The 57,671-nt window shown below is 40.3% G+C and carries 49 protein-coding genes and 3 rRNA genes (1 of these 52 running past the window's edge); 38 read left to right on the forward strand and 14 right to left on the reverse strand.

The window, feature by feature from the left end:
- The 4 genes from ADS77_RS14630 to glsB form a co-directional block, all read left to right on the forward strand.
- Positions 1-110: ribosomal RNA gene (locus ADS77_RS14630) — 23S ribosomal RNA — on the forward strand; the annotation flags it as partial.
- A 192-nt stretch (positions 111-302) separates the two neighbouring features.
- Positions 303-417, forward strand: a 5S ribosomal RNA gene (gene rrf / locus ADS77_RS14635).
- 57 nt (positions 418-474) lie between these two features.
- A 5S ribosomal RNA gene (gene rrf / locus ADS77_RS14640) occupies positions 475-589 on the forward strand.
- Positions 590-1,536: 947 nt separating this feature from the next.
- Positions 1,537-2,460 carry a glutaminase B gene (gene glsB, locus ADS77_RS14645; protein ID WP_054455079.1) on the forward strand — a complete coding sequence of 308 codons (924 nt, stop codon included), beginning with the start codon at positions 1,537-1,539 and terminating at the stop codon, positions 2,458-2,460.
- A gap of 16 nt (positions 2,461-2,476) precedes the next feature.
- Here glsB and ADS77_RS14650 read toward each other — a convergent pair whose 3' ends face one another.
- Entirely contained in the window at positions 2,477-3,781 is a 1,305-nt protein-coding gene (locus tag ADS77_RS14650) for an inosine/guanosine kinase (RefSeq protein ID WP_054204373.1), read from the reverse strand.
- Between the two features lie 179 nt (positions 3,782-3,960).
- Between ADS77_RS14650 and tadA the strand changes: the two genes are divergently transcribed.
- Complete coding sequence (gene tadA / locus ADS77_RS14655) at positions 3,961-4,464, forward strand: tRNA adenosine(34) deaminase TadA (protein ID WP_054455080.1); 504 nt, start codon at positions 3,961-3,963, stop codon at positions 4,462-4,464.
- Positions 4,465-4,781: 317 nt separating this feature from the next.
- Here the strand turns inward: tadA and mltF are convergent, their stop codons facing one another.
- A complete protein-coding gene (gene mltF / locus ADS77_RS14660; RefSeq protein WP_054455082.1) occupies positions 4,782-6,236 on the reverse strand; it encodes a membrane-bound lytic murein transglycosylase MltF in 1,455 nt (484 codons plus the stop codon).
- Positions 6,237-6,446: 210 nt separating this feature from the next.
- Here mltF and purL point away from each other — a divergent pair, with 210 nt between their 5' ends.
- The 4 genes from purL (at position 6,447) to ADS77_RS14680 (ending at position 13,426) form a co-directional block, all read left to right on the forward strand.
- Complete coding sequence (purL, locus tag ADS77_RS14665; RefSeq protein WP_054455084.1) at positions 6,447-10,331, forward strand: phosphoribosylformylglycinamidine synthase; 3,885 nt, start codon at positions 6,447-6,449, stop codon at positions 10,329-10,331.
- Between the two features lie 112 nt (positions 10,332-10,443).
- Positions 10,444-12,906, forward strand: a complete 2,463-nt coding sequence (locus ADS77_RS14670) for a YdbH domain-containing protein (protein ID WP_054455162.1) — start codon at positions 10,444-10,446, stop codon at positions 12,904-12,906.
- Positions 12,899-13,081, forward strand: coding sequence for a YnbE family lipoprotein (locus ADS77_RS14675; protein WP_054204369.1), 183 nt, complete (start codon positions 12,899-12,901; stop codon positions 13,079-13,081). Before ADS77_RS14670 ends, ADS77_RS14675 begins: the two co-directional genes overlap by 8 nt.
- 9 nt (positions 13,082-13,090) lie before the next feature.
- The gene (locus ADS77_RS14680) at positions 13,091-13,426 is read left to right on the forward strand and encodes a YdbL family protein (protein WP_054204368.1); all 336 of its coding nucleotides are present in this window, start codon (positions 13,091-13,093) and stop codon (positions 13,424-13,426) included.
- Between the two features lie 35 nt (positions 13,427-13,461).
- Here the strand turns inward: ADS77_RS14680 and ADS77_RS14685 are convergent, their stop codons facing one another.
- Both ADS77_RS14685 and waaA read right to left on the reverse strand, forming a co-directional pair.
- On the reverse strand, positions 13,462-14,025 hold the full coding sequence (locus ADS77_RS14685) for a DUF1415 domain-containing protein (RefSeq protein WP_054455085.1): 564 nt from the start codon (positions 14,023-14,025) through the stop codon (positions 13,462-13,464).
- Positions 14,018-15,295, reverse strand: coding sequence for a lipid IV(A) 3-deoxy-D-manno-octulosonic acid transferase (gene waaA, locus ADS77_RS14690; RefSeq protein WP_054455088.1), 1,278 nt, complete (start codon positions 15,293-15,295; stop codon positions 14,018-14,020). The genes ADS77_RS14685 and waaA overlap by 8 nt, the downstream gene beginning before the upstream one ends.
- 365 nt (positions 15,296-15,660) lie before the next feature.
- On the opposite strand from waaA, the gene ADS77_RS14695 reads away from it, so the two are divergent.
- Both ADS77_RS14695 and hldE read left to right on the forward strand, forming a co-directional pair.
- Positions 15,661-16,251, forward strand: a complete 591-nt coding sequence (locus ADS77_RS14695) for an SIS domain-containing protein (protein WP_054455089.1) — start codon at positions 15,661-15,663, stop codon at positions 16,249-16,251.
- Positions 16,251-17,690 carry a bifunctional D-glycero-beta-D-manno-heptose-7-phosphate kinase/D-glycero-beta-D-manno-heptose 1-phosphate adenylyltransferase HldE gene (gene hldE, locus ADS77_RS14700; protein WP_054455091.1) on the forward strand — a complete coding sequence of 480 codons (1,440 nt, stop codon included), beginning with the start codon at positions 16,251-16,253 and terminating at the stop codon, positions 17,688-17,690. The genes ADS77_RS14695 and hldE overlap by 1 nt, the downstream gene beginning before the upstream one ends.
- 36 nt (positions 17,691-17,726) lie before the next feature.
- On the opposite strand, the gene ADS77_RS14705 is transcribed toward hldE, so the two are convergent.
- Entirely contained in the window at positions 17,727-18,449 is a 723-nt protein-coding gene (locus tag ADS77_RS14705) for a 3-deoxy-D-manno-octulosonic acid kinase (RefSeq protein WP_054455093.1), read from the reverse strand.
- A gap of 127 nt (positions 18,450-18,576) precedes the next feature.
- Here ADS77_RS14705 and ADS77_RS14710 point away from each other — a divergent pair, with 127 nt between their 5' ends.
- From ADS77_RS14710 to glpG, 6 genes are all read left to right on the forward strand, one after another.
- Positions 18,577-19,653, forward strand: a complete 1,077-nt coding sequence (locus ADS77_RS14710; protein WP_054455095.1) for a glycosyltransferase family 9 protein — start codon at positions 18,577-18,579, stop codon at positions 19,651-19,653.
- On the forward strand, positions 19,650-20,207 hold the full coding sequence (gene gmhB, locus ADS77_RS14715) for a D-glycero-beta-D-manno-heptose 1,7-bisphosphate 7-phosphatase (RefSeq protein ID WP_054455096.1): 558 nt from the start codon (positions 19,650-19,652) through the stop codon (positions 20,205-20,207). The genes ADS77_RS14710 and gmhB overlap by 4 nt, the downstream gene beginning before the upstream one ends.
- 141 nt (positions 20,208-20,348) lie before the next feature.
- On the forward strand, positions 20,349-21,545 hold the full coding sequence (locus tag ADS77_RS14720; RefSeq protein ID WP_054204360.1) for a glycine C-acetyltransferase: 1,197 nt from the start codon (positions 20,349-20,351) through the stop codon (positions 21,543-21,545).
- Between the two features lie 51 nt (positions 21,546-21,596).
- A complete protein-coding gene (gene tdh, locus ADS77_RS14725; protein ID WP_054204359.1) occupies positions 21,597-22,622 on the forward strand; it encodes an L-threonine 3-dehydrogenase in 1,026 nt (341 codons plus the stop codon).
- A 58-nt stretch (positions 22,623-22,680) separates the two neighbouring features.
- Complete coding sequence (glpE, locus tag ADS77_RS14730; protein ID WP_054455099.1) at positions 22,681-22,998, forward strand: thiosulfate sulfurtransferase GlpE; 318 nt, start codon at positions 22,681-22,683, stop codon at positions 22,996-22,998.
- Positions 22,995-23,831 carry a rhomboid family intramembrane serine protease GlpG gene (gene glpG / locus ADS77_RS14735; protein ID WP_054455101.1) on the forward strand — a complete coding sequence of 279 codons (837 nt, stop codon included), beginning with the start codon at positions 22,995-22,997 and terminating at the stop codon, positions 23,829-23,831. Before glpE ends, glpG begins: the two co-directional genes overlap by 4 nt.
- Here the strand turns inward: glpG and ADS77_RS14740 are convergent.
- The gene (locus ADS77_RS14740) at positions 23,812-24,219 is read right to left on the reverse strand and encodes a flagellar basal body-associated protein FliL (RefSeq protein WP_054204356.1); all 408 of its coding nucleotides are present in this window, start codon (positions 24,217-24,219) and stop codon (positions 23,812-23,814) included. The two genes, glpG and ADS77_RS14740, sit on opposite strands and share 20 nt — an antisense overlap.
- A gap of 154 nt (positions 24,220-24,373) precedes the next feature.
- Here ADS77_RS14740 and ADS77_RS14745 point away from each other — a divergent pair, with 154 nt between their 5' ends.
- Positions 24,374-24,919: a chorismate--pyruvate lyase family protein gene (locus tag ADS77_RS14745; protein WP_054204380.1), complete on the forward strand. Its 546-nt coding sequence runs from the start codon at positions 24,374-24,376 to the stop codon at positions 24,917-24,919.
- Entirely contained in the window at positions 24,916-25,794 is an 879-nt protein-coding gene (ubiA, locus tag ADS77_RS14750; protein WP_054455103.1) for a 4-hydroxybenzoate octaprenyltransferase, read from the forward strand. Before ADS77_RS14745 ends, ubiA begins: the two co-directional genes overlap by 4 nt.
- 1 nt (position 25,795) lies before the next feature.
- Here the strand turns inward: ubiA and ADS77_RS14755 are convergent, their stop codons facing one another.
- From ADS77_RS14755 to ADS77_RS14770, 4 genes are all read right to left on the reverse strand, one after another.
- Positions 25,796-26,416 (reverse strand): 2OG-Fe(II) oxygenase, encoded by a 621-nt coding sequence (locus ADS77_RS14755; protein WP_054204354.1) that lies wholly within the window; start codon positions 26,414-26,416, stop codon positions 25,796-25,798.
- 368 nt (positions 26,417-26,784) lie between these two features.
- The gene (locus ADS77_RS14760; RefSeq protein ID WP_054455105.1) at positions 26,785-27,672 is read right to left on the reverse strand and encodes a LysR family transcriptional regulator; all 888 of its coding nucleotides are present in this window, start codon (positions 27,670-27,672) and stop codon (positions 26,785-26,787) included.
- A 120-nt stretch (positions 27,673-27,792) separates the two neighbouring features.
- Positions 27,793-29,319, reverse strand: coding sequence for a DUF3369 domain-containing protein (locus ADS77_RS14765; protein WP_054455107.1), 1,527 nt, complete (start codon positions 29,317-29,319; stop codon positions 27,793-27,795).
- A 51-nt stretch (positions 29,320-29,370) separates the two neighbouring features.
- The gene (locus tag ADS77_RS14770; protein WP_054455109.1) at positions 29,371-29,778 is read right to left on the reverse strand and encodes a DUF2721 domain-containing protein; all 408 of its coding nucleotides are present in this window, start codon (positions 29,776-29,778) and stop codon (positions 29,371-29,373) included.
- A gap of 77 nt (positions 29,779-29,855) precedes the next feature.
- Here ADS77_RS14770 and ADS77_RS14775 point away from each other — a divergent pair, with 77 nt between their 5' ends.
- From ADS77_RS14775 to tsaD, 3 genes are read left to right on the forward strand one after another with little or no spacing between them, the layout of a single operon-like run.
- Positions 29,856-30,212, forward strand: a complete 357-nt coding sequence (locus ADS77_RS14775) for a DUF2007 domain-containing protein (RefSeq protein ID WP_054455111.1) — start codon at positions 29,856-29,858, stop codon at positions 30,210-30,212.
- Complete coding sequence (locus ADS77_RS14780) at positions 30,205-30,795, forward strand: YjaG family protein (RefSeq protein WP_054204350.1); 591 nt, start codon at positions 30,205-30,207, stop codon at positions 30,793-30,795. Before ADS77_RS14775 ends, ADS77_RS14780 begins: the two co-directional genes overlap by 8 nt.
- Positions 30,796-30,847: 52 nt before the next feature.
- Positions 30,848-31,861 (forward strand): tRNA (adenosine(37)-N6)-threonylcarbamoyltransferase complex transferase subunit TsaD, encoded by a 1,014-nt coding sequence (gene tsaD / locus ADS77_RS14785; RefSeq protein ID WP_054204349.1) that lies wholly within the window; start codon positions 30,848-30,850, stop codon positions 31,859-31,861.
- Here the strand turns inward: tsaD and plsY are convergent.
- Complete coding sequence (gene plsY, locus ADS77_RS14790; RefSeq protein WP_054204348.1) at positions 31,854-32,468, reverse strand: glycerol-3-phosphate 1-O-acyltransferase PlsY; 615 nt, start codon at positions 32,466-32,468, stop codon at positions 31,854-31,856. The genes tsaD and plsY overlap by 8 nt on opposite strands.
- Before the next feature lie 228 nt (positions 32,469-32,696).
- Here plsY and folB point away from each other — a divergent pair, with 228 nt between their 5' ends.
- The 5 genes from folB to ADS77_RS14815 all read left to right on the forward strand — a co-directional run bounded on the left by folB (position 32,697) and on the right by ADS77_RS14815 (position 39,257).
- Positions 32,697-33,053, forward strand: a complete 357-nt coding sequence (gene folB, locus ADS77_RS14795; protein ID WP_054204347.1) for a dihydroneopterin aldolase — start codon at positions 32,697-32,699, stop codon at positions 33,051-33,053.
- Between the two features lies 1 nt (position 33,054).
- On the forward strand, positions 33,055-33,543 hold the full coding sequence (gene folK, locus ADS77_RS14800; RefSeq protein ID WP_054455114.1) for a 2-amino-4-hydroxy-6-hydroxymethyldihydropteridine diphosphokinase: 489 nt from the start codon (positions 33,055-33,057) through the stop codon (positions 33,541-33,543).
- The gene (locus tag ADS77_RS14805; protein ID WP_054204345.1) at positions 33,540-34,340 is read left to right on the forward strand and encodes an undecaprenyl-diphosphate phosphatase; all 801 of its coding nucleotides are present in this window, start codon (positions 33,540-33,542) and stop codon (positions 34,338-34,340) included. Before folK ends, ADS77_RS14805 begins: the two co-directional genes overlap by 4 nt.
- Before the next feature lie 129 nt (positions 34,341-34,469).
- Complete coding sequence (locus ADS77_RS14810; RefSeq protein WP_054455116.1) at positions 34,470-38,114, forward strand: hypothetical protein; 3,645 nt, start codon at positions 34,470-34,472, stop codon at positions 38,112-38,114.
- A 57-nt stretch (positions 38,115-38,171) separates the two neighbouring features.
- Positions 38,172-39,257 carry a hypothetical protein gene (locus tag ADS77_RS14815; RefSeq protein WP_054455118.1) on the forward strand — a complete coding sequence of 362 codons (1,086 nt, stop codon included), beginning with the start codon at positions 38,172-38,174 and terminating at the stop codon, positions 39,255-39,257.
- 76 nt (positions 39,258-39,333) lie between these two features.
- Here ADS77_RS14815 and ADS77_RS14820 read toward each other — a convergent pair whose 3' ends face one another.
- Positions 39,334-42,258, reverse strand: coding sequence for a TonB-dependent receptor plug domain-containing protein (locus tag ADS77_RS14820; protein ID WP_054455119.1), 2,925 nt, complete (start codon positions 42,256-42,258; stop codon positions 39,334-39,336).
- Between the two features lie 590 nt (positions 42,259-42,848).
- On the opposite strand from ADS77_RS14820, the gene mpl reads away from it, so the two are divergent.
- The 5 genes from mpl to ADS77_RS14845 are packed head-to-tail and all read left to right on the forward strand — an operon-like array spanning position 42,849 to position 47,205.
- On the forward strand, positions 42,849-44,201 hold the full coding sequence (mpl, locus tag ADS77_RS14825; protein WP_054455121.1) for a UDP-N-acetylmuramate:L-alanyl-gamma-D-glutamyl-meso-diaminopimelate ligase: 1,353 nt from the start codon (positions 42,849-42,851) through the stop codon (positions 44,199-44,201).
- A gap of 15 nt (positions 44,202-44,216) precedes the next feature.
- On the forward strand, positions 44,217-44,840 hold the full coding sequence (locus ADS77_RS14830; protein WP_054204340.1) for a flavin prenyltransferase UbiX: 624 nt from the start codon (positions 44,217-44,219) through the stop codon (positions 44,838-44,840).
- The gene (locus tag ADS77_RS14835) at positions 44,837-45,769 is read left to right on the forward strand and encodes an ABC transporter ATP-binding protein (RefSeq protein WP_054204339.1); all 933 of its coding nucleotides are present in this window, start codon (positions 44,837-44,839) and stop codon (positions 45,767-45,769) included. Before ADS77_RS14830 ends, ADS77_RS14835 begins: the two co-directional genes overlap by 4 nt.
- Positions 45,770-46,537, forward strand: a complete 768-nt coding sequence (locus ADS77_RS14840) for an ABC transporter permease (protein WP_054204338.1) — start codon at positions 45,770-45,772, stop codon at positions 46,535-46,537. It begins immediately after the preceding gene.
- Positions 46,537-47,205 carry a tRNA (guanine(46)-N(7))-methyltransferase TrmB gene (locus ADS77_RS14845; RefSeq protein WP_054455123.1) on the forward strand — a complete coding sequence of 223 codons (669 nt, stop codon included), beginning with the start codon at positions 46,537-46,539 and terminating at the stop codon, positions 47,203-47,205. Before ADS77_RS14840 ends, ADS77_RS14845 begins: the two co-directional genes overlap by 1 nt.
- Here ADS77_RS14845 and ADS77_RS14850 read toward each other — a convergent pair.
- Complete coding sequence (locus ADS77_RS14850; protein ID WP_054455125.1) at positions 47,135-49,072, reverse strand: GGDEF domain-containing protein; 1,938 nt, start codon at positions 49,070-49,072, stop codon at positions 47,135-47,137. The two genes, ADS77_RS14845 and ADS77_RS14850, sit on opposite strands and share 71 nt — an antisense overlap.
- A gap of 271 nt (positions 49,073-49,343) precedes the next feature.
- Here ADS77_RS14850 and panP point away from each other — a divergent pair, with 271 nt between their 5' ends.
- A complete protein-coding gene (gene panP / locus ADS77_RS14855) occupies positions 49,344-50,972 on the forward strand; it encodes a pyridoxal-dependent aspartate 1-decarboxylase PanP (RefSeq protein ID WP_054455127.1) in 1,629 nt (542 codons plus the stop codon).
- 48 nt (positions 50,973-51,020) lie between these two features.
- On the opposite strand, the gene argE is transcribed toward panP, so the two are convergent.
- Complete coding sequence (gene argE / locus ADS77_RS14860) at positions 51,021-52,169, reverse strand: acetylornithine deacetylase (protein ID WP_054455129.1); 1,149 nt, start codon at positions 52,167-52,169, stop codon at positions 51,021-51,023.
- A gap of 214 nt (positions 52,170-52,383) precedes the next feature.
- On the opposite strand from argE, the gene argC reads away from it, so the two are divergent.
- The 5 genes in view from argC to argH are tightly spaced (at most 55 nt apart) and all read left to right on the forward strand, a layout consistent with a single transcriptional unit that may run on beyond the window.
- Positions 52,384-53,388 (forward strand): N-acetyl-gamma-glutamyl-phosphate reductase, encoded by a 1,005-nt coding sequence (argC, locus tag ADS77_RS14865; protein WP_054455131.1) that lies wholly within the window; start codon positions 52,384-52,386, stop codon positions 53,386-53,388.
- A gap of 6 nt (positions 53,389-53,394) precedes the next feature.
- Positions 53,395-54,156: an acetylglutamate kinase gene (gene argB / locus ADS77_RS14870; RefSeq protein WP_054455133.1), complete on the forward strand. Its 762-nt coding sequence runs from the start codon at positions 53,395-53,397 to the stop codon at positions 54,154-54,156.
- 8 nt (positions 54,157-54,164) lie between these two features.
- Positions 54,165-55,085, forward strand: a complete 921-nt coding sequence (locus tag ADS77_RS14875) for an ornithine carbamoyltransferase (protein ID WP_054455135.1) — start codon at positions 54,165-54,167, stop codon at positions 55,083-55,085.
- 10 nt (positions 55,086-55,095) lie between these two features.
- Positions 55,096-56,298, forward strand: a complete 1,203-nt coding sequence (locus ADS77_RS14880) for an argininosuccinate synthase (RefSeq protein ID WP_054204330.1) — start codon at positions 55,096-55,098, stop codon at positions 56,296-56,298.
- Between the two features lie 55 nt (positions 56,299-56,353).
- Positions 56,354-57,671, forward strand: the 5' portion of a protein-coding gene (gene argH, locus ADS77_RS14885; RefSeq protein WP_054204329.1) for an argininosuccinate lyase. It continues 548 nt past the right edge of the window; 1,318 of the gene's 1,866 nt are visible here — the first part of the coding sequence; it begins with the start codon at positions 56,354-56,356; its stop codon lies beyond the right edge, outside the window.

Genomic DNA, 57,671 nt, shown 5'->3' on the forward strand with positions numbered 1-57,671 from the left:
CTATAAGCTCTCTGAAGGGCCGTTGGAGACTACAACGTTGATAGGCAAGGTGTGGAAGCATAGTGATATGTTAAGCTAACTTGTACTAATTACCCGTGAGGCTTAACCATACAACGCCAAACGCGTTTTATGTGACTGTTTAAGCGCAAGAAGTTAAGATTGTAGGTCGTGATTTATCGCGACAACTAAAGTAGATTTACTAACAGCTGTAAGCGATAAGCTTAAAGTTGTAAGAAGACAATTATCAGTATTTTCCAAATTTTAATTAATTGGCTCGAAAGAGCGAATTAATACCAAATTTGCTTGGTGACAATAGCGTTTTGGACCCACCTGATCCCATGCCGAACTCAGTAGTGAAACGAAACAGCGCCGATGATAGTGTAGCATTTGTTATGTGAAAGTAGGTCATCGCCAGGCTCCAAATTAAAAGTCGCATTGCGCAAATATAAAAATAAGAAAATAGAAAAGAATTTTCTTGGTGACAATAGCGTTTTGGACCCACCTGATCCCATGCCGAACTCAGTAGTGAAACGAAACAGCGCCGATGATAGTGTAGCATTTGTTATGTGAAAGTAGGTCATCGCCAGGATTTAAATTAGAAAAAGCCGCTTCAGAGATGAAGCGGCTTTCTTTCGTTTGGAAGAAAGTGATGTAACGGCCAATTAAAAAATAAACAGACTCATACCAATCGGCTTAAACATTTAACCATTCTAGCGGACTAAATAAAGCGCTAACTGCGTTAGTAATTTTTCATGTACGACTGCATGTATGCAGGAGGTAGAGCAATGCAGGAGCAATTGCCGAGAACAACACCATGTCAAAATATCTGCCTTGTTATCACTGTATTTATCTTTCGCTATAAATGGTCATTAACTTAACACGATTGGTATCAGTCGTAGCATGAGGGATTGCGGCCGAACACGAGAGAATTGAAAGGAAGGTTATTATACCAATCTGCATAAATATTTGAACAATTTAACGAATTAAATCAAGACTATAATGTCGTTAAAGATTTTTTATTTAGAACAACTAGGGCGTGTTGACCTTTCGTGATTGATTTTGCAGCAGTATGTTTGGTATTTAGGCAAGGCAGAGCCTATGTCGTGTGGTTGTTCCCCATAAATAGGCGATAACGCAGTATAAATGCCAAACATGCGCTGCCCAAAGGGTTCTTCCTAGGGGCGATTGACTCTTTGTTACTCGGTTTTTACTTAGCCCGCTAGGTTACAAACCTCGCGCCGCGATTAAATCGCCCCTAGATTGAACAAATTTCAATCCACAAAGGTCAACACGCCCTAGATATAAAAATTTTTGCCTAGTTATAGCGCAATTTTCTTGTCATTAAATAGACCCCATATCTACGCTGATTGGTATTACATCAGAGATATACCCTATAACAGGATGAAGGGTGATGTAGCTTTTTAATTTTGAAGAACTTTTTCTTTGTGAAATTTACAATTAGAGTAACAAAGTTACCTCGTTTGAAGTTAACATGATAGAATTTTATCTCTCTTTACAATTCCAGTGAGGGTCAAATTGCCTACCTCTGATTATCAACAAGTATTAAATGACATCACCGCAGATGTACAGCCATTACTCTCACAGGGTAAAGTTGCTGATTATATTCCTGCGTTAGCTGAAGTGGATGCTAATCAATTTTCAATTGCGATTTACACAACTGACGGTCAGACATTCTGTGCTGGTGATTGCTCCAAACGTTTTACAATTCAATCAGTCTCCAAAGTGATGACTTTAACGCTAGCGTTACAACGCTATGGTGACGAGTTATGGGAGAGAGTAGGTAAAGAGCCATCAGGAACTGCATTTAACTCGCTAACGCAGCTTGAGTTTGAAAAAGGTATACCACGTAACCCTTTTATTAATGCAGGTGCGATCGTCACCTGTGATGCGCTATATAGTCGATTATCGGCACCGATGCATTCCATGTTAGAAGCGTTTAGAACTTTATCAGGAAATAAAACGATTCGTATCGATAAAAAAGTTGCTAGCTCTGAGTATGAGTTTCGTCACCGTAATGCCGCGATGGGGCATTTGATGAAGTCCTTTGGTAACTTTAATAATGAAGTTGATGATGTATTGTGGGCATACTTTAACTTTTGTGCGATAGAGTTAAACTGCATTGAACTAGCTAAAGCGTATAATTTTTTAGCAAATAAGGGGGTTGATAATACTTCAAACCGCCAAGTCCTTTCTAGCCTTCAGAGTAAGCAACTAAATTCATTGTTGTTTACGAGTGGCTTATATGACGCAGCTGGGGACTTTGGTTATAGGGTTGGAATGCCTGGAAAGTCAGGTGTGTCAGGAACAATTTTAGCCGTTTTACCTAATAAATTTACAGTGGCTGTGTGGTCCCCTGGGTTAAATTCATTTGGTAATTCTGTTGCGGGAATAGCAGCATTGGAGCTGCTATCTAATAAGCTTGATATCTCTATATTTTAAATAAATACCAAGGGGGCTATTGTTCCCAATAAACTTGTTCAAGGCAATCTTCTCGCTCCGGTAAGCCACGAGATAGGCGAGGGGAGTGCTGAACCAATACTTCAAAGCTAGCTCGGTTAGCATACTTACTTATTTGTGATAATGATGAGTAAGTCATTGCTGGTTGTTGGTGCTTAGCTGAATTACCTACATTGAGTTTATGATAAACATTTGCAGATAAGTCATGTAATACGGCTGCTAATGCGCAATCACCTGCACCATTGGTATTTTTAATCGAGTCTGGGCCACCCATAAATGGTGCTGTGTGGCTATATGCACGGGTAGGCTGTTGACAGTCAACTTTGCGCATAGCACGAGAAAATTCATAGCGATTGAAATCTGGTATTGCGCCAGGTAATAATGGGTACTCAGTTTCTCGTTTAAACTGCTCATCGATATAGCCCGCCATAAATAAGCCTTTCTCACCTGCGGTACAGATCACTAAATCGACCCAATCAAGTGCTTTATCTGCGGCGAGTAGAGGGTCTTCAAAGCCTGTTATTGCAAGCCCTTCTTCCTCATTCATTGCCAAAATATCAACGTGCTTATCGACAAAGTTCGCCCACCAAGTAGGGTCTTGTTCGATTAAGAATTTAGTCCCTAATGTAAGTACTACCGGTACGTCGGCATCATTGGCATATTTGACCGCTTGCATTGTAGCTTCGGTCATAGTTTCATTGCCTTGTGTACGCATAAGGTAAGCACTTATCACTAACGCAGATGAGTTTTCGATGAGGTTTTGATCGATTGATTCAGGACGTAAATGATTCATTAAACCTGCGCTGATCGCAAAGGTACGTTCACCAGTATCGTCAATGAGTGTGAAACAACGACCGATTGGACCATCTACAGGTTGCAGATAATCTAGATCTACGCGACTTGAGGTGTTGCATAAAAAACGATAGGCGTAGCTACCAATTTTAATATTTTCGCTCATCACGCCCAACAGTACAGAGCGATCATCTGCTAGTACTGAGTAGTTGTGCATGGTATTGCCAATGGTACCACCGGCAAACTCATAATCGATCATGTCGTTGAGTTTTAAACGATCATATAATGCATTGGTTATGTCATTATCAATAACCTGCGACATACCTCGGCGCAGTTGAAATTCGTCTAGGAAAGCTTGATCGACTTTAGCTTCTATATCAACTACGATTTGATCTATACCTGTGATGTAGCTGCGGTGCAACCTATCACTGGCATTGAGTTGATTAGTAAGTGGATCTTTTGCTTCCACTGGAAAATAATGTTTATGCCTGCGGCGTCCAGGAAATTTCATTTGCTACCCGTGTGTTGTGAGCTAAATAAAAAAAGCGAGGGATTATATCGCAAGTTGCACTGTATGAGCCATGCTAAAGCGGTTTTAATTTGTTTTATTTTTATCACTAATCAGTATGGTTATGATTTTATATCTCTAAATGAGTATAATTAAACAATAATTAGCAAAAGATTAAGTCAATGAGTGAGCTATTGAACGACCAATACTGGATGACACAGGCCTTAGAGTTCGCAAAAAAAGCTGAGCAGCTAAATGAAATTCCCGTCGGTGCGGTGCTGGTCAAAGACAACCAGTTTATTGCTGCTGGTTATAATCGATCTATTACAGATAATGATCCTTCAGCACATGCTGAAATGATTGCGATACGTGAAGGCGGTAAGATGCTTAATAATTATCGCCTTATTGACTGTACGTTATACGTAACCTTAGAGCCTTGCTCTATGTGTGCAGGATTATTGGTACACAGTCGGATTAAGCGTTTGGTATTTGGTGCGGCGGATGAAAAAACAGGATCTGCCGGCTCTATAATGAACTTATTGCAAGATTGTAGATTAAACCATCAAGTTGAAGTTGAAGCTGGGGTATTAAGTGATTTATGCGGTCAAACCATTTCAGATTTTTTTAAACGTCGCCGAGGAGAAATAAAAGCTGCAAAGCAGGCATTGCGAGACCTGAAGGTTTAACCTACAGGGGCTGCAACGTTTAATTCCGCCATTTGTTGCATGGCAAACATTCTACGACGCCAAATTACTTTTTTCTGCAGGTTACGCAGCATTATTCTGCGACGGGTAGATGATGAATAAATAACATTCCGTTTAAACGAATGTGTGCGACGACGTTTCAGCATGGTTTCCCCTGAAAATGTGAGAGTGAGAAAGATATAATTTAATTATATACTTGATACTACACATTAGTGATCATTTGGTGACAAGTAAATAGATATTTTAGTTTGTACTGTTTTATCTTATTTAAAGTTGTGTGAGTCGCACTATGCTCTACTTTATTGCTTACTTTTAGTCATTACAGGTGCTTTTATTTGATCTTTTTTAGGTTCCGCCTTGTCATTATTTAGATCTGTAGGAGCTAGCAGTATTGGTGCTTCATTAATCGCATTATTTTCATCCAACCAAACTAACGCATCATAATAGCGACGAATATTGTCTACATACTTAACTGCAACATCACCGCGAGAATAGCCATACTTGGTTTTTCGGTAATAACGCTTTTTAATGAGTAGCGGCAATCGTTTTTTCACATCAGCCCATTTATCAGGGCTGGCGCCTTGTTGCTCCGTTATTATGCGGGCATCATTTACATGACCCCAACCAATATTGTATGAGGCTAAAGCCAACCAAGTACGATCAGGTTGTGGAACTCTATCTGGAATTCTTTTTACAAGTTTAGCTAAGTACTCAGAGCCTCCTTTTATATTTTGCTCTGGCGCTAGGCGGTTAGTTACACCCACTTGTTTTGCTGTATTACGCGTTAGCATCATAATACCGCGCACACCTGTCGGCGACCTCGCTCGTGGATTCCACATGGACTCTTGATAGCTTAAAGCCGCTAATAAGCGCCAATCTAGGCTGCCAGCATATTGCTCAAACCAAGGTTGATATTTAGGGAGTGTTTCTTTAATTGCCTCTATATAGGCAAGCGTATTCACATAATTGAACTGACGTACATGACCAAAGTATTTCTCTTCTAAAACATATAGTTGATTGTTTTGTTTGGCATCACCAAAAAATGGCACCATTAACGCATATAAGGAATCATCACCATCTTTACGCAATAACCACGCAATAGGATCGTTGCGAGTAACAGAAAAACCAATACTTAGATTGGGGTGGTAACGTCGAAATAGTGAAAGCGTATGAGAATCTGCAAGTGTGTAATCTATTTCGCCATCTATCACTGCTTGTAATAGCTCTTCTTCATCAAGATCTTCAGTTTCTTGCCAACTAATATCTGGGTGCGTGTTTTTTATCTGCTGCAATGCTAATGAATGGCTACTTTTTGAAAGGACAGTTAGGTTACCTGTTAGATCATCAAAGTCACGTGGGCGAACTCGACCTTGTTTATAAACAAGCTTTTGACTTATTGTGCGGTAGGTTGGACCAAATCGATAGTCTTGGGCTCTGACTTTATTATAGGTTAAACCAGAGGCTATTAAATCTAAATCACCACTATCAAGGCGTGAGAACATATCTGATAAATTAAAAAACGGCACCATTTCCAGTTCAACACCAAGGTGATTAGCAAACTCTTGCGCAAGTTCGTATTCAAAGCCTTGCTCACCTTGGACTGCTTGGTAATAGTTACTTGCGCCCGCGAGGGTGCCTACTCTGATTTTATTTTGAGTTTTTATCTGGCTGAGTTGAGATTGTTGCTGCTGCATATCGCATGCACACAAAAACATTACTAACGTAATGATTGTAATTAGCTTTTGTTTGAACATAGCGAGCCCCTTAAATCCAATAATACACTTATATCAAAACTAAGTGATGACGTCACTTGGCGATTGGTTTTATTGCGTTTATTCCCTGTAGTATAAAATTTAGAAGATAATTTGATGAAAAGTGTAATTTTGAGTTAAATATGAACCCTATTTGAACTATAATGGCCGTCTAAAATATCGTTCAATCCCTAACCCCGGATGAAAATACCTATGTTGATCCTTCGTGGTGCACCAGCACTTTCCGATTTTAGAGTTCAGAAAATTTTAGCCCGTTGCCAACAGGCGCAACTTCCAGTCACTAATGTATACGCTGAGTATGCACACTTTGCAGATCTAACTGCAGAGCTTTCAAGTGACGAGCAAATTAAGCTTGAGAAGTTACTTACCTATGGTCCAACGATTGCCGAACATACACCAGCAGGAACATTGGTGTTAGTAACACCTCGTCCTGGCACAATCTCGCCATGGGCTTCAAAAGCGACGGATATTGCACATAATTGTGGGTTAACTCAAGTACACCGTGTTGAGCGTGGCATTGCTTATTATGTTGAAGGCGATTTAAACGCCGAACAATTAAACCAAACTGCCGCTTTATTACACGATCGTATGACTGAGGCAACGCATAGCTCATTTGATGACGCTGCTAAGTTGTTCCGTACCGACGCACCGAGCCAAATGTCATCGGTTGACATTTTAGGTGGTGGACGTGAAGCACTTGCTAAAGCAAACGTTGAGCAAGGTTTTGCGCTTGCTGATGATGAAATTGATTATTTGGTAGAAAACTTCCAAAAGTTAGGGCGTAACCCGAACGACATCGAATTATTTATGTTTGCACAAGCAAACTCAGAGCATTGTCGTCATAAAATATTTAATGCAGATTGGACTATTGATGGTGTAGTACAGCCAAAATCACTGTTTAAGATGATTAAGAACACCTATGAGCTTAACCCTGAAAACGTGTTATCTGCTTATAAAGATAACGCAGCAGTAATGAAAGGTTCTAAAGCAGGTCGTTTCTTCCCAAATGTTGAAGGCGAATACGCGTATCATCAAGAGAATATTGAAATCCTGATGAAAGTTGAAACGCACAATCACCCAACAGCAATAGCCCCATTCTCTGGTGCAGCAACGGGGTCTGGTGGTGAAATTCGTGATGAAGGCGCAACGGGTCGCGGCTCTAAGCCTAAAGCGGGTTTAGTTGGCTTTACTGTATCTAACTTACGTATCCCTGGTTACGAGCAACCGTGGGAAACTGATTTTGGTAAACCTGCGCGTATCGTTACTGCGCTAGACATTATGACAGAGGGGCCATTAGGTGGCGCTGCGTTTAATAATGAATTTGGTCGTCCAAACTTAGTTGGTTACTTCCGTACCTATGAAGAAGAAGTGACAAGTCATAATGGTCTAGAGGTACGTGGTTACCATAAGCCTATTATGCTGGCTGGTGGTTTAGGTAATATTCGTACTGATCATGTGCAAAAAGGTGAAATCCCTGTTGGCGCTAAGCTGATTGCACTCGGTGGTCCTGCGATGAACATTGGTTTAGGTGGCGGTGCTGCTTCATCAATGGCGTCAGGCCAATCAAACGAAGATTTAGATTTTGCTTCAGTACAACGTGAAAATCCAGAAATGGAACGCCGTTGCCAAGAAGTAATCGATAAGTGTTGGCAGTTAGGTGATGATAACCCAATCGCGTTTATCCATGATGTGGGCGCAGGCGGTTTATCGAATGCATTCCCTGAACTTGTAAATGACGGTGGCCGTGGTGGTAAATTCCAGTTACGTGATATTCCGAATGATGAGCCGGGCATGGCACCACATGAAATTTGGTGTAACGAATCTCAAGAGCGCTATGTACTTGCTGTAGGCGTTGAAAACTTTGACCGTTTTGAAGCTATTTGTAAGCGCGAACGTGCACAGTATGCCGTGATTGGTGAAGCCACTGAAGAGCGTCATTTAACTGTTGCTGACAGTCATTTTGATAATAACCCAGTTGATTTACCATTAGATGTATTACTAGGTAAAGCACCTAAAATGCACCGTGAAGCACAATCAAAGCAAGTTGTAGGTCAAGCACTAGACACAACGAGTATTGATGTAAGTGAAGCGGCAACACGTTTATTACGTTTGCCAGCGATTGCTGAAAAAACGTTCTTAATTACCATTGGCGACCGTTCAGTAACAGGTCTAGTAGCACGCGACCAAATGGTTGGTCCGTGGCAAGTACCAGTGGCTAACTGTGCAGTGACAGCTGCTACATATGATACTTACCATGGTGAAGCTATGTCACTTGGTGAGCGCACGCCAGCGGCATTACTTAACTACGGTGCATCAGCACGTTTAGCTGTGGCTGAGTCATTAACTAATATTGCGTGTGCTAATATCGGTAGCCTTGAAAACATTAAGCTTTCAGCAAACTGGATGGCTGCAGCAGGTCACCCAGGTGAAGATGCTGGTTTGTATGAAGCAGTAAAAGCTGTGGGCGAAGAACTTTGTCCTGCGCTTGGCTTAACAATTCCAGTGGGTAAAGACTCTATGTCGATGAAAACCCAATGGGATGAAAGTGGTGAGCAAAAATCAGTAACCGCACCATTATCATTGATAATCACTGCATTTGGCCGTGTTGATGATGTGCGTAAAACGGTTACTCCGCAACTACGTACAGATAAAGGCGAAACGTCACTTATCTTAGTTGACTTAGGCGCGGGTAAAAATCGTATGGGCGCATCAAGCCTTGCGCAAGTTTATAAGCAATTGGGTGATGTAACACCTGATGTTGATAGCCCTGAGTTATTAAAAGGCTTCTACAATGCAATGCAAGCGCTAGTCGCCGATAGCAAGCTACTTGCTTATCATGACCGTTCAGACGGTGGTTTATTTACCACTGTAGCTGAAATGGCATTTGCGGGTCACACCGGCGTTACTGTAAACCTTGACGGTTTAACAGGTTCAGATATCGAAGCGCTTTACAACGAAGAGCTTGGTGCTGTTATTCAAGTAGCTAATAGTGATTTAGCTGCTGTGAATGCGGTATTTGCAGAGCATGGTATTACTGCAATCAGTCATGAGATTGGTACGCTAAACAAAGATGATACCGTGGTATTTAATCGCGGTGGCAACGCTGTATTAAGTAATACGCGTACAGAATTACGTACTATTTGGGCTGAAACAACGTACCAAATGCAAGCACGCCGTGATAACCCTGATTGCGCTAAGCAAGAATTTGATGCCAAATTTGACGCAACAGACCCGGGCCTTAACGTTAAACTTAACTTTGACTTAAACGAAGATGTTGCAGCACCCTATATTGCTACAGGCGCTAAGCCTAAAATGGCCATTTTGCGCGAGCAAGGTGTTAACTCGCATTTAGAGATGGCAGCAGCGTTTAACCGTGCTGGTTTTGCAGCCGTTGATGTACACATGAGCGACATTCTTGAAGGGCGTTTAAGTCTTGAAGAGTTTAAAGGTTTAGTGGCATGTGGTGGTTTCTCTTACGGCGATGTACTCGGCGCTGGTGAAGGTTGGGCTAAATCAATCTTGTTTAATGATATGGCACGCGACCAGTTCCAAAGCTTCTTTGAGCGTCAAGACTCATTTAGCTTAGGTGTATGTAATGGTTGTCAGATGCTATCAACACTTAAAGAATTGATCCCTGGTACTGAGCATTGGCCACGTTTTGTGACTAATAAATCAGAGCGTTTTGAAGCACGTTTTAGCTTAGTCGAAGTGCAAGAAAATCCGTCTGTATTCTTTAATGGCATGGCTGGTTCTCGTATGCCAATCGCTGTTTCACACGGTGAAGGTCATGCTGAATTTGCAAACGATGCAGCTGTTAAAGCGGCGCTTGAGTCTGGTACTGTGGCAGTGAAGTTTGTTGATAACCACGGTAAACCAACAACGCAATACCCTAACAACCCGAATGGCTCGCCAGAAGGTATTACAGGTATCACATCAGCGGATGGTCGTGCAACAGTAATGATGCCGCATCCTGAGCGTGTTTTCCGTGCTGTTGCTAACTCTTGGCACCCAGATGAGTGGAAAGAAGATAGCCCGTGGATGCGTATGTTCCGTAACGCACGTAAAAATGTAGGTTAATTTACATTTATACAAGCTAGGTTCATACTTTAGCGATAAAATAAAAGGCTGCATTGTGCAGCCTTTTTTGTTTAACTTGTACAAAGGTCAACGTGACTATTTTAAGGATAATATGCTAAAGCGTATTGGTTGGGGGTTATTAGTTTTATTGATGAGTGTGATCACACTTGGCTATGTTTTTCGTATGCCGATCACTTTACATTTTATAGCGCCAACATTGAGTAGCTCTGGCGTCGAGCTGCATTGCTTAGACTGGTCATTAACGACTAAATTAGATTTACACGTGCAACGGGCATGTGTGATTTATCAAGGGCAACAGTTAGAGTTAGCAAATATTACAGTAAATACCCAATACATTACGATTGACCGTGCGAATTTAATACTCTCAAATTCTGATACTTCAACAGAGTCGTCAACAGCTAAAAAGCTTGTATTGGCGTTACCGCAAAGTCGCCCGTTATTACATATAAACCGATTAGAGATCACGCAAGCTCAGTTACAAAAACCGTTAACTCTCAGTATTAATGAGTCAGTGATCAATGAGTTTTTTGTAGCTGGTGACGTAAAAGCGGATGTTAAAATAACAAAGACTAAAGTATCGGGGCATATTGAGCTTAATGATACGCTACTAACTAAAATGAAAGCGACAACAGCAAATTCACTCGCAGGCCTTAATTTCACGAGTCAGCATAGTTTTACTTTTGATGGTATTGAGTTGAAGTTAAAGTCTAAGCTAGATGCTGGTTTCTCCTCTGTCATTGATAGTTGTCCGATGACAGTTAAAAGTAACGGCAATGTAAGTAGTTACTATCACTTAAATACTAAATTAATAAATGTAGATGCTCAGCAATTAACAAGTACATTTAACGCTAAGAATGAGTGTTTACAAGGTTTAAACGGTGTTATTACTAATCCTGCGCAGCAGCAATTTATCGCTGACCAAATACCGTTAAGTTGGCAATTAACTTTACCCAACAAAATCACTCTGCAAGGCACTCAATTGACAGCGAATGAACTAACTTTGCAGGGAAAGTCACACGTACAGATGCGTATTCAGCAGTTAGCTGTGGACATCAATAGCGCCTTGGAGACTCTATCAGCACAAGTGGATTTACTATTTACCAGCGATGATATTACCCAATTGAAAATAGCCGCGAATACTAGCAACAATCATGTTGATGGTAATTTCCAATTAAAAATGGCTACGCTACCTGATTTTATCGCTGTTGATTTACAAAAAGTGAATACGCAAGGGCATTTTTTAATAAGTAACGCATTGGGTGAACAACCCAAAGTTGAGTTATCAGCAGAGCTGGCGCTAGCGCAACTAAAAGTGGACGATATCCGCCTTGATAATTACCACGCTACATTTAAAGCTAAGTTGCAAAGTGATCAGCATTTAACAGCGAGTTTATCAAGTAAGTTAGATACCGTTAAAGTAGGGAGTATTAAACTGACTCAACTTACTAATCAGTTAACCGCAGCGGGAAGTTTATCTGTTGGGGAGCTGTTTTTTGATTTAACCAGTGAAACTAAGTTGGCCATGTTGCAAAGTGACGAGTTCAAATTTAAAAACATTCGCATTAGTTCACAAGGTTTGCAAAGTAGAGCTTTACAAGCGTCACATCACATATTTATAGACGGCATCGAGTTAGTTGCCAGCCATAATATGAGCAGTACTGCTCACCCTTTTGAAGTTATAATATCGGATCAATTAGTGACTAAGCTTAATCCGCTGCTTCATCAGTTTGAACCGTTAGCAACCTTAACTGATGGGACTATCAGCGGGCGTATTACTGGCGATATAAATCTGCAGCAGGCAGATATCTCCTTACAGGTTACGGGTGTTAGTGGTTTGTACACAGACTACCTTGCTAAGCAGCTAAATACTCAATTTACGGGGCGGTATGATTCAGGGCAGCTTAATGTTGAACCTACTACATTTGAGCTTAATGAATTACGTGCAGGCGCAGTTGTTGAGCAACTTAATGGGTATTGGCAAGTTCAGGAAAACGTGCCTGCGCTTTTAAATGTCTCTGGCAATGTTATGGGTGGGCATTTTTTACTTGATGAGTATCGTTTAACAAATCAACCCCAACAAGCGTTGGTTAAGTTTGATAATATCGACGCAAGTAAGCTGATCACACTTGATGAAAAATCGGGGATCAGTTTAACCGGTAGAGTCGCAGGTCAACTACCTGTTTACTTTACTGACGCAGGCATTGAAGTGCGAGGCGGTGAACTTGTCAATAAAGGAACAGCAAAGTTGCTGATCACAGATAACGCAGCATTCAATGCGGTTAAAGACCAGCAGCAAGAACTTGGCCCAGTACTGGGCTTACTGGAAGATTTGGACATTAAAAAAATTAATAGCAGTGTTAATTTAAAGCCTGATGGTTGGATGACTTTAGGAGTAAACTTACAAGGTTATAATCAACAGCAAGCGCAACAAGTTAACTTTAACTACAATCATGAAGAGAACGTTTTTACTTTACTCAGAGCCTTGCGTTTAAGTGACGAAATTACGCAAAAAGTTGAACAAGAGTATTCAACAAAAGGAAGCAAGAATGACTAGATGGTTAGTAATTATATCGGCGTTGGGGCTACTAAGCGCGTGCACACACCGCGTTGAAGTGGCAGCTAAAGAACCAATAACAATTAACTTAAATGTGAAAGTTGATCATGAAATTCGCGTTAAAGTTGATAAAGAACTCGACAGTTTATTTAGTGATGACAGTGAATTATTCTAAGGAGCAATGATGAGTATATTTAAAAATAAAAAGCTAAATTTTATCACACTTTTGAGTGCCGCTTGTTTGTCGTTCTCTGCATGGGCTATTAGTTTAGATGATGCAAAAAGCCAAGGCTTAGTCGGTGAAGATAGCTCTGGTTATTTAGGATTAGTAGTTCAAAACGCTGAAGCTAAAACAGTCGTTGATGAAATTAATGCAAAGCGTAAAGCGCAGTATTTAAAACTCGCTAAAAAGAACAATCTATCACTTGCGCAAGTAGAGGCGTTGGCAGCTGCAAAAACGATTGAAAAAACCCGAGCAGGGCACTTCGTTGAAGTTAATGGTGAATGGGTTAAAAAATAAACTCAGTGATTACTTAAGGGCATTAAAAACCGAGCTCACATGCTCGGTTTTTTACAGTTCTCTAATAAGGCTTGCCAAAAATCGATACCTTTACGACGTGCTAGGTTAATGTTGTGCTCTGGAATTGACTCAGGCTCGTTGTACTCATCTAACGCGGCACTCATACTCGCCTCGCGAATTAAATGTAAGGTTGGGAAGGGCGCGCGGTTAGTATAATTGGCTGCGTCGCTATCATCACTGTCTGCAAATACATAGTCAGGGTGAAAGTTCGCTATTTGGTATTTACCTTCAAACCCTTGAGCGACTAACAGCGCATTAGCTAAATCAACGAGATCTAAAAATTCTTCAAAATCAGTAAAACCTTGTTCAAACATGAGCAATGTAGTTTCACGCTCAGGCAGCTGATCGAGTTCAATACATTGCTCAATCATTTCCATAACAGCATCATCAATGCTAATGGCATTACTTGTTTGATAATGTATGCAGTTACTCTCAACTTCTTTACGGGCAAATGGGCAAAAATTGTATTTAACAATGACGCTTGAAACCCACTCGCGGGTTTGTTGCTCTGGTAAACTTAGGTTTATTAATTCAGTCATTACGTGGCTCTAAATGTTCATTAATGATAGCGGTAGTCCTAGCGATAGCACCTTGGTTATTTGCAACACACTGTGCAGCGCGTTCGCCTAGCTGTATACAAAGTAAAGGTTGCTGACAAAGTGTAATAAGTTGCTGGCTTAATTCCTCGGTACTCGTGATTTTTTTAGCGCCACCCAGTGCAATTAGCTCAGGGTAAACATGATTAAAGTTATAAGTATGAGGGCCAGTTAAAGCGCCAACTGAGAAAGCGGCAGATTCGAGCGGGTTATGCCCGCCGCGCTCAATTAAACTACCGCCAATATAACTTATATCAGCCATACCGTATAAACACTGTAGTTCACCTAGAGTATCAGCAAGAAGTACGTGTTCGCCCTGGTAGTCATTGTTACTACGGCGGCTGAAGCTCAATGCTGAGTCTTCAAGTAATGTAGCTACTTTATCAAACTGTTCTGGGTGGCGTGGTGCAATAACCAGCAATGCATCTGGGGAGTGCTTTAAAAGCTGTTTATGAGCATTCAAAATTAACGCATGCTCTATAGGATGCGTTGAGCCTGCCACCCAAATGAAGCGCTGGTTGTTGTATTGCTTTTTTAAGTGTTTTACCTTATCTAATTGCTCGATTGTTGGGCTAATATCAAACTTAATAGAACCAGTGATATGAATATATTCTGCATTTAAGCCCAGTTTAATAAAACGGTTTGCATCATCTTGGTTGTGGCTTGCTAAAGCGGTTATTGAGTCCATGATAGCTTTACTTAATGGAGCAACCTTTTGATAACCTTGCAGTGATTTTTCTGAAAGGCGAGCATTGAGTACAAGTACGGGAATACCTTGTTGCTTACACTGAGCCATTAAATTAGGCCAAAGCTCGGTTTCTAAAATACACAGCATGGCGGGCTTCGTACGTTTTAAAAAACGGGCTGTTGCGCATGGAAAATCCATCGGTAAGTAAGATAGGTGCACCGATGAATTAAAATTATTCTTTATTTGCTCTCTGCCAGTCGGTGTATTACACGTAATAAGTAAAGGCGTGTTTGGTAATTGCTGTTGTAATTTTTTAATGAGAGGCGATGCGGCAAGTACTTCACCTACTGACGCACAGTGGATCATAACAGGAGGATTAGTGGAGAGATTAGCGTTTATAAAACCAAAGCGCTCCATAAAATGATCACGATAGGCGGAATTTTTTCTACCGCGCAGTATATAGACGTAAAAAACAATAAGTGGGCTTAGTAGGTAAAGAACAAGCGAATAAAAAAAACGTGCCATTTTTAAGCCTCAAATAATAAAGTGTAATGATAACGTGGATAACCGAGAAGCAAAATATGAAATTGTTAAAAAGCGTTATATCAAAGAGTTTTGGGTGTTTAGTTAGCGCTAATTTGGTAATATTTCGTTATCTTTGCAAAAATAATAATAGTGTTGGTATTTAAATTCGCTATAAAAAGCCGAAGCTCGCTTTGAATGCATCATTATAGGGCTCCGAATACGACAAACCATTTTAGTAATAGCCGCAAATAAAATATATAAAACTGCTTCGCACACAGTGATAGTGGTTTAGTGAAGACTATGCTTGTTTATCAGTAGCGCCTTTTTGATAGTAGCTAGTCAGACTAATTTTGAGAGGATTATAAATGTCTAATGTTGATTCAGTAGCAAGCAGCTACCTTGAAAGTCTAGCACGTCACCAAGCATTGTTTGAAACAATGCAAATGTACCATCCACAAGTCATGCAATTGCTTGAAGTGTGTCATAGCGCACTCGAAGCTGGTGGCAAAGTGGTATGGTTTGGTAATGGTGGCAGCGCAGCAGATGCGCAGCATTTAGCCGCAGAATTTGTTGTGCGTTATAAATTAGAGCGTGGGCCATTGGCATCAATGGCACTAACAACCGATACGTCAATTTTAACGGCGCATAGTAACGACTATCATTTTGACACTGTATTTGAGCGCCAAGTTCTTGCACTGTGCAAGCCTGAAGATTTAGTTATAGGTTTAACAACCTCAGGTACTAGTGCCAACATTAATTTAGCGTTAGCGGCTGCAAATGAGATTGGTGCTTACACCGTTGCGTTAACTGGGCGTGATGGCGGTAAAGTAAAAGATATTGCTAAGCTACCGATCATAATTAAAGATGATGAAACCGCCCGTATTCAAGAGGCGCACATGTTTATTGGCCATTGGCTTTGTGAAGCGATTGATATGGTTGTAGCGGGGAAAAGTTAATGGATTTAGCGCTATTTAAACATTTATCAAATGCGAGAATACTGGTTGTTGGCGATGTAATGCTCGATCGCTACTGGCATGGTGATTCAGGACGTATCTCACCTGAGGCTCCAGTTCCCATTGTTAAAGTTAGTAAATTTGAAGACAAAGCGGGTGGCGCTGCCAATGTGGCAAAGAACATTGCTCGTTTAGATGGCAAGGTAGGTCTGCTTGGGTTGATTGGTGAAGACGAAAGCGGTCAAATCCTTGAAAATATACTGGCAGATGAGCGTATTGACTCACAACTTGTGAGTGTATGCGATTTGCCGACTATTTCAAAAATGCGTGTTATTAGCCGTCACCAACAAGTAGTGCGCTTAGACTTAGAAGAAATGTTTACACAGCAGCATAGCCAGTTGTTGTTGAATCGCCTAGAGTTGGTACTAGATCAGTATGATTTTGTATTGTTCTCTGATTACAACAAAGGCTCACTTTCGTTGATCCAGCAAATGATCACAATGGCAAAAAAAGCAGGTAAAACGGTATTAATTGATCCTAAGTCATCGGATTTAAATCTTTATCGTGGTGCTGATTACATTACTCCTAACTTAAATGAATTTAAGCTAGCTGGTGGTAAAACTGACTCTGAGAAAAACCTTACTGAAAGTGCGCGTCAGTTAATCAAAGATGCGGGCGTTGCAGCAATGCTACTGACTCGTTCAGAGCAAGGAATGTCGCTTATTAGTGCTAATGAAAAACATGATTTTGCAGCACAGCAGCTTGAAGTGAGTGATGTAACTGGCGCGGGTGATACTGTAATTGCAACCCTCGCTGTTATGCTTGGTGCGGGCATGAAGCCTAAAGATGCGGTAGAGATAGCGAACCTTGCCGCGGGGATTGCGGTGAGTAAATTAGGCGCTGCAACCGTGTCGCCTGAAGAGCTGAGCCGTAAACTAGGTCAGTATTTACAAAAAACGGGTGAGCATTATCAAACCCCATTTGATGATGTTCTTCAGCATATTGAATTTGCTAAGCAAAATGGCGAAACAATTGTATTTACGAATGGCTGTTTTGATATTTTACACGCAGGTCATGTACGTTATTTAGCACAGGCAAAAGCACGAGGTGATCGTCTAGTTGTTGGTTTAAATAATGACGAATCAATTACTCGCTTAAAAGGCCCTGAGCGCCCAATTAATCCGCTTGATGAGCGCGCAATGGTGTTAAGTGCACTGGCTTCAGTTGATTGGGTTATACCATTTGGTAGCTTAGATGAAAACGACACCCCAGCTAAATTAATCGAACAGATCAGTCCTGATATTTTAGTAAAGGGCGGCGATTACACGGTTGATCAAATTGCAGGTGCGGAGCACGTACTGCGCCATGGCGGAAAAGTAGAGGTGCTTGAATTTTTAAATGGCTGTTCTACATCTAAAGTGATCAGTAAAATTAAAGCTTAACTATTTTAATTAGTTACCTTGGGCAATTAGCTTAAGTTAATCCCTTAAGGCTGACTGGTACGCATATTCAAGATGCTGCCAGTCGTTTTGCTGCCAATGCATCACTTGGTTACGACCTTGCTCTTTATTGAACGAACGAGCAAGGCGGGCCATATTAGCTTGCTGCCATTGTTTTGTCGGTGTTTTTAGTTCGCCGCGATCAAAGTCGATAATATAGACCTCACCTGTTTCATCAAAGAGGATGTTATTGATATTTAAATCTGCGTGATACACGCCATGGTTATGAAAGTTAGCAATCGTATCTGCTACTTTTGTTAACTCTTGCTCGGTGAAAGGGCGTTGCTTTAAAACATCAAGTACACTTTGTGCGCCTGCTATAGCTTGGGTAATAATATCACCACGGTAAATTAAACCACATTTTGAAACTTTAGCTGCAATTGGTTTTGGTACATTTAGGCCTAACTCAGTGAGTTTTATCATCAAATTAAACTCTTGATAAACGCGTGTTTTTTCAAGGCCTAAATACAAGTATTGATCGCTCAATACTTTACCTACTAAACCTCCTCGCCAATAGTGCCTGAGTACCGCTGTTAATTTGTCATGACAAAAAAACCATGCTGTTGCGCGGCCTTTTTTTGTACCGACAATTTTTTTTTGCTGCTGCCAATATTCATTATCAAACCAGTTTAAGCTAACTTGGGCGCTGTGCTCTGGATGACTTAAAAGAATGTGTTCATTAATGGTTTGTTGGTTAAACATAGCGTATTTACTTTATAACAACCGATAAGGGTATATTAACCTGTTTTAAAGCGGAGCATAAGTGCTTGCAATAGCGAGTGGTTAATTTAAGATCAAGCCATAGTTTATTGTTAAGTGAAGAGCGCCAGTGAGCCAAATTCCTAGTTATTCAGACATCTGTATTTTAAGACTTTCAGCAATTGGTGATGTGTGCCATGGCGTTTCAGCGGTACAAGCAATTCAAAAAGCACACCCTAATGCCAAAATAACTTGGGTGGTAGGAAAAGTTGAGGCGATGCTCTTAGCTGGTTTACCTGGCGTAGAGCTGGTGGTGTTTGATAAAAAGCAAGGTAAAGTGGCTTATCAGCAGTTAAAGCAACAATTTAAAGGTCGCATGTTTGATGTTTTGCTGCATATGCAAGTTGCATTGCGCGCGAACTTAGTGGCACGTTGTATTCCTGCAAAAACAAAAGTGGGTTTTGATTGGGCGCGGTCAAAAGAGTTACATAGTTTATTTATTAATAAGCGTATAGCACCTGCGCAGCAAGCACATGTATTAGAAGGCTTTAAAGGCTTTGCTCACGCCATCGGCGTACCTGATTATAAGCCTACTTGGAAGATGCCCGTAAGCTGTGAAGATCAGGCTATTGCGGATCAATTACTTGGCGCTGAGCGTTTAGCTGGGCGTATTTTTGTGATATCACCAGCTGCCAGTAAAAAAGAGCGTAATTGGTTAGCAGAGCGTTACGCAAAAATGGCTGAACATGCACATAGTAAAGGGTTTAATGTCGTTATTACGGGCGGACCTACTCCTTTAGAAATTGAGCTTAGCGCGCAAATTATTGCTAATACGCAAACACCTATTTTAAATTTAGTGGGTAAAACGAAGCTCAAAGAGCTTTTATGTGTATTAAAACGTGCTGAATTGGTGCTTGCTCCAGATACGGGGCCTGCACATATGGCGGTTACAGTGGGTACTCCAGTGATAGGCTTATATGCACATTCAAACCCAAAACGTACTGGGCCGTATTTATACCAAGACTATGTGGTTGAGGTGTATCATCAAAATTTACTTAAACAAACAGGCAAAACAGCGGAACAATTACCTTGGGGCACGCGCATTAAAGGCAGTGAGTTAATGAGCCAAATACAAGTTGATGATGTGATTGTCATGTTTGAAAGGGTTGTTCTTGAAATAAATAATGATATAGAGCCACCATTATGAATGCCAATAAAGCATTGTTTTTAGACCGTGATGGCGTGGTTAACATTGACCATGGCTATGTTTATGAGCCTGAAAAGTTTGAATTTGTACCCGGCGTTTTTCAAGCCTGTAAAGCATTTGTAGATGCTGGATATAAATTAATTATAGTGACTAATCAGTCAGGTATTGGCCGTGGATATTATAATGAGGCGGACTTCAACGCTTTAACACACTGGATGATTGCACAATTTAATCAGCACAATGTGCGAGTAACCGATGTGTACTTTTGCCCACACCACCCTAAAAACGCACAGCCAAATTATCTTAAAGAGTGCGACTGTCGTAAGCCGGCTCCAGGCATGTTATTACAGGGTATTAAAGAGCATAATATCGACCCTGCGCAAAGTATTATGGTGGGGGATAAGATCAGTGATATGCAAGCGGCAAGTGCCGCGAGTATTGCAACGCGAGTACTTGTACGATCTGGGCAACGTTTTGAGATGAGTGTTATTGAGTCTGCGCACCATGTTTGCGATTCATTAGCTGATTTGCCTCATATATTGTTACCTCAATAATGATCATTAATGGCAGCCTATTTTTTCTGCGACGAACTACAAACAGTGCATTTGTTTAGCTAAACTTTTACAATAGCCACAAAGATGAGCTGCGCGTTATATTATTCGCGCTAACCCCGTTCAATAAATTGGAGACTACAGATGAGAGCATCTGCATTTTTTAGCCAACTTCAACAGCAAATTGAAGATGTTAAAGCCGAAGGCCTATATAAAAACGAACGTATAATTACCTCTCAACAGCAAGCGCAAATTGAAGTTGCTTCTGGAGATAAAGTAATTAACTTTTGTGCAAATAACTACTTAGGCTTAGCCAATAGCCCTGAATTAATTCAAGCTGCGCAAAATGGCTTAAATGATCATGGGTTTGGTGTGGCATCTGTTCGCTTTATTTGTGGTACACAAGATATTCATAAAACGTTAGAGAAAAAAATCAGTGAGTTTTTAGAAACTGAAGATACCATTTTATATTCTTCATGTTTTGATGCTAACACGGGATTATTTGAAACGATTTTGGGTCCTGATGACGCGATTATCTCTGATTCATTAAACCACGCCTCAATTATCGATGGCGTACGTTTGTGTAAAGCTAAGCGTTTTCGTTACGCTAATAACGACATGGTTGACCTTGAAAAACAACTTATTGCAGCAGACGAAGCCGGCGTTAAAAATAAATTAATTGCAACTGATGGCGTGTTTTCAATGGACGGTGTTATTTGTAATTTAGAAGCCGTTTGTGACCTTGCTGATAAATACAATGCATTAGTAATGGTTGATGATTCTCACGCAGTAGGCTTTGTTGGCGAAAACGGCAAAGGAACACCTGAATATTGCAATGTGTTAGATCGTGTTGATATTATTACAGGCACATTAGGTAAAGCGCTTGGTGGCGCATCGGGTGGTTATACATCGGGTAAAAAAGAGATTGTTGAATGGCTACGTCAGCGTTCACGTCCATATTTATTCTCTAATTCACTAGCCCCTTCAATTGTAACGGCCTCAATTAAAGTGCTTGAAATGTTAGCTGATGGCAGTGAGCTTCGTGCTAAATTATGGTCAAATGCTAAGTACTTCCGTGAACAAATGGAAGCCGCAGGTTTTACGTGTGCAGGTAAAGATCATGCGATTATTCCAGTGATGTTAGGTGATGCAAAAGTCGCATCAGCTATGGCTGATAAGTTATTGGCTGAAGGTATTTATGTTACAGGTTTTTCATTCCCTGTTGTGCCAAAAGGCCAAGCACGTATCCGTACGCAAATCTCTGCGGCGCACAGCATTGAACAACTAGACACCGCAATTGCAGCCTTTACCCGCATTGGTAAAGAAATGGGCGTTATCTAATTTATTATTTTAAGCCGCGCTTTTGTCGCGGTTTTTTATTGAGTGTGATTCATGAAAGCATTATCTAAATTAAAAGCAGAACCCGGTATTTGGATGACAGATGCGCCAAAACCTGAAGTTGGCCATAACGATTTATTAATTAAAATCCGTAAAACTGCAATTTGTGGTACCGACGTACATATTTATAAATGGGATGAGTGGGCGCAAAACACCATTCCAACACCTATGGTTGTTGGCCATGAATATGTAGGTGAAGTGGTTGATATGGGCCAAGAAGTCCGTGGTTTTAGTGTTGGTGATCGCGTTTCAGGCGAGGGTCATATTACATGTGGGCATTGTCGTAATTGCCGTGCTGGACGAGTACATTTATGCCGCAACACCACGGGTGTTGGTGTAAACCGTGAAGGTGCGTTTGCTGAGTATTTAGTGATCCCTGCATTTAATGCATTTAAGATACCGGATAATATCAGCGATGAATTAGCCTCTATTTTTGACCCATTTGGTAATGCAGTGCATACCGCATTGTCGTTTGATTTAGTGGGTGAAGATGTTTTGATCACCGGTGCTGGCCCGATCGGCATTATGGCTGCTGCCGTTGCTAAACATGTGGGTGCTCGCCATGTAGTTATTACAGACGTAAACGAATATCGCTTGGATTTAGCACGTAAAATGGGTGCTACTCGCGCCGTTAATGTTGCCAATGAAAAGCTTGAGGATGTAATAAAAGAGCTAGGTATGACAGAAGGCTTTGATATTGGTCTTGAGATGTCAGGTGTACCAGTTGCATTTAATGGTATGTTAAATAACATGAATCATGGCGGTAAAATTGCCATGTTGGGTATTCCTCCATCAGATATGGCTGTTGATTGGAACCAAGTGATCTTTAAAGGCTTGGTGATTAAAGGTATTTACGGCCGTGAAATGTTTGAGACATGGTACAAAATGGCCAGCCTTATTCAGTCTGGTTTAGACCTTAATCCAATTATCACTCATCAGTATTCAATTGATGACTTCCAAGCAGGCTTTGATATGATGATTTCAGGCCAATCAGGTAAAGTTATTTTAAATTGGGATTAGCTCAATTTAGATTTTAAAAAAGGGCGGCTTAGGTCGCCTTTTATATTTAGAGAGTATTATGGCATTTAAGCATATTTCAATTACACAGACGCAAGCACTCCTTAATAAAGAGGATGTAGTGATTGCAGATATTCGTGATCCTAACTCATTCCAAGCAGGGCATATCCCTGGCTCTGAGCATTTATCAAACGCGAACATTAGCGAATTCATGATGAATAAAGAGTTTGATCAACCTATTATTATCGTGTGTTATCACGGTATGAGCTCACAAGGGGCTGCCAGCTATTTAGCAGAGCAAGGGTTTGAAGATGTGTACAGTATGGATGGTGGTTTTACGCAATGGGAGGCACAATTGCCGGAGAATGTAGAGCGATGATTGAATTAGGCAGTATTAATAATCCCCGCGCGGCACAAGGCTTTATAGATTACGTAAAAAGCAAAGGCCTTGATGCGCAGTTACGTTCTAGCAATGGACAAGCAGTGATTATTTGTATTGCCTCAAGTGATTTTCATCAAGCCCAACCATTATGGGAAGAGTTTGTTGAAAACCCTCATCATGAACGCTACCAGGCTGCTTCATGGCAAGTGGGCAGCACGCAATCTGTTTTAAGTTACCAAGGGCAGTCGCTTAATTTAAAAGCGCGCTTTAAAGCGCTAAGCTGGTTAAATCAGACGGTAACGTTATTATGTGTTGCTATTTATATCGCGTTTACACTCGGTGGATTTGAGCCAATTTATAGTGTGTTGCAGTTTAACCCAAATCAGCCATTAACATGGTTAACGCCTGCTATAGTGCATTTTAGTGCCGTGCATTTGTTGTTTAATATTATTTGGTGGATAACCCTTGGTAATGGTATAGAAAAACTGGCAGGTAAGAGTACTCTAATAGGCCTTTTTCTTATTACAGCGCTGTTGAGTAGTTGGGCTGAGTTTATTATGGTTGGCCCTAATTTTGGTGGCTTGAGTGGGGTCGTATACGGTTTACTTGGCTATTGCTGGATTTATCGCGAATTTAATCCTAAACAACCGGAGTTAGTCAGCAATGGTATTATTGGATTTATGCTTGTGTGGCTAGTACTAGGCTTTGGAGATATGTTATTTGTAAGTATGGCCAATTGGGCGCATTTAGGCGGCTTATTAAGCGGTATGGCTTATGCCTTCACCGCTCAATTATTTACAGTAAAAAAATCTAGTGATAAAGATATTTAGTAAAGAGCACTTCGCGAATAACTTCTTGCCCTGTTTCTTGCTTTAATAGGGCTTTTAGTTTTTCAGCACAGCGTTTACGGATCTCTTCACGACCGGTAAGTGACTTTACTTTTTCTTCAGGTTCTTTCGATAAAATCCCTACAATCGCATCACGTAACAGCGGTGTGTGATGTTCGACGATGGCAATGTTTGCCATATCGCTCAGCATTAAATCGACGGTAATACGCACATAACCGAGTTTTTTGTTACTTTGGCCAATATAGTTGGTAATAATGTCTGGTTCAAAGCCAAAATAGCCTACCGTTGTTTCTGCACGACTCGCAAAGCTGCCAAATAAACTAAGCAACAAGGTGCTAATTAATATACTAGCGTAAAGCGTTTTTTTCATATTAAGTAAAGAGTCCCGTATTTAATTACCATTAGTTTATACGTAATACTGGTCAAGATACAGGCTGAAGGGGTTATTATATTCATTAATCATCACTTTTTCCAAACCGCAGGCAGTGGTATCATTTATCTGGTTATTATTAAACAGAGCTATCGTGATCACATACCCACTACCACTCATTGCCAATTGGCAGCGGGGCGCAGCATTAAATTCATTGTCAACAACTGAGCAAAGCTGGTTGCTTGAACCCGGTTCACTGACCGCTAAATTAAAGTCCCATGGGCGTGATTTTTCAGTACAGGTTTTAAGTGAGTTACAGTGTATTTTAACTCTTGAGCAGCAGCAATTATTGGATTGTTCACATGAAAAAATAATAAACCGTGAGGTACTACTGTGGTGTGATGGCCTGCCTATGGTCTATGCACAAAGTTGGTTGCCGGTTACGGATGATATGCAACAGCAGCAATTACTCGTGCTTGGTAATAAACCTCTGGGCGACATTATCTTTCAACACCCAGATTTAAAACGAACAGAAATTGAAGTTGCATGTTTTGATCGTCAGCATTGTATCCAGCAGCTAGTGAGTCAATATTCTTCAACAGCCACGGATTTGTGGGGACGCCGAAGTGTTTTTTCGTTAATGAAAAGCCGATTCTTGGTCTCTGAAATATTCTTACCTGGAGCCTTTATTTACACATGAAATTAGCCGCATTACAGCAAGCCCATATTCCTTATTACAAACAACTAATGCGCACAGATAAGCCAATTGGCACGTTGTTGTTGTTATGGCCAACATATTGGGCTTTATGGTTGGCAAGTAATGGAACGCCTAGCTTGGTTAATCTAATTGTGTTTAGTTTGGGTGTATTTGTAATGCGCAGTGCGGGTTGTGTGATCAATGATTATGCCGACCGCGAAATTGATGGCAGTGTAAAACGTACTGAGCAACGGCCACTTGCCGCAGGACTGGTGTGTAGTGGTGAGGCATTAAGTTTATTTTTGTTATTGATCATTATTGCCTTTGGTTTAGTTTTACTGCTGAGCTGGCCAACAATGTTATTATCCGTAGGGGCGCTGTTATTGGCTTTTAGTTATCCATTTATGAAGCGTTATACGCATTTGCCACAAATGGTTTTAGGTGCTGCGTTTGGTTGGGCTATACCTATGGCATATATGGCGGCCACAGGAGATGTCCCCCTTCAAGCGTGGTTATTATTTACTGCTAATGTCCTGTGGACTATGGCGTACGATACTATGTATGCAATGGTCGACAGAGATGATGATTTAAAGATCGGGGTTAAATCTACCGCTATCTTATTTGGTCATTTTGACAGGTTAATCATCTTTATCCTTAATACGGTGTTTATTGTTTTATTAGCTGTAGTCGGGGTTATTAGTGATTTAGATACCCCCTATTGTCTAGGTGTTTTAGTTGCATGTGGCTTTTTAGTCTATCAACAATCTCTAATTCATACTCGTGATAGAGAGCGTTGTTTTAAGGCTTTTTTAAACAACCACTATGTTGGTATGGCTGTTTTTGTAGGCTTAGTGGCATCCTTGCCACTTAATATATAATTTAGCGTGGTGGATCTATAACACCGCTGATTGATGCATTTTTCCTGAACCATCCTGCGATAGAATAGCGATCATTTGCCGTTGGAAGTACTTCATGCATAAAGCGTTCGCTTTCAAACATTACAAGCGTACCCGACTTTGGTTTAAGGGTTATTTCAGTGTCTTTACTTTTAGGTTTATAAATAACTAACTCACCACCTGATTTTGGAGTGTTTAAGTAAAGTACAGTTGTAAATACACGGTTGGAGCGGCCTTTAAACGCATCGTAATGTTTTTTATAAAAATCGCCTTGTTGATACTTTGCATAATGGCACTCGTAATCAAATAAGCCGAGAAAAAAATAACGGTTAAGGTTGTTACGCATCTCTTCCATTGCGTTCAGATATGCTGTTTGTGCTTGACTACTATGATCAAACCAATAGGTTTTATCGGTACGAATAGATTTATCGACTTGTAAATTTTGCTGACGACCAATACCCGCTAATTTAAACTTAGGGTTAATACGGTGACAGTCATCTAATAACGCATTTATAAAAGTACTATCAAAAGCGTCTTCAATGACAGCATAACCTTTGATTTCAATATCATCTAGGTAGCATTGTGAGGGGGATTTTAAAGTCATTATTTACAGAGTGAGCTTAAGGTGCGTAAGTTTAGCGTAAGGGGGGGGATAAGCTAGCTTTTTCGCTTTTAAGTCCCCTAACCAGATAAAGACCCATGGCTGAGTTTTAGTGAGTAGATGTTTAGTTTTACAGGGTGCTATTGTAATAGGGGATGGTTTTTTAAGTTATTGAAAATAAATTAAAATAATCTTATTGCTGTTGAGGTGTTCACTCTGATTTCGATTGTATTACTTCTAGATTGAACAAATTTTAATTCTGAAAAGTCAACACACCCTAAATAATGTGTAACTACGGCAGATGTGCTTGTTATTTATAACTAAGCACATCATTTGAAACGCTAAAATACCGCGGTTATAACCAACTAAGATTATGAATTAGCTGACAGCGCTGTCTTTTCGATTAGTGACAGTAATTGATTCACGTGATCGCCAGGTGTTACTTGTTGGCTCGTTTGTACAATTAATTGTTCATGAGCTAAATCTTTATTAGTTTTCAGTTGTACTAAATCGTTGTTTTCAGCAACTGTATTTGCATGTTCGATACTTGCAATCGCAAAATGGTTCGATTTACATAGGCCATCCATAACTTGGTCAATGCTACCGACTTTTATACTGGCGGCTTTATTCATACCATCGATTGCTTCATTGAGCATAGTTTGAATTTGTTTTGACTGTGAAAAGCAGCCAAACATTGGGTAATCGCTTAAGTCTTGTTTACAAATATCACTTTTATTTGCGAGCGGGTGAAATTTAGAAACAAATAAAATAAGCTGATCCGGTAAGTGGATATCGCTACCGATACTGTTTATTGCTTGAGAGCATACGCTAATATCAATTTCGCCCAATTGTAGCTTACGGACTAATTCACTTTGTTCTTGCAGTTGCATTTCAATTTTAACGTGTGGATATTGTGCTAAAAATTGACCACATGAAATAGGAACTATTGCACTGGCTTTGGTCGTATATCCGATAATAAGCTTTTCATTTGAGCAACCATTAAGAGATTTAAATAAGCGCTTTTTTGTATCTTCTAAGCCTGATAGGGTTTGTTGTGCATATTCTAAAAACAGCTCCCCTTCAGACGTTAGTTTTACCGATCTAGTTGAACGCTTGACTAATTCATAGCCAACTTCATCTTCAAGTGTTTGAATGCTGCGAGTTAAGGCTGATGTGCTAATTTTTGTCGTTTCAGCCGCTTGGCGAAAATGTCGTAGCTGGCCCAAAGCTACAAATTGCTCTAATTGTTCAAATCTCACTTTTATAGTCCTTTGTATAAGTAAGCCGCGCTAATGGCGAACATAAATAGTATTATTTTAATAGATAGTAATGCATTGTACCTAATTTGAAAAGTGCATTTTACACAATTGTTACAATATTTAATCAGGGTAACGTTCTTTTATCTCGAGGAAAAGCTCTAAATTGTTAATAAATATGTCGACTAACTTAGGTTCAAACTGTTGACCACTTTGCTGTTTTATTAAACTAAGTACATCATCTAATGGCCATGCTTTTTTATAACAGCGGTCACTGCCCAGCGCATCAAATACATCTGCAAGAGCTGTAATTCTTCCTACAATATGTATATCTTTACCCGAAAGTTGGTTAGGATAGCCACTGCCATCCCATTTTTCATGATGTAAATGCGCGATCATAGAACCGCATCGTAGTACCTCATTAGACGAACCACTGAGAATATCATAACCCACTTGCGCATGAGTTTGCATGATCTGCCATTCTTTAGGATCAAGCTTGCCAGGCTTATTTAAAATTTGATCAGGAATGCTTATTTTTCCAATATCATGCAGTGGTGAAGCTAGTTTAATTATTTCCGATTCAAAATTATTGAGTCCATATAATTTTGCGAGCAGCTCACTATAAAGCGCAACACGCTTGACGTGTGAACCTGTTTCCTTGGAACGTTTTTCAACAGCTTCACCTAAAATATAGGAAAGTTCTTTTTGTGACTCTTTGACAATTTCACGCAGTTTTAAATTATCGTAGGCTAGGGCAATGTTATTTGCGAAAAATTCCAATAGCTGATGTTCAGTTGGGTCGAGTTGTGAGCCTTTGTGAACATAGAGCATCGTTTCAAGGCCTGCTTGTGTTGGAAAGTAACCAATATAATCATGCGAGGTTGCCTGCGTGGATTTACGATTGTGAGCTTCTACAAATAAATTTTTAACATTTTCAGGGATTGTATTGTTACTAGGTTGAGTCTCTACACCTGAAACCGCAAGTAGTTTAAAGTCTGTAGCCGGTGAAGTTTGTTGGTTTACAGCGGCTGCGCAATATATTTCAGCATCATCAAGGCCCATTACGCTTGTGACATGGGATAAAATCGTTGATGCGAATTCATGGACACTTTCACACTTTAAAAAAGAGCTTGAGGCATTAATAATTTTTTCCAAGCCTTTTTTATGTCGTTCAATAATTTGAATATCTCGGTGGGCACGAAGAGCGGAATACAATAATGTTTTCATCTTTATGGCTGTTAATTCAGTTTTATTTTTATAGTCATTGATGTCGTACTCACGGATCACTGACTCCTCCGGGGCTTCACCAGGTTGGCCTGTACGAAGTATTAAGCGGATATCGTGGTTATTAATTTCATCACGAATAAATTTAATAAGATCAAGGCCTGCATGGCTGGTTTCCATAACTACATCAATCAACCCAACTGAAAAATCGAGATCTTGTTCAAGCAACTGCTTTGCGGCTTTAGCCGAGTAGGCATGATGAAAACGTAATGCTTTATCTTCAAATGTGAATCCAGAGAGCACTAGTTTGGTTACTTGGTGGATGTCATCTTCGTCATCTACGACTAGTATTTCCCAAAATGCATGCTCAGTCTGGGCAGTCGACTCTTCAGTAACCACATCTTCAGAAAATAAAAAGTCGTTCACATCTACACCCTTAAGTTTTATCGTTCACCTAAGTAGTATAGTGCTTGTTTTTTAGTCTGCCTTATTGCTTAATGGTTTTTTTTCAATGTTTTTAAGTTCTATTTCAATTGCATCACAAGAAATATGTATTTCATATAACGAAGTCAATAAAGAGAGGGCGAGGCAGGCTAAGCTGGTGCCAAATAAAATGACACCGGTAGTGTCAAACTTTATAAATAATGCAAACATTGAAAACGTACACATTAAAAAAGAAGCAACACCATATACTTGCATTGTTCTTATGAGCTTAATGCGTTTCCTTAGGTTTGTAATTTGTGCTACAACGAGAGGGCGAATAGTATCACCTTCGCGGGCGTTTAATTCCCGAATTAATTGTGCTAACACTAAAAACCGGTTGGTGTATGCCAACAGCAGTAAAGAAATAGCAGGAAAAAGTAGTGCAGGTGTAGTGAGGGACATGATGACTTCCTAGATAAGAATTACCTTGCTTAGAGTAGCTTAGGGTCAATTAATCACAAAGTAAAAAGAGGTTCGTATTGCAAAATAAAATAACGAATGACAGCGCAGAACAAGCACCTTTTGAATGGTTAACGGTCTATTCTGCGGCTGATGCTATCGAAGCGAACATAGTTAAAGGGTTATTACTAAATAGCTCCATTGAATGCCAGTTACTCGGTGAGTCTTTGCAAGGAGCTGTTGGAGAAATCCCTTTAGATCAAACTCAGGTGAGGGTACAGGTTTTTGCGATAAAAGAGCGCCAGGCGCGCCAAATATTGGTAAACTACACACAAGTAAAACAATCCGCTCCTGATTGGGTATGCCCCAATTGTAATGAGCATAATGGACCAACATTTGAAATATGTTGGTCTTGTAGGGCGTTACAGAATGACTAAAGCGAATAATTTTCAGCGTATACGAGAGCTTAACTATTTACAACAAGCGGTATTAGCCGGTGCACTTATTGAGCGTATGCTCCCTAATTATGGTTTGTTCAGTGAGGCAACAGGGTTTGGTGACGAAGCAATATTGCGCAGTGCGCTTAACGTATGTTGGGAAAAAATTCTCTTACCAAAAAGTAAAATCGATTTAGAAAAGCAAATTGAGAAAATAGAGCCTAATGTTCCTGAATTAGCCGATTTTGATATGTTTGGTACTTACCCAGCGATTGATGCAGCTACCGCTTTATTGAGTTTGATGCATGGTTTGATGGCTCAAGATGAGCAAGAATTTATTAGCATTAGTAAAATATCACAAGCGACAGTTGCTCGATTTATTGAGTATCAACTGACAGTAGAAGGTGAGATTGCTGATAATCAAACTATTAGAGAGCATCCGTTAATGCAATATGAAATCGAAGTGCTAGGTGAAATGATCGATTTTGTAGAGCAAATGGGGCGAGTGACATCTGAGAGCACTAAAGCATTAAAGCAGTTGGCAATCGCTGATGGTCAAACCAATATTGGCATAGCTTTATAAAATTAAGCAAAGTATTTGCAAGAGAATAGATTTGGTTTAGGAGAATACAGTCGTGCGAATTTTAGGTATTGAATCATCGTGTGATGAAACTGGTATTGCAATTTACGATGATGAACAGGGTTTACTTGCCCATCAGTTATATAGTCAGGTTAAAGTTCATGCTGATTATGGTGGTGTTGTTCCTGAACTTGCATCACGCGATCATGTTCGTAAAACGTTACCATTAATAGATGCTGCATTTGAGCAAGCAGGATGCGGCCCTGAAGATATTGATGGTATCGCTTATACCGCAGGTCCTGGGTTGGTAGGGGCATTATTAGTGGGTACTTCTATTGGTCGTTCACTTGCGTACGGCTGGAATATTCCAGCCGTTGCAGTACATCATATGGAAGGGCATTTATTGGCACCAATGTTGGAAGAAAACGTTCCTGAATTCCCATTTATTGCTTTGTTGGTATCTGGTGGGCACACCATGATGGTTAAGGTTGAAGGTATTGGCCAATACGACGTTTTAGGTGAATCAGTAGATGATGCAGCTGGCGAGGCATTTGATAAAACAGCAAAACTACTGGGCCTGGATTATCCAGGTGGCCCAAGGTTAGCTAAGCTTGCAGAGCAAGGTGTTGCAAAGCGATTTGTTTTTCCACGTCCGATGACAGATAAACCAGGATTGGACTTTAGTTTCAGTGGTTTAAAAACTGCAACAGCAATAGCCATTCGTAATAATGACGATGATGAGCAAACTAAAGCGGATATTGCACATGCGTTTCAAACGGCAGTGATCGATACGTTAGTGATTAAATGTAAGCGAGCGTTAAAGCAAACGGGCATTAAACGTCTTGTGATGGCGGGTGGGGTAAGTGCAAATGTGCAATTACGCGCGCAATTAGCACGTGTGATGCAAGGCATGAAAGGTGAGGTTTACTATCCGCGTACAGAGTTTTGTACTGATAACGGTGCAATGATTGCTTATGCAGGTATGCAGCGTTTAAAAGCAGGGCAGTTTGCAAGCCTTGATATGAAAACTAAACCTCGCTGGCCAATTGATAGCTTAGATCCTATTTAGTCGGTGTATTATTAGGTGGCGACTTTTTCTTGTCGCCAATCTTAGGTTCTTCACCACTAAATAAGCGTTTAATATTTGCGCGGTGGCGAAAAATAATCAAAATAGTTAAAAATGTAACTGGCAGAGTGTAAAGTGGCTTAATCCACCATGTGTAGAGTGGCGCTAAAGAAACAGCGACAAGAGCACCTAAAGATGAGTAACGTGTAATTGCAACTATAACAACCCATGTTGATATTAGTAACCCACCGAGAGATAAGCCAATTGGTAGTAATGTGCCAAAAGCGGTTGCAACAGCCTTACCGCCTTTAAAATGAAAAAACACAGGGTACATGTGGCCTAAACATGCAGCAACACCAATTAAGCCCAGTGTTAATGGATCTAATTGTAAAAAATAAGCACCCCATACCGGAATGGTACCTTTTAGGATATCAAAGACTAAAACTAAACAAGCGGGTAATGTTCCCCCTAGACGGTAAACATTCGTTGCGCCGGGGTTATTTGAACCATGAGTACGAGGATCGGGCAGTTTGAATAGCCGTGACACTAGGATAGCCGATGAAATCGACCCTAGTAAGTAGGCTAAAACTAACATTAAAACGGCTATCACGCGCTTCCTTATTTTTAAATCATTCTTTTTCGGCTATCATTGGCCGCAAAAATAGCCTTGCATATATTTGCGATTTCAATATCCGCGTACTTAATTGTGCCTATAGGCTATTGTATGGTTAATTTTTACATAATAAAACACACTTGAAGTGTATAAGCGTTATAAATACAAAATATAGCGTATGTAAACTCTTAAATAGAGTTTGAATCTTTGTAAGTTGGAGCAGTTATGGATAAGGTTTTTATATCGCAACTACATGTTGACACTATCATAGGTGTATACGATTTTGAAAAAGAAACTAAGCAGAGTTTATATTTTGATATCGAAATGCTGTGTGATATTAAACCCGCGGCAAAAACAGACGATATCAATTTAGCACTTGATTACTCAAAGGTGAGTGAGCGTGTTATTGCTCATACAACAGCAAAACCATTAGAGTTATTAGAAACATTGGTTGAACAATTGGCTGCAATTATTTTGGCTGAGTTTAATACTGATGAAGTAACTATTCGAGTTAGTAAGCCGGCAGCGGTAGCACAGGCAAACACTGTAGGTGTGCAAATTACCCGTCGCAAGGCAAGTTAAGATGGCACAGATTTATATTAGCCTTGGTTCGAATGTTAATAAAGAACATTATATTCAACAAGCGTTACTTGCCCTTAAATCGTATTTTACTCCTATTGAGCATTCTTCAGTGTTTGAAAGCGAAGCTGTTGGCTTTGCTGGTAATAATTTCTTTAACTCTGTAGTTGGCGCGCAAACAGATATGCCGTTATTACAGCTGTGTGAGTTATTAAAAAATATTGAACGAGATAATGGCCGTACTCTAAACGATAAAAAGTTTAGCCCAAGAACACTCGATCTTGATCTACTTTTTTACGATGATATAGTTTGTGATTCGCCAGCTCAGTTGCCTCGTGATGAAATAACAAAAAATGCATTTGTACTTCAGCCGCTGGCTGAGATAGCCCCTGATTTTTATCATCCTGTAGCTAAGCAAACGATCGCGCAGTTATGGGATACATACAACAACCCCAAGCAAAAACTATGGAAGGTGGAGTTTATTAACCCATGAGCATTATCGAAATTATTGTTTTAGCCCTTATTCAAGGATTGACCGAGTTTTTACCTATATCAAGCTCCGCTCATCTTATTCTTCCTTCACAAATTCTTGGCTGGCAAGATCAAGGCTTGGCCTTTGATGTAGCTGTACATGTTGGAACGCTTATTGCGGTTGTTATTTACTTTAGAAAAGAAGTCGTCGAAATACTCGGCGCATGGTTTAAATCATTTGGTGCGCAAGGCACAACAGACGACAGTAAACTAGGCTGGTGGATTATTTTAGGGACTATACCAGCTGCAGTACTGGGTTTACTTTTTAAAGACTTAATTGAGCTTTATTTACGCAGTGCCTGGGTTATCGCCATCACCACAATTTTATTTGGCTTATTACTGTGGTATGCGGATGCAAAAGGCAAGCAAACCAAAACAATTTACCAGTTAAATTGGAAGTCGGCACTAATGATAGGTATGGCGCAAGCCATGGCCATGATCCCGGGTACATCACGTTCAGGCATAACCATGACGGCAGGCTTGATGCTCGGTATGAATAAGCAAAGCGCAGCGCGTTTTTCATTTTTGCTGGCAATTCCTGTCATCACGATGATGGGGCTTTATTACACAGTAGAGCTTGCATTAGGCGATGAGATAGTTGATTGGACTACGTTAATTTTAGGCGCTGGTTTATCATTTATTTCAGCGTATGCCTGTATTTTCTTATTTTTGAAAATCATCGAGCGTATGGGAATGATGCCGTTTGTGATCTACAGATTACTACTCGGTGTAGGTCTAATTGCTTTTTTGATGATTTAACAGTATTGGAATTGAGATAAAATTAGGCAATTTATCTGAGAAAAAACACCTCGATTTCGTAGGTGTTTTTTTTTACTTTTTTGGCTAAACTGAAGTGGTTTTTAATAATTGATTATAAAAGGGATACAAATGGAATTTAAAAAATCATTGTTAGCATTAAGTGTAGTTGCTGTTCTATCAGGGTGTGGAGGGTCTTCAGACAATAAAAAACCAGAAATAACGGATCCTGTTGTTACCGATCCGGTCACCCCAGTTGTAAGTGAAGCACAAGTAAAAGGCGTGGCTTCTAAAGGGACATTAAAGAATGCACAGCTGACATTTTATAAATATGAAAACGGTGAAGCCATTGAATTGACGGCTGATGAGCTTGGAGATTCTAGTTTAGTTACAGATGAAACGGGTCACTATAGTGTTTCGTTGAAGGGTGTTGCAGGGCTTGTTAAAGTTAAAGTATCAGCCAGTCAAGACACCGCATCACCGACAATTATGGTATGTGATGCCCCCGTAGGTTGTGGGAAAAATGAGGCAGATCAAACGATAGCTTATGGTGATGACGTTAACTTAACGGTTCAAGATCCTGAGTTTTCACTTACATCAATATTAAACCTGCCGCAAGGTGAAAGTAATAGCGAGAACACATCTAACATCACTCCACTAACGCATATTGCCACTGAGCTTGCGCAAAGTCGTGGTGCAATTACTGAGCAAACAATAAGTGATGCACATTCTCAAATTGCGAATGTATTTGGTCTGATCGGAGCATTAAATTCATTAGCGCCTACCGCAATTGAAAATCCTTCAGCGATTTTAAACGAAGAGAATATCTCTGCAGTACGTTATGCGTTGATCAATGCAGGTATTGCAAACGCATTATACTCTGATGCTGGGACAGATAACGTAAGTGCTAAATTGAGCTCAGCAATTACTGATTTAGTCGCCGCTGATGGCGGTATTTTAGTTACTAATGCAGCGGATGATGATGACGAGTTTGAATTTTCAGTCGAAGATGTTTTGTCTGGTGCAGAGCAAGCTACATTGCAATTAATTGAAATAATAAAAAAAGACCCTCAATTAGTTACAGAGTTAAGTGGTTTAGATGCGCTTGAACAGTTAGTAACAAATCTCGTAAACGAAAAAAAGGCTAAGGCCGCAGAAGCGGGCGACAGCGGTCGTATTAAAGGCAAAGTTAGCGATCAAACACAAGGTGATGCTATCGCAAAAGCCGCGGCTATGGTTAATGATATTCGCCTGTTTGCTAATCTATTTGATGTTACTAAATCGTCAGGAGCAGACTTTGAATCTGAAGGTGAAAAATTTGTATCATTGGTTGAATCTGCAGGAGATATGGTTGCAGAGCAGGGTGATAGCTTTGCGTTATTAAGCGATGTAATTGAGGCAGTTACACAAATTAATCAACAACGACAAGAAACTGATAATTCAGCAACTATGTTTGATTTAAAAGATTACTTATCAACAGGTGGCGCAGGTACAGTCATACTTGATGAAGAAAATCTAACGTTTAAAGTAACCGCAGCGGCAGGTACAGAGTCACTGACACTTGATATCGCGATCAATGCGTTACAAGATAATCAGCAATATCAATTAGCGCTGTCTGGTATGGCTGAAAATGATGCAGTTAAATTTGAGATTACACAGGGTAGTCATGCAACAATCAGTTTAGACCGTGCTGTAACACGCGCGCAAATTGAAGCGGGCGATGTGGATGCAGAGCCGATTAAAGGAGAACTGAGCCTAACTGTTGAACTGGCACAAAAGTCGACAGAGACAGTGACTAACCCAATTAGTTTTAAAGGGGCGCTCACGGGAGAGCTCTTACCTGTCAATGTTTATAGCGCGGATACTTCTAACTATGATGCAGAAACTGCATGGGATTATACATTAGAGCAAGACACACTTATCTTACCAAAAATGGTTAGCTTAAGTGGAGAGTTTTCATCACTACAAGGTGAAATGATCAAAGCAACCGCGACAGTTAATATTAAAGATTTAGCGGCTTATACACCGCCAGAACTCAAGGGTTTTGGTAAGTTAAAAGAAGATATTGCAGCTGTTGTTGTGAACGAAGCGAATTCACAGCTATCACTTTCTGTTAATAATGATGAAACTGTAACCGACTATACTTATAGCAAAACGAGTGAGCAAGCTGGCAACTGGAAAATTGAAGCGCAGCGAACCACCGATATTGAAGGTTACTTCCAAGGTGAATTTAAGCGCGAAGTATTCACTTTTGATGGGGTGCAGTATTATTACTACAATTTTCATAATACCAATAATGATCAGACCTACGGTTTTGTTGAATACATAGAGCAATCTGAATCTTCACAGTTATTTGTTATTAGGCAGACTTATCAATACTTTACAGATTATCGTGATGGTGTATTGACCACAAAAAGCGGAAATGAAGTTAACGTTGATGAACTTCATTTCTTTCGCAGTCAAAATGAATTTTTTAGCTATGATGAGGCCGTTAATAACTTACTAATTAGAATAAACGCAGATCCTGCCACATTGAATAATATCAGTGATTACTTTAATAACGAATTAAACGGTGGGTTTGGCGTTGCTGTTGGTGGTGAAGGAGATTATCGTTTAATTAATGATGACGCTCAGATCAGCGCCGGGGCTAACGTAGATTTAGATGCGTACCTTGTATCGCCAATTTTAGATGAATTGTTGACTATAAGTGTTAGCAATAACGCCAATAACCTGACAGCTACAGTGGAGGGTAGTAGTAGCCAAGATGTTGTTAGCGTAGTGCGCACCGATGAGTTCAATGTTAGCGTTAACAGCACGCGAACCTATTCAGGTGGCGAGTCAACTCAATCACAATTGGTATCATCGAGCAAAGCAACGGCTCTAGGTGATGAGTTATTGGTGGCTTCATGGCGTTCTTATAATCAACAACCGACTCTCCAAATGGGTCAACTTTATCGTCCAATAGATACCAATGCTGATCAAATAGCTGATCATTATCAATGTTATGGAGCTGTTTTTAGCAACGAAGCGGGTGAATACGTTGATGGTAGCGGCCAATTAATAGATTTTGATACCTATGAATCCTATTGCGGTGAATATGAGTCGTTAGCTTCAGCGATTCGTTATGATAGTGAGATTGGCAGCTTTGGTATTAACAGTAATTTTGCAACGTTTACAGCTGTTGATGTTTTTACTGCTCAAATTGGTGGTTTCAGAGGGCCGTGGCTACCACAGCCTAATGAAGGCGATTCATTCCAAGCACGCACTTTCTATGGGCATGTTGATGGTTTAGGTAAAGTTGCAGCTGATTTTACAAGACCTGAACACATGGATTGGGCTGTCGATGGTGAATATAAAATCGATATGTATTTGGCTCAACCTGAACTTGGAACGGTTGTTGAAGATGAAGATACATTCTTAGATATCAATGCTGCACTTAATGTGCAGGTCAAGGTCGGTGAATATAATCTTGATTTAAATTTGAGCGGCGAAAGAACGGACCTTGATGATGGTAAGCTGGCTCTTGATGTGAAGTATCAGCTTCCTAATAGCGATAAACAACGAAGTTTCATGGTCAAATATGATACTAAACTTGAAACCTTATCTGCAGTGAACGCTGAAAATGTGACTTTGATGTTAGCTGAATCTGACGGTGGTGATACAGCAGAGCAAGTGTTAGGAACTATTATGGTTGGTGATGAAAAGGCAGCTGAAATAGTTAAGCGAGAAGGGCTTGTTCTGATTGTTTATACTAATGGTACAGTTGAAAGTTTATAGTTAGCTTATTGTGAGTCTGGGCCAGCTTTAGCTGGCCTTTTTTATAAGAAATAAAAAATGAACATTAAGAGTTTTTTTAGTTGTACTTTATTGTTTAGTTCAATGCATGTAATTGCGCAGCATGAAGTATCAACCTATGTATATTCAAATAGCTTTAGCAATATAGCGCCTGTTTTGGAGCTTGCTAAAGATGAATGGCAAACACCACCAAAAACCGACGCAGACAACGGTTTTTCACAAACGCGGATTGGCTTAAGTTATCAGCCGAGTGATTGGCAGCAATTTACTTTTCATATAGAGCAGCGGTTGGACTACTTTGTAAAAAGTAACCCCGACACTGCTTTAGGCTACTATCAAGAAAGTAATAAAACGCCCTTACTGAGCAAAGAAAACTACCAGGCTAAACTAGACTACTTTGCAAACCGCAGTAAAGGGCTTGGTATTACATTTGAACATCAGTTCGAATTATTTCTACTTGGTGTAAAAGGGAGTTACTGGGGGGTTGATTATTTTAGGCACTCATTCGTGAGCGGCAATGTTCAAGGTCGCGAAGATAATAGTTTATTAGGCGAGTTAAATTACCAAGAGTACTACACGCACAATAACTTTTTAAAACGTCCAAATAATGGAGGGTGGGATAACAGTGGCAGTGGTTATTCATTTGATGTATTCACAGAGTTTATGCCATGGGAAAATGTGTTAGTTCGCGCAAGTTTTATTGATATTTATAACCAATTTACAGTTGATAATGTCGGTTTTACGCGTGCCAATATTAATACAAAAGGTAGTTTTGTTGATAACCAAGGGTTTAGTAGTTTTCGCCCACTCCTAAAAGGATTTGAGGGAGAAAGTGAACATGATTTTAGGATCCCAGAACACGTTGCTATTGAGTTGTCATATAAACAGCGAGAGCTGAGTTATGTTGCCAACTTACTCCGTCAAGGTGATATCAATTTTGTACAGCTTGGTGTTCAGCTGCCCTGGGGAGAAAGCCAGATTAAACTACTTATAGACCCTGTTAACTTAGTACCTAAACTGGGTTATGAAAGTGAGTGGTTTGATTTTTCGCTTGCCATGGATAAGTTAAACCCGAATAAAGCGATGCAGTTATCGTTAGCTGCGCGTATAAGCATCTTATTTTAATAAGCTTGCTGTGATTAAAATAAAACGCCTTACTCGACGAGTAAGGCGTTTTTTATTGCTCTAAAACACGTTTAAATTAGAACGTGTATTTAGCACCTAGTGATATACGGCGTCCTTTCACGTCAAAGAACTCACCATCATCGTAAGTGAACGGATTACGTGGTGGTTCACGGTCTAGAATGTTGTTAACACCTACACGTAATTGTAGCTCATCTAAGATGTTTGTTTTATACATAAAATCAAACGTCGTGTAAGATGGGATATCATTATAGTTATTCTGTTCAATGCTCCAGTCGTTGTCATTAACAGTTGCATGACGATAATTCATTGTTAATACGTAAGCTGAGTCATCATGTGAGTACACAGCATTAAAACGACCTTTCCAACGTGGAGAGGCTATTTCACCTACATCACTACGAAAATCTTCAGCACGACCAGTTGAGTTACTGTTGTCGTCAATTAGGTAGGTTGCAGTTAATTTTAGTGCTAAGTCACCAGAGAACAACTCAGTACGGTATGCTGATTCAACATCAACACCTTTTTTATTAATAACAGCGGCATTAATTGGGCGAGTGAAGAAGTTTTCAATTTCACCCGTTTTTTCATTACGCACAACGTTACTACAGAAAGGGTTATCTAAAGATGATGACTCATAACATAGTTCAACACTATTACGGCCAAAATACTCAATGGCGCCTTCCACTTCGAATGACCAATAATCAAGAGTTAGATCTAAACCTTCAACAAACTCAGGAGTATAAATTACACCAACGGTGTAATCGTTAGATGTCTCATTTTTAAGGTTTTGGTTACCCTGAATATAGCCCGGTAAGCTGCCGGCTGCTAGCCATGCGTCCGAAGGTTTCCATCCTTCAGCTAAACCTGCTGCTTGACAGTTTTTAATTACGTTTGCTTTATACTTACTACCTGATGTAGCAATTGAGTCAGCTCTACAGACATCCGCGCGGCCTGAGCTAAATGTTTTTGAGTTAGGTGTAAATAAATCACCTATATTTGGTGCACGCACTGATTTAGAGCGATTTAAACGAACGCGAAGTTCATCTGTTACACCCCAGTTAAGCGCCAATTTCCATGCATTATCTTCACCGGTGACTGAGTAGTCCATGTAACGTAAAGCTGTTTCAAATGTTAAGTCAGTTGCTAGAAATACATCCTCTAGTAACGGGATGGAAATCTCAGCTGATAACTCATTGACATCAATTTCGCCATCCATTGGTAAGCTTGAATTACCAAAGATTAAGCCTTTTTGCATATTCTCAGATGGTGTTGTAGTTGCTGATTCACGACGGTGCTCTGCGGTGAATGCGGCTGCAACGTAACCAGCTGGAAGTTCAAAAAGTGAACCGTCTACAGTTAATGCAAAAACAACTTGGTCGTGTTGTGCAAAGCGGGTTGCGGTAGTACCAATATAATCTACTTGTGCTTGCGTTGCTGATGTAGCCCCCATAGTATTAAATGGTGTACAGCCTTCAATTGCGCCAATTACTTCGCCATCATCATTACGTTTAGCACAAACAACATTACCTTGATATTCAACGGCATCAATAGAGTTTGCTAGATTTTGCGTTAATACTTCACCAGTCCACAGTGTGTCTTGCTCAATACGACCAAACTGCGCATATGTTGAATAGCCCCAATCATCGCTTATGATGCCTTCAACGCCAATAGAGGTACGGAACACTTCACGCTCTTGGTTATATGCGCGGTCGCCCCATAGATTTTCATTGGCTTGACGAAGAGTGACTGATTTTAGTTCGTTATCATCCATTAACTTAGCCATGTCATTTTTTACAAATGCATTATCACGGCGAATAGTATGACGGAAGAAAGCCGGTGTACTTTCAGTAGTCGATTCAGTGTTTGAGTAAGTAAAGTCAAACGTTAATGTATGATCATCATTTAGTTGATAAGTACCGTAAGCAGAAGCAATAAGGCGCTCTAAAGGAGTTTGAAAGTAGCTTTTATAACCATGACCAAATACGCCGTCACCATTGCCGCCTTCAAAATAGCTATTTGATGGATTTGCAAGCTTGTTCTCGTGATCAATCAATGCTTGGTTTGGATTTGGGATGCGACCAGAACCCATCTGAAAAGGACGAATATTTCCATTTTCATCAAAGGTATAGTGGTGGTTGTTGTAACCATCATCTGTAAAGGCACCTTTTGAGAAGAAATCACCGCCTTCAGAATAATAAGCAAGGCCTGTAGGTTTACCTAAAATAATACGCTCAGGAATACCATCTGTACCATTTAAATTGGCAGGATTAATGTATGTGTTAACTGGATTTCGGTAAAAGTCACGACTTAGCTTGCCGTAACTTTTATTCTCAGTGTAGTTAACTGATGCAATGAACGATAATTTATCACCTTCCATACCACCGGTGATAGAGAAGTTATTTTGCTCACCACCACTTTGCTCAGGGCGAACAGTTGAAACGTCAAACTCAATACCATCCATAGATTTTTTAGTGATGATATTTACAACACCGGCAACAGCGTCAGCGCCATATACAGCTGCAGCACCACCGGTTGCAATTTCAATGCGTTCGATCATCGTCGTTGGAATGTTATTTAAATCAACAGCGGTGTCGCCAATAGAGCCTGGAACAAAGCGACGACCATTAACAAGCACTAATGTACGTTCTGAGCCTAAACCACGAAGGTCAGTAGTATTTAAGCCTGACGCGTAAATTGAATTGGTTGTTGTCTCTGGTGAAAGGCCAACAGTCGCTTGCGGCATGTCTGCAAGTAAATCATTTACATTGGTGATACCTTGGTTTTCTAGCTCAACACCGCTTATCACAGTAACAGGAGTCGGAGAGGTCAAATTAAAACGTTTTATTTTTGACCCTGTTACTTGAATGCGCTCAACGGGTTTTACGTCAGTAGTTTCTTGTGCAAATGCACTTGATACGCCAATTGTGCCAGTAATTAATACTGCGTTAACTGCTGCTGTAATAAGATTTAATTTTTTCAACATAATACCTTTTTATTTTGACAAGGTTTGCCCGCAGGGCAATTAAACTTGATTGAACTTGCAAAGGGTCAACATTGTTAGCCATATTAACTTTGACGTTAAATATATGCCTTTCAATGTAACCAAATGTAATTTAGCGCTATGTTTTATCACAGTCCCTAAATGGAGTCTTTTATGTGGCGAATGTGAGTTTTGTTGCTAAAAAGTGCTTTTTGTTTTTATTGTGGGTATATGTTGGTATTGCATTGTTTTTTATTAATATTATTTGTAATCATAGATTTACACATTTACTTTTTGTAATTTATTAAGTTGTTTTTATATTTTACAATTAACTATTTTGCAATTGTACGTCAATAACTTTGCTTTAAAATTGAACTTCAATGTTAATTTTGCTCAAAAAGTGACGAGTGATATTTGAGCAGTTGAGCAAGAGTAGGGGAACTTTTTAGTTTATATGCTATTAGTTACCATCTAGCACAAGTGTTGTGTTAGATGGTAATGGTAACTGAGCACTATTTTTGGCATTATGTCAGCTTCATTTTTTATCTCTTTTTTAGTGCTGCATAAGCTATTTTTAGCGGCAAAGGAATAATATGCATATTCATATTTTAGGTATTTGTGGCACTTTTATGGGCGGTATTGCGGCGATTGCTAAGTCGCTTGGGCATACTGTAACGGGCTCAGATCTAAACGTGTATCCACCAATGAGCACACAACTCGAAGAGCTAGGTATTAAATTAATGCAGGGCTATGATGTCTCTCAGTTAGACCCTGCGCCAGACATGGTTGTGATTGGTAATGCAATGAGTCGCGGTAACCCATGTGTTGAATATGTATTAGATAAAGGGCTACCTTATACCTCAGGCCCTGAATGGTTGAAGCATAATTTGCTGCAAAATTCATGGGTACTGGCTGTTGCAGGTACTCACGGTAAAACCACTACCGCAAGTATGCTGGCCTGGATTTTAGAATATGCAGGTTTAAAGCCGGGTTTTTTAATCGGTGGCATTGTGCAAAATTTTGGCTTGTCTGCCCGAGTTGGCGAAACGCCATTTTTTGTTATTGAAGCCGATGAGTACGACACTGCATTTTTTGATAAACGCAGCAAGTTTGTTCACTACCTACCACGCACGCTTATTTTAAATAACCTTGAATTTGATCATGCGGATATTTTCGAAGATTTAAACGCCATTAAAAAACAATTTCATCATTTGATGCGTACACTACCAAGTAGTGGCAAAGTAATTTGGCCCCAGCAAGATAACGCATTGCAAGCTGTGGTAAAGCAAGGCTGTTGGAGTGAAAGTGAAACACTCGGCGCAGATTGGGACTATCAGCTTATCAAGGCTGATGGTAGCGAGTTTACTGTGTTACTTAATGATCAGAGTCAAGGCACTGTAAAATGGCAAGCGTTTGGTGAGCACAATGTGAAAAACGCGATTATGGCAATTGCTGCCGCGCGTCATGTAGGTATTGCTATCCCGCATAGTATTGCGGGGTTAGGAGAGTTTATTAGCCCAAAACGCAGAATGGAGCTTAAAGCGGATATTGCCAATATTAAAGTGTATGACGATTTTGCTCATCACCCTACGGCTATCACTACAACACTTGCAGGGCTGCGCGCAAAAGTGGGTGATGAAAAAATTATCGCTATACTCGAGCCGCGTTCAAACACTATGAAAATGGGTGTGCATCAACATACCTTATTAGCGTCGTTAGTCGATGCTAATGATGTGTATCTATTTGAGCCTGACAATTTAGCATGGTCATTAAGCGAACAAGCAAAACAAGCAGAAATGGTATGCTTAAGCAATATCAATGAGATCATTGAGCAAGTCGTTGCAAGCGCTCAGCCACAACAACATATTTTAATCATGAGCAATGGCGGCTTTAACGGCCTTCATGATAAGTTAATTACCGCTTTGCAGCATAAATTTATACAGTAATAAACCGGAGCGACAGTGCAATATAAAGAAACCATTACGCTTGCCTTTAGTGGCGCGTCAGGTGCGCCATATGGCTTACGATTACTTGAAGTATTGCTCGCGCAGCAGTTTCGCGTGTATGTGTTGATCTCAAGTGCTGCTCGTGTAGTACTTGATACTGAATCAAACATAAAGTTATCAGGTAATGAAGATAAGGCGACCGAGCAATTAAGTACATTATTTAATGCACCAGCAGGTCAGTTACAAGTATTTGGTAAAGATAACTGGTTTAGCCCGGTAGCGTCAGGCTCTGCCGCACCGAAAAAAATGGTTGTATGCCCGTGTAGCGCAGGGTCAGTCTCTGCGATTGCAATGGGGGCGTCAGATAATCTATTAGAGCGTGCAGCAGATGTAGTGATTAAAGAGCGCGGTCAGTTAATTTTAGTGCCACGAGAAACACCATTTAGTGAAATTCATCTTGAGAACATGCTAAAACTCGCCAAGCTTGGGGTGACCATAATGCCTGCGGCACCAGGGTTTTATCATCAACCGCAAACCATTAATGACTTAGTTGACTTTATGGTTGCGCGTATTCTAGATCATTTAAATATTGAACATACCCTCACTAAGCGTTGGGGTTATGGGGAAGGGAAATCATGAGTAAAGCACTTGCTTTGAATATTGAAGGCCTTACTAAGGTTTATAAAAATGGTGTTGAAGCAGTCAAAGGCATTGATCTGCAAGTGTATGAAGGCGATTTTTTTGCATTACTTGGGCCTAATGGCGCGGGTAAATCAACGACCATAGGCGTGATTTCGTCATTGGTTAATAAAAGCCAAGGCAAAGTGGAAGTATTTGGTCATAACATTGATACCGATTTAGAAGCCGCTAAATCGCAGCTTGGTCTTGTACCGCAAGAATTTAACTTTAGCCAGTTTGAAACCCTTACACAAATATTAGTTAATCAAGCCGGTTACTATGGTGTACCGCGAAAATTAGCCCATCAGCGAGCTGATAAATACTTAGCACAATTAGGCTTACTCGAGAAAAAAGACAAACAAGCGCGTACTTTATCGGGCGGTATGAAGCGTAGGTTAATGATTGCCCGTGCGTTAATGCATGAACCAAAACTGCTTATTTTAGATGAGCCAACAGCGGGTGTTGATATTGAGCTGCGCCGTTCTATGTGGGATTTTTTACGCCAAATTAATGAGCAAGGTGTAACAATTATCCTTACGACACATTATTTAGAAGAAGCTGAATTATTGTGTAAAAATATCGCTATTATTGACTCAGGTATTATCGTTGAAAATACCACGATTAAAGCATTGCTTGCCAAATTAGATAAAGAAACGTTTATCCTGGATTTAAAACAACCAGTACAGCCGGTTACAGTCACGCTTGATGGCTATAAATTTACAATGGCTGATGATCATACCATTGAAGTAGAAGTGGCAAAATCACAAGGTTTGAATGCGGTATTTACAGCATTAACTGAGCAGGGTAATACCGTACTTAGTATGCGTAATAAAGCGAACAGGTTAGAAGAGTTGTTTGTCGGTTTACTAGAGCAAGGGCGGGGCAAGTAGATGTTTAAATATGGCGTAGCCTTAAAAAGTTTATGGTTTAAAGAATGCATTCGATTTTTACGTATTTGGATTCAAACCTTAGTGCCACCTGCGATTACCATGAGTTTATATTTTGTGATTTTTGGTAATTTAATAGGCTCTCGTATCGGTGATATGGGCGGTTTTAGCTATATGGAGTTTATTGTTCCTGGTCTAATCATGATGTCGGTGATCACTAACTCCTACTCTAATGTGGCTTCAAGTTTTTATTCAACCAAGTTTCAAAAAAGTATTGAAGAGCTATTAGTCGCGCCAGTGCCTAATTATATCATTGTGCTGGGTTACATGGGCGGCGGTATGACGCGTGGTATGCTGGTGGGGTTAATTGTTACGTGTGTATCTTTGTTATTTGTTGATATTCAAATCCATAACGTATTTGTGATCATAGCGACGGTAATATTAACATCAGCGGTATTTGCATTAGGTGGTCTGATTAATGCTATTTACGCGAATAGCTTTGACGATATTAGTATTATTCCTACCTTTGTTCTAACACCGCTGACTTATTTAGGTGGGGTATTTTACTCAATCACGTTATTACCAGAATTTTGGCAGGGGGTATCGCAGATTAACCCAATTATTTATATGGTTAATGCCTTTAGGTATGGCTTTTTAGGCGTATCAGATGTTGATTTATCTGTTGCATTTGGTGTGTTGTTGTTATTTATTACAGCACTATTTACAGTCGCGTTGACGTTAATTAAAAAAGGTGTGGGGTTAAGACACTAATGAGTGATGCAAATTCACGAAGTATTGTATCTAATCAACAAGGCTTGCATGAAAAGCTGGATGAGATAGTTAATAAACATTTAACTGCTGAGTTTAAAAAACCCATTGCAGCGCATACGCAAATGGCATTTGATCAAGTAAATGAAAAAGTGCAGGCTTTTGCTGGGCCCATTATTTTAGATTCGTGTTGTGGCGTAGGCGAAAGCACTGCTAATTTAGCAAAGCGTCACCCAGATGCGTTAGTGATAGGTATTGATAAGTCATCACATCGTTTAGATAAGCATGACATTGAATACAAGCAAACAGACTCGGGCCAGTATATTTTAGTGCAAGCTGACCTTAATGATTTTTGGCGTTTAGCTGTTGCTGCCAATTGGCAGCCAACGCACCATTATTTGTTGTATCCAAATCCATGGCCTAAAGCTAAGCATATTCAACGGCGTTGGCACGGCGCTGCTATCTTCCCATTCATCGTTAAGTTAGGCGGGTTACTCGAAGTTCGCAGTAACTGGGATATCTACGTAAAAGAGTTTGCTCAAGCATTACAGTTGACTGGGCAGCATTGTGAAGTAGAACTATTTAGTAGCGATACCGCCATTACTCCGTTTGAGAGAAAGTATTGGGCGAGCTCTCAGCAGAGCCACCGATTAGTGGTTGCGCTGTTATAGTCTTTTTTAAACGACTACTTATTTGTGGCGCTGGTTCGGCAAAGTAATAACCTTGCATCAGCGTCACATTTGCCTTTAACAAGGCATCGACAATCGCTTTATTTTCTACCCATTCAGCAATCAGTTGTAAGTTTAGTTGCTTTGAAAAGCTGGCAATGTGCTCAATATAGAGATATATATCTTTATCGTGAATTATTTGTCTGATCAATGTACCGTCTAGTTTAATGCCATCAACTTCTAATTTTAAGACATTAGATATATTAGAATACCCAGTACCAAAATCATCAATGAAGACCTTTACGCCTCGTTGCCTAACCATTGCAATAAACGCTTTAACTTCAGAAAAGTTAGCGATAGCTTCTGTTTCGAGTAACTCTAAGGTGATATTTCTAGGTTGAGGATAACGTTTTAGTTCACTTTCTAAAAACTCACTTAAACCGGGGTCAAGCATATCTTGGGCGGTAATATTTATACTCCAGCATATACTGGTTTTTCGGAATCGTTCAAAGCATTGCGTTAGCATAGATCGCGTTAACATGCCGTCCATGCGCGAGCGGTTTACAACATTTAAAAATGCGTCAGGTTTTAATATTTCACCTTGGCAAGTAATCATCCGAGCTAAGCATTCATATTGGATTATTTTGTTATGCGTACTGTCATAGATTGCTTGAAAATAGGGAACAATGCGGTTGTTTTCAAAGGCCTCTCTAACTTCTTTTGCCATTTCAACATTGTATTGGTATTGGCTTTTTACATCATGTAGAGCTTTTGAGTAATTAACAACAGTATGACGCCCTTGCTTTGCTTGTAGTGCGGCAATGTGGGCATTCTCAAGTAGCATAGATTTATTGCCGTTAGCGATACCAGCGCATAAAGTAATATAAATAAATGGGTTAGTAAGTAGTGGGGTGCTGCAATTATACTCTTCAATAATGTTAACAAAGCTGTTGTTATTATCATCGAATGAAGTAAGTAAAACAATCTTATTCGTTGCTAAACGAAATATTCGGCTGTCGGTTGGCCGGCGTTTATTAAAGTGCTCTAATAGGTTTTTCATTACTCTGTCGCCAACTTCGGTGCCATAAAAGCTATTTATATCTTCTATTTCATTGACCCAGATAACAGCAAGTTGCATATGGTGAAGTGGTGATTTTTTGATGAAATATTCAAGCGCAATATGATTGGCAAAGCCACTAGCTGAATCAGTCGATATGGCACGCTTTAATAAAAATATATAAATGCCAGCAACCAATAACGCAATGAAAAAGAAAAAGCTAGCCATAGCAGCTGCTTTTGAAGCACTTAACTGTAGACGTTGATTTAGGTCATAAATAGTAATATCGGCACCAGTAATATAAGTAACACCATTACTATCAACAAAAGGAATAAAGATTGTTTTAAAGTGGCCCCATTGATCTTTTGATATTTCGAATATAGGTTCAGTAGAATAAAAAGCGCCTTTATTAGCATCGGTTGCTTCAGGATAGAGGTCAAGAAGCTGTGTTACTTTCCCGATATTTTGATCCTTTTGGGTATAACTTGAGGCGCTGAAATGGACTTGTCCATCTTTTAAAATCATCGCGTAAACATAGGCAATATCGAGAGTATTGGCAAACTCTGATAGTTGGCGACTTTTTTGTTGATATTCGCTGCGGCTGATATGTAGCCCCGCATTGAGTTGACGATGATAATCATCACCCAATATATGCTTTACACTTAGTGCCGCATTAAGCAAACGAGTATCAACACTTTGCATAATATCATTACGCGTGCTGTGGTATGTGTAGTAAACGTAAGCAAGTAAGCTGATAACAAAAACGACAAAACCGGCCATTATCCATTTGGTTCGTATACTTCCTTTTATCATGTGTGCCTCTTTTGTGGTCGCTACACCATTATACAAAAAATGGCTGTCTCAGCTATAAATAAATTACGGCGCATTTTAGCAGCAAATATTAATCAATTTATCATTAATTTGTCATGCAATTGACTGCTTTTATGGCTTTATACGAGACATTACTACTCTATTGCAGTAAAGTTAACGCATTTCGTAGAATCATTGTAGCTGGCGTTGTTTATGCTAAGGGCCTTTAATTGGGTCTTTGGATAAAAGAAAGCTACATTTACTGGGTATAAAGATGGATCAAAAGCGTTGTGCCGTCGCCTCTAAAGAAACTCTGATGCGTATATTTACCGTGCCTGAAGCACCTGACTCAACTTTGAGTAAAATCGAACTTGAGATCTCGAGCAACTTAGCAGGTTTTTTAAATGAGAACATTGCGGCAATTGAAAAGCCATTGCATGAAATTGAAAAAGATTTTCAATCAGCGGTGATCCCAGAAGATCCAACTTTTGTTTCAGCTTATGCGCAGGACATTATGGAGCAACTTGTTGCTCATTCAGTGCATACAGCCGCGCCAAGCTTTATTGGCCATATGACTTCAGCGCTACCGCATTTTGTGCTGCCACTATCTAAGTTGATGGTGGGCCTTAATCAAAACCTGGTAAAAATTGAAACCTCCAAAGCATTTACTCCCCTTGAACGCCAAGTGCTTGGCATGATGCATCATTTAGCATACGGGCAAGATGACGGTTTTTATAGTAAATGGATGCACAGTGCTAAAACATCACTCGGTGCATTTTGCTCTGGTGGCACAATTGCAAATATTACCGCGTTGTGGATTGCCCGTAACCGTTTGCTTAAAGCGGATGGGGAATTTAAAGGGATTGGTACACAGGGTTTAATTAGTGCCATGCTGCATTATGGTTATAAAGGCTTAGCGGTACTGATTTCTGAGCGTGGCCATTATTCATTGGGTAAATCAGCTGATTTATTAGGTATTGGTCGTGATAACTTTATAGCCATTAAAACGGCTGATAACAATAAGGTCGATGTTGATGCAATGCGCGCGAAAGCACATGAGTTAGAAGCGCAAGGCATAAAAGTGATGGCCATAGTAGGCGTAGCGGGCACTACTGAAACCGGCAATATTGATCCACTTGATGCCATGGCTGATTTAAGTGCAGAGCTTAACTGTCATTTTCATGTAGATGCTGCCTGGGGGGGGGCAACTTTATTATCGCAAACTCACCGATCACTTCTAAAAGGTATTGAGCGAGCAGATTCAATTACTATTGATGCGCATAAACAAATGTATGTGCCAATGGGGGCGGGGCTCGTGTTATTCAAAGACCCCACAGCGACGGATGCTATTGAGCATCATGCTGAATATATTTTACGCAAAGGCTCAAAAGACTTAGGTAGCCATACGCTCGAAGGCAGTCGCCCAGGTATGGCGATGTTAGTGCATGCTTGCTTACGAGTAATTGGCCGTAAAGGCTATGAAATATTGATTGATAAAGGCATAGAAAAAGCACAGTATTTTGCTGAATTAGTTAAAGCGGATGACGATTTTGAGCTGATCTCAGAGCCTGAATTATGTTTGCTAACATACCGTTATGTACCAAAGAAAATTAAGCAAAAAATAGCAGAAGCAGACGAGCAAACACGGCTAGATATTTTTGCCTCACTAAATCGTTTTACCGCCAGTATGCAAAAACGTCAACGAGAAGCTGGGCGCTCATTCGTTTCGCGTACACGTTTAACACCAGCTCAGTATGATCATCAACCTACCGTGGTATTTAGAGTGGTACTTGCTAACCCACTTACATCACAGAGTATCTTAAAAGATATTTTGGCTGAGCAAAAAGAACTGGCTAAAACAGATCCTGTCTTTAAAAAATACTTATCTAAGTATATGAAGTAATAATTAATGGTGTTAGTTATGTAATTAACACCATTAATGCTTTGTACATTAGCTAAAGCAACTCGCTTTAATCATTTCACTAATAATAGTTTGCGATGGTTTTATTTTTTCCATCGCTAAAAACTCATCCGGCTGATGAGCTTGATTAATAGAGCCTGGCCCCATAACAATGGTTTCACAGCCTAATTGCTGAATAAACGGTGCTTCAGTACAGTAATTAACTGCGACCGCTTTCTCGCCAGATATTTTTTCTGCCAGTTTAACCAATGCCGAATCAGTGCTGCCGGTGAAAGCGGGAATTGGCTCGTGCATATCGACCACACTCACTGAATCTGGGTATTGATTGTTTATTTCAGCGGCCATTTTTAGCAGCATCATTTGCAATTCTTGTACGCTTAAACCTGGCAATGGGCGCATATCAATGTGCATTTCGCAGCAGCCACAGATACGGTTTGCATTATCGCCACCGTGGATATGGCCTAAGTTTAAAGTAGGGTAAGGAATAACAAAATGCTCAACTGCATACTTATTCTTTAATTCTTCTTTTAAAACTAATAATTTTGCAATCACTTTATGCATTACTTCAATGGCGTTTAAGCCGCGCTCAGGATCAGAACTGTGACCTGAACGACCCACTACTCTAATAGCACTGCTCATATGCCCTTTATGCGTGAAAACAGGCGTCATATCAGTAGGTTCACCAATAATACAGCGGGCGGGCTTTAAATTTGAGTGCTTACAAATTTGTTGCGCGCCGGCCATGGTCGTTTCTTCATCGGCGGTGGCTAAAATCAAAATTGGCTGTGTTTGTGCGCCTTTATCTAGTTCATTGATAGCGTGCAATACAAAAGCAAAAAAACCTTTCATATCAATGCTTCCTAATCCATATAATTTATTATCGTGCTCACTTAATTTAAACGGATTGTAGTTCCAGCGGCTATCATCAAATGGCACGGTATCAGTATGACCAGCAAGCATTAAACCGCCATCCCCTTGGCCTCGTTTTGCGAGTAAATTAAAACGACCTTTAGCGCCCGACAATTCTGTTATTTCACATTCAAATCCAAGGCTTGTACACCAAGTGGCTAATAAATCAATCACCCCTTTATTACTCATAGACAATGACTCATCCATAGCACTAATTGAAGGCGCAGCGATCAATTGCTGATACATAGATAAAAAAGACGGTAATGACATAAAAAAATCCAAAATAAGTATTCAATCTAATTGCATAACAATATAAAAGTATTTATGATGAATATCAATTCACTTTTTAAGCATAAATATATTAAAGCGATGCAATGAATATAAAACGACGATAACCCAGTTTCATTCCTAAAATAGTGTGTTTATGCACTGTTAAACCCGATTTGAACATAAATGTAGTAATAAAAACCAAAAAGAGTAACGAATGAAAGTAGTGATTATTGGCGCAAGTGGTTATAGCGGCGCAGAATTAGCCAGTTTAGTCGCAAAACACCCACAATTAACCTTAGCTGGTTGCTATGTATCTGAGCAAAGCTTAGATAAAGGTAAATTATTAAGTGACTTGTACCCTGAGCATCTAGGTTTACTAGATTCTCCTTTATTACCGCTGAGCGAAAGTGCGTTTAGCGATATTGACAATACGGCTGACTTTGTTTGTTTATGTACTGATCATAAAGTGAGTGTTGATTTAGCGCCACGTTTTTTAAGCATGGGCAAAAAAGTATTTGATTTATCCGGTGGCTATCGTTTAAGCAGCAATGAAGATTATCAAACCTATTATGGCTTTGAACATCAGCATACAGAGTTATTGAGTGAAGCGGCATACGGATTAGTTGAGTGGAATAGCGAAGCAATTGCAAAAGCAAAGCTTGTGGCTGTGGCGGGTTGTTATCCAACAGCTGCATTAAACGCGTTAAAGCCATTACAACAAGCCGGTTTATTAGCTGATCAAACTATTATTATTAATGCCGTATCAGGTGTTACAGGTGCAGGGCGTAAAGCCAGTGTGGGCACGCATTTTTGTGAAGTGTCATTAGCGCCATACGGATTATTTAATCACAGGCACAGCCCTGAAATTGAACAACATTTAGGTCATAAAGTGTTATTTACACCGCATTTAGGTAATTTTCCACGCGGTATTTTAGAAACCATTTATGTACAACTAAAAGCAGATGTAACGTCAGAGCAAGTTACGCAAGCCTACCAAGTGCTTGTTGATGAGCCACTGATCCGATTACTGGGTCGTAAAATACCATCAATTAAAGGGGTGGCTAAGCAGCCGTTTGTGGATATTGCTTGGCAACAACAAGGGTGCCAACTGATTGTAATGGCAGCCATTGATAACTTATTAAAAGGTGCTGCTGGGCAAGCACTACAATGTATTAATTTAGCGATGGGGATACCTCATAGCACTGGTTTAAAAGGGTAATTAGTAATGCAAACATGGGTCATTAAACTCGGTGGTGCAGTACTCAATACAGAAGACGCGGCAAAAGCGTTATTTGAGGCGCTGGCATCGCAAACTCAAGCGCAATTTGTCATCGTTCATGGCGGTGGCTCACTGGTAGATAATTGGTTGAGCGAGGCGGGGTTTGCCAGTGCGAAACATCAAGGCTTACGCATCAGTCCGAAAGAGCAAATGCCTTATATTGTAGGGGCATTGGCAGGCTGTGCGAATAAACAATTAATGAGCCAAGCAATTATTGCAGGTCATAAACCGGTCGGACTTAGTTTATACGAAGCGGGCATTATTTCGTCACAAAAATTAAAAGCGCTTGGTCAAGTGGGTAATTGTGAAAGTGGTGAGCAAAGCGTGCTCCCTGAGTTGTTAAAGCTCGGACGCTTACCGCTGGTGAGCTCTATTGGCTTTGGTGATGATGGCCTTTGGTATAACGTAAATGCCGATGAAGCTGCTGCGGCAATTGCAAAAGAACTTAATGCAGAAATTATTTTTATGACTGATGTAGAGGCAGTGCTTGATGCAAATAAACAGCCGTTACATCAACTTGACACAAATCAGATCAATACTCTGATTACAGATGGAGTAATTTGGGGTGGGATGGAGGTCAAAGTAAAGACCAGCCTTCTTGCTGCCCAGCACTTACGACGCGGAGTGTATATTTCGAGCTGGCAAAAGCCAGAAAATTTAGTCGCTCTACTTGCCGGTGAGCACGTCGGAACAAAAATTACACCATAGGTTTTTATATGTTTAATCATTTTTTATCGGGTCTTGAACTAGACCAACAAGGCGCACTTAAGTTACTTAATCTTGCGCAAAAAATTAAAGCGAATCCTGCTGATTTTAGTCAAGCCCTAGAGGGTAAATCCGTGGTTACTTTATTTGAAAAGCCGAGCTTACGTACGCGTTTATCATTTGATATTGGTATTAATAAGTTAGGTGGTCATGCGGTGTATCTTGATTCGCAAAATGGTGCCATGGGCGCACGTGAATCAGTGAAAGATTTTGCTTTGAATATCGCCAGTTGGGCAGACGGCATCGTGGCACGGGTATATCAACATAAAACGTTAACTACACTTGCTGAGTTCTCGAGCGTTCCTGTGGTTAATAGCTTGTGTGATTTATATCACCCATGCCAAGCACTTGCTGACTTTTTAACACTGCAAGAAGTGTATGGTGATGTAAGCCAACTAAAATTGGCTTATTTAGGTGAAGGTAACAACGTAACTCATTCACTAATGTTGCTTGCAGCTACTTTAGGTACTGATTTCGTTGCTGTATGCCCTAAAGGCAGCTCACCGGATTCGCAAATTTTAAAGCAAGCAGAACAAATTGCAGCAATGAATGGTGCATCAGTGATGGTCAGTGACCGTGTTGAAGCGGCTGTAGGTGCTAACGCTGTGTATGCAGATACATGGGTATCAATGGGTGATGAAACGCCACTTGATCAAGTAAAAGAAAAGTACATGCCGTATCAATTAAACAAGGCGTTACTTGAACTAACAGGGGCTGACACTGTACTGCATTGCCAGCCTGCACACCGTGAGTTTGAAATTACTTCAGAAGTAATGGATGGTCCGGCGTCAAAAATTATACAACAAGCAGAAAATCGTATGCATGCGCAAAACGCGTTGCTTGTTTCATTATTAAATCCAAATTTTGTGTAAGGTATCACCAATGCGTTCTATTAAAAAAGTTGTATTAGCCTATTCTGGTGGTTTAGATACGTCGGCCATTGTGCCATGGTTAAAAGAGAACTACGGCTGTGAAGTCATTGCGTTTGTGGCCGATGTAGGTCAAGGCGCAGAAGAGCTTGAAGGTGTTGAAGCAAAAGCGATCGCTTCTGGTGCATCTGAATGTTATGTTGTTGACTTAAAAGATGAAATGGTTAGCGATTACATCTACCCAACGCTTAAAACTGGCTCAATCTACGAAGGTACTTATTTATTAGGTACGTCAATGGCACGTCCTATTATTGCAAAAGCGCAGGTTGAAATTGCTCGTAAAGTAGGTGCCGATGCACTTTCTCATGGTTGTACTGGTAAAGGTAACGACCAAGTGCGTTTTGAATCGTGTTTTGCCGCGCTTGCTCCTGATCTTCAAGTAATTGCGCCATGGCGTGAGTGGGATTTATCAAGCCGTGAGTCGTTATTAGATTACTTAGCTGAGCGTAATATTCCATGTTCAGCGTCTGCAACTAAAATTTACAGCCGTGATGCAAACGCATGGCATATTTCGCACGAAGGTGGTGAGCTTGAAGATCCGTGGTGCCAACCAAGTGAGCAAGTTTGGACATGGACTAATTCACCAGAGCAAGCGCCGAATGAACCTGAGTTTGTTACCTTAAAGGTAGTTGAAGGTGAAGTAGTTGCGGTAAATGGCGAACAACTTAAACCGTATGACTGTTTAGTTAAACTTAATGATATTGCATCCCCGCATGGCGTTGGTCGTGTTGATATCGTTGAAAACCGCTTAGTGGGCATGAAATCACGTGGTTGTTATGAAACACCAGGTGGGACAGTGATCATGGCTGCATTACAAGCGATTGATGAGCTAGTACTTGATAAAGCAAGTCGTAAATGGAAAGAAGTATTGGGCGGCGAGTTCTCACACCTAGTCTATGACGGTCGTTGGTTTACACCACTTAAAGACTCAATATTAGCGGGCGCAGAAGCATTATCAACTGTTGCTACTGGCGAAGTTATTCTTAAGCTTTATAAAGGCCAAGTAACTGCGGTTCAGAAAAAATCACCAAATAGCTTATACAGCGAAGACTTTGCAACATTTGGTGCAGATGATGTGTACGACCAATCGCATGCTGAAGGTTTTATTCGTTTATTCTCGCTTTCAAGCAGAATTTCAGCACTCGCGAAGAAGTAATTTTACAAAAGCCCCGTACATAAAACGGGGCAATTTCAGGGTTTGGAGATATTTCATGGCATTATGGGGCGGACGTTTTTCTACGGGTCCAGATGAGGCGTTTAAACAATTTAACGACTCACTTCCCTTCGATTATCAACTCGCAGAGCAGGACATTGTTGGCTCTGTTGCATGGGCTGGTGCCTTAAAGCAAGTTGATGTATTAAGCAGTAGCGAGCATCAATCGCTAGTAGCAGCATTAAATGAATTACTCGACGAAGTAAAAGCTGATCCACAAGCAGTGGCAACTTCGGGCGCTGAGGATATTCATTCTCATGTTGAAGCTGCTTTAATCGAAAAAGTGGGCGATTTAGCTAAAAAACTACACACTGGACGTAGCCGTAACGACCAAGTTGCTACAGATTTTCGTCTATGGTGTCGTGATTCCGCCGATCATTTACTTGAAGCGCTAGCGCAGTTAAAAGGTGAATTTATTGCTTTAGCTGAACGTGAGCTAGGAACTATTTTACCGGGTTACACCCATTTACAACGTGCTCAACCATTGCTATTTAGTCATTGGTGTATGGCGTATGTTGAAATGCTTGAGCGTGATGAAAGTCGTTTAGCTGATGCTAAAGCCCGTATGAATTTTTGCCCATTAGGCAGTGGCGCACTTGCCGGTACGGCGTACCCAATAGATAGGCAAACTCTTGCCGCAGGGCTAGGTTTTACCGCTGCGACAAAAAATAGTTTAGATGCTGTGTCAGACCGGGACTTTGTTGTTGAGTTATTAAGCTGTGCGTCAATCTCCATGATCCATTTATCGCGTATGTCAGAAGATTTGATCTTCTACAACTCGGGTGAAGCCGGGTTTATAGAGTTGGCAGATAATGTCACTTCAGGCTCATCATTGATGCCGCAAAAGAAAAACCCCGATGCACTGGAGCTTATTCGTGGTAAAACAGGCCGTGTATTTGGTGCCTTTAGTGCCATGATGATGACCTTAAAAGCCCTGCCACTTGCTTATAATAAAGATATGCAAGAAGACAAAGAAGGCTTATTTGATGCAATGCCTACATGGCTTGCGTGTATTCATATGGCTCAGGCGTGTCTCAAGGGGGTTAAAGTTAACGGCGAACGAACTTTAGCAGCAGCTAAGGGTGGGCACTCAAATGCAACCGAACTTGCAGACTACTTGGTAGCTAAAGGTATACCCTTTAGAGAGGGGCATCATATTGTGGGTGTGCTTGTGCAAATGGCTATCGCACAAGGGAATAACTTAGAGGATTTAAGTTTAGAACAGTTCCAATCAGTGCATAGTATTTTTGAACAAGATGTATATGCTGTATTAGAAATAGACGCATGTATAAAAGCACGTCAAGCATTGGGTGGCA

It is taken from the genome of Pseudoalteromonas porphyrae (assembly GCF_001298125.1).
GTDB classification, from domain to species: Bacteria; Pseudomonadota; Gammaproteobacteria; order Enterobacterales; family Alteromonadaceae; genus Pseudoalteromonas; species Pseudoalteromonas neustonica.

What these genes read in the sequence shown, in the direction of transcription:
- ADS77_RS14650 (WP_054204373.1), bottom strand. Translation starts at nt 3,781, where the DNA reads ATGAAATTTCCTGGACGCCGCAGGCATAAACATTATTTTCCAGTGGAA.
- tadA (WP_054455080.1), top strand. Translation starts at nt 3,961, where the DNA reads ATGAGTGAGCTATTGAACGACCAATACTGGATGACACAGGCCTTAGAG.
- mltF (WP_054455082.1), bottom strand. Translation starts at nt 6,236, where the DNA reads ATGTTCAAACAAAAGCTAATTACAATCATTACGTTAGTAATGTTTTTG.
- purL (WP_054455084.1), top strand. Translation starts at nt 6,447, where the DNA reads ATGTTGATCCTTCGTGGTGCACCAGCACTTTCCGATTTTAGAGTTCAG.
- ADS77_RS14670 (WP_054455162.1), top strand. Translation starts at nt 10,444, where the DNA reads ATGCTAAAGCGTATTGGTTGGGGGTTATTAGTTTTATTGATGAGTGTG.
- ADS77_RS14675 (WP_054204369.1), top strand. Translation starts at nt 12,899, where the DNA reads ATGACTAGATGGTTAGTAATTATATCGGCGTTGGGGCTACTAAGCGCG.
- ADS77_RS14680 (WP_054204368.1), top strand. Translation starts at nt 13,091, where the DNA reads ATGAGTATATTTAAAAATAAAAAGCTAAATTTTATCACACTTTTGAGT.
- ADS77_RS14685 (WP_054455085.1), bottom strand. Translation starts at nt 14,025, where the DNA reads ATGACTGAATTAATAAACCTAAGTTTACCAGAGCAACAAACCCGCGAG.
- waaA (WP_054455088.1), bottom strand. Translation starts at nt 15,295, where the DNA reads ATGGCACGTTTTTTTTATTCGCTTGTTCTTTACCTACTAAGCCCACTT.
- ADS77_RS14695 (WP_054455089.1), top strand. Translation starts at nt 15,661, where the DNA reads ATGTCTAATGTTGATTCAGTAGCAAGCAGCTACCTTGAAAGTCTAGCA.
- hldE (WP_054455091.1), top strand. Translation starts at nt 16,251, where the DNA reads ATGGATTTAGCGCTATTTAAACATTTATCAAATGCGAGAATACTGGTT.
- ADS77_RS14705 (WP_054455093.1), bottom strand. Translation starts at nt 18,449, where the DNA reads ATGTTTAACCAACAAACCATTAATGAACACATTCTTTTAAGTCATCCA.
- gmhB (WP_054455096.1), top strand. Translation starts at nt 19,650, where the DNA reads ATGAATGCCAATAAAGCATTGTTTTTAGACCGTGATGGCGTGGTTAAC.
- ADS77_RS14720 (WP_054204360.1), top strand. Translation starts at nt 20,349, where the DNA reads ATGAGAGCATCTGCATTTTTTAGCCAACTTCAACAGCAAATTGAAGAT.
- tdh (WP_054204359.1), top strand. Translation starts at nt 21,597, where the DNA reads ATGAAAGCATTATCTAAATTAAAAGCAGAACCCGGTATTTGGATGACA.
- glpE (WP_054455099.1), top strand. Translation starts at nt 22,681, where the DNA reads ATGGCATTTAAGCATATTTCAATTACACAGACGCAAGCACTCCTTAAT.
- glpG (WP_054455101.1), top strand. Translation starts at nt 22,995, where the DNA reads ATGATTGAATTAGGCAGTATTAATAATCCCCGCGCGGCACAAGGCTTT.
- ADS77_RS14740 (WP_054204356.1), bottom strand. Translation starts at nt 24,219, where the DNA reads ATGAAAAAAACGCTTTACGCTAGTATATTAATTAGCACCTTGTTGCTT.
- ubiA (WP_054455103.1), top strand. Translation starts at nt 24,916, where the DNA reads ATGAAATTAGCCGCATTACAGCAAGCCCATATTCCTTATTACAAACAA.
- ADS77_RS14755 (WP_054204354.1), bottom strand. Translation starts at nt 26,416, where the DNA reads ATGACTTTAAAATCCCCCTCACAATGCTACCTAGATGATATTGAAATC.
- ADS77_RS14770 (WP_054455109.1), bottom strand. Translation starts at nt 29,778, where the DNA reads ATGTCCCTCACTACACCTGCACTACTTTTTCCTGCTATTTCTTTACTG.
- ADS77_RS14780 (WP_054204350.1), top strand. Translation starts at nt 30,205, where the DNA reads ATGACTAAAGCGAATAATTTTCAGCGTATACGAGAGCTTAACTATTTA.
- folB (WP_054204347.1), top strand. Translation starts at nt 32,697, where the DNA reads ATGGATAAGGTTTTTATATCGCAACTACATGTTGACACTATCATAGGT.
- folK (WP_054455114.1), top strand. Translation starts at nt 33,055, where the DNA reads ATGGCACAGATTTATATTAGCCTTGGTTCGAATGTTAATAAAGAACAT.
- ADS77_RS14805 (WP_054204345.1), top strand. Translation starts at nt 33,540, where the DNA reads ATGAGCATTATCGAAATTATTGTTTTAGCCCTTATTCAAGGATTGACC.
- ADS77_RS14810 (WP_054455116.1), top strand. Translation starts at nt 34,470, where the DNA reads ATGGAATTTAAAAAATCATTGTTAGCATTAAGTGTAGTTGCTGTTCTA.
- ADS77_RS14815 (WP_054455118.1), top strand. Translation starts at nt 38,172, where the DNA reads ATGAACATTAAGAGTTTTTTTAGTTGTACTTTATTGTTTAGTTCAATG.
- ADS77_RS14820 (WP_054455119.1), bottom strand. Translation starts at nt 42,258, where the DNA reads ATGTTGAAAAAATTAAATCTTATTACAGCAGCAGTTAACGCAGTATTA.
- mpl (WP_054455121.1), top strand. Translation starts at nt 42,849, where the DNA reads ATGCATATTCATATTTTAGGTATTTGTGGCACTTTTATGGGCGGTATT.
- ADS77_RS14835 (WP_054204339.1), top strand. Translation starts at nt 44,837, where the DNA reads ATGAGTAAAGCACTTGCTTTGAATATTGAAGGCCTTACTAAGGTTTAT.
- ADS77_RS14840 (WP_054204338.1), top strand. Translation starts at nt 45,770, where the DNA reads ATGTTTAAATATGGCGTAGCCTTAAAAAGTTTATGGTTTAAAGAATGC.
- ADS77_RS14845 (WP_054455123.1), top strand. Translation starts at nt 46,537, where the DNA reads ATGAGTGATGCAAATTCACGAAGTATTGTATCTAATCAACAAGGCTTG.
- ADS77_RS14850 (WP_054455125.1), bottom strand. Translation starts at nt 49,072, where the DNA reads ATGATAAAAGGAAGTATACGAACCAAATGGATAATGGCCGGTTTTGTC.
- panP (WP_054455127.1), top strand. Translation starts at nt 49,344, where the DNA reads ATGGATCAAAAGCGTTGTGCCGTCGCCTCTAAAGAAACTCTGATGCGT.
- argE (WP_054455129.1), bottom strand. Translation starts at nt 52,169, where the DNA reads ATGTCATTACCGTCTTTTTTATCTATGTATCAGCAATTGATCGCTGCG.
- argC (WP_054455131.1), top strand. Translation starts at nt 52,384, where the DNA reads ATGAAAGTAGTGATTATTGGCGCAAGTGGTTATAGCGGCGCAGAATTA.
- argB (WP_054455133.1), top strand. Translation starts at nt 53,395, where the DNA reads ATGCAAACATGGGTCATTAAACTCGGTGGTGCAGTACTCAATACAGAA.
- ADS77_RS14875 (WP_054455135.1), top strand. Translation starts at nt 54,165, where the DNA reads ATGTTTAATCATTTTTTATCGGGTCTTGAACTAGACCAACAAGGCGCA.
- ADS77_RS14880 (WP_054204330.1), top strand. Translation starts at nt 55,096, where the DNA reads ATGCGTTCTATTAAAAAAGTTGTATTAGCCTATTCTGGTGGTTTAGAT.